Origin of the sequence: Paraburkholderia steynii, assembly GCF_900100565.1 — a bacterium.
GTDB classification, from domain to species: Bacteria; Pseudomonadota; Gammaproteobacteria; order Burkholderiales; family Burkholderiaceae; genus Paraburkholderia; species Paraburkholderia terrae.
The window spans coordinates 151,371-207,682 of record NZ_FNDI01000005.1 but is presented as its reverse complement, the minus strand read 5'-3'; the positions used below and the strand labels follow the sequence as shown (position 1 = coordinate 207,682).

Here is a 56,312-nt window from a genome sequence, read left to right as displayed (position 1 = left end):
TTCAGCACGCTGCCGTTCGGACGCACCCAGATCGTCGTTTCGAAGCCGTTCGGATAGCCCGCTTCGGCTAGCAGCTTCTTCGCTTTCTCCGCGTCGTACGGCCACGGCTTGACGGCCTTGTCGTAGCTCCATGTATTCGGCGGATACGGATTGTTCGCTGGTGTCGCCGTGTTGTCGAACACGGCTTTCAGGTACGACGTGCGGTCGAACGCCATGTTCAGCGCCGCGCGCACCTTCTGGTTATCGAGCGGCTTCTTCTGCGTGTTCAGTGCGACGAATGCCGTCATGAACGCGGGCGTCTGCACGACGGCGAGCGACTTGTCCTGCTTCGCGTCGGCGACATCCTGCGGCTTCGGCGACAGCGCGATCTGGCATTCGCCTGCCTTCACCTTTTGCGCGCGCACGGCGGCGTCGGGCGTGATCGCGTAGATCAGACGGTCGATCTTCGGCTTCGCGCCCCAGTAGCTCGGGTTCACGTCATAGCGGATGATCGAATCCTTCGTGTAGCCCTTCAGCACGAACGGACCCGTGCCGATCGGCTTCGCGTTCAGGTCAGTCTGTTTGCCCGCCTTCAGCAACTGGTCCGCGTATTCGGCCGAATAGATCGACGCGAAACCCATCGTCAGGATCGACACGAAGGTCGCGTTCGGCTCGTTCAGCTCGAACTTCACCGTGTTGTCGTCGACCTTCGACACCGCCTTGATCAGCTTCACGAGGCCCATCGACTGCGCGTGCGGAAAGCCGCTCGCACCTGCGACCTTGTGCCACGGGTTGTTGTCGTCGAGCATGCGGTTGAACGTGAAGACGACGTCGTCGGCGTTCAGCGCGCGGGTGGGCTTGAAGTAGTCGGTGGTCTGGAACTGCACGTTCGGGCGCAGATGGAACGTGTACGTGAGGCCGTCGGTGCTGACGTCCCACTTGTCGGCGAGGGACGGCACGACTTTCTTCGCCGCTTCGTCGTACGACACGAGCGAATTGAAAATCACATCCGCCGATGCATTGGTCGTGACGAGCGAGTTGTACTGGACGACGTCGAAGCCGTCCGGGCTCGATTCCGTGCAGACGGTGAGCGGCTTCGCGACGGCCAGCGCGGGCGCGGTGGCGAGGGCCGTCAGCGTCGCGGCGGCGGCAAGCAACTTGAAACGCATAAGATCTCCCGGGATTTCGAATTGTTCGTGGCGGGGCGGCGCATCGGTCACGCGCGCTCCGGGCGGGTGCTTTCACGCAAACTGATTCTGATACGGTTTCGGTGCAGGCGCAGTGCGTCACATCAGTGCGTCATTCGTCGCCGGCTCTGGCGCAAGCTTATCGAACGCTTTCAGCAGCGACAACAATTGAATCCGCATATCCATATGGCGGCGGATACGCGCTAACGGCTGGCGTAGTCCAGAAGATACGCGATGCCGTCGATCGCGCGCGAGCCGTACCACGACACCATCTCGCCGTCGATCAGCCCGATCCGTCTGCCCGCGAGGCGAGCGTCCTGTCCAAGCGCGTCGCAATGTTGCTGCGTGAAGCGATACGGCTCGCTCGATAGCAGCACGCGGTCGGCCTGAACCAGCCACGCGGCATCCAGATCGAACGAAGGATAACGTGCCGCGCCTGTCTCGCCGCCGAGCACATTGGGCAGTGTCTGCCAGTTCACGAGGCGCAGCATCGCTGAGATGTAGGTGTCGCGTGCGACGGTCATCCACGGTTCGCGCCAGATCGTATAGAGCACGTTCTGCTGCGGCCATTCGCGCGCTGCGCATGCGTCCAGTTGCGTCTGAAGCTCGACGCCCAACGCGCGCGCTTCGTCGTCGCGATCGAAAATCGCGCCGAGCAGCGCGTACAGCGCGAAGTTGTCCTCGGGCGTCAAAGGATGCGTGACGACGACATGCGGCACGAACTCGCGCAACTGCTCGACAGTTTCGCGCTCGTTCTCGTCGATATTGACGATGACATGTGTGGGTTGCAGCGCGCGCACGGCATCGATTTTCACGGCTTTCGTGCCGCCGACTTTCGGCACACGACGCACCTTGTCGCGCGGATGCACGCAAAAACCCGTGCGCCCGACGATCTGCGCGTCCAGCTTCAAGGCAAAGAGAAGTTCGGTGATGCTCGGCACCAGCGACACGATGCGTGTGCCGCGTTCCGCTTTCGCGTGTTCGACACTGGCTGCATCGACGACACGCGTGCGCATGACCTACTGCGCGGCGCGCGGCTTGCGCGGCGCCTTTTCGAAGACGGCGTCGTAGAGCCAGCGAGGCGCGACGTGCAGCACCATTGACACGAGGCGCATTTGCCACGGGAAGGTCGCGAAGCGTTTCTTCCGCGCGATCGCATCGGCGACTTTTGCGGCGAAGCGGTCCGCGTCCATCAGGAAGGGCATCGCGTACGGATTGTGGTCCGTCATCGGCGTGCGGATATAGCCCGGCGCGATCGTCACGACCGACACGCCGAACGGCCGCATCTCGACGCGCAGCGCTTCGAGATACTTCGCCGCCGCCGATTTCGACGCACTATATGCGCCCGAACCCGGCAGTCCGCGCACGCCTGCGACGCTCGCAATGCCGACGAGGGCACCCTTGCGCGCGTCGATCATCGCTTGCGCGAATGGCTCGAAGGTCGCGACCATGCCGAAGTAGTTGATGTCCATCACGTCGCGAAACGTTTGCAGATCGCCGTGGCCTGTCACGGCGCCGCGGCTGATACCCGCGTTCGCGATCACGATGTCCGGGCAGCCATGCTCCGCGATGAACTGCTGCGCGGCCTGCGCGAGCGCCTCTGCATCCCGTACGTCGACGGAATACACGGAGATCACGTTCTGGGAATGGGACTGCTGGAAGGCGGCGAGTGCGTCGCCGCGACGGGCGACGAGGCCGAGGATCGCGCCGCGCCGCGCATAGTCGGCGGCGAGCGCTTCACCTATGCCACTGGACGCGCCGGTGATGAAAACCTTCAGTGGTGAACTCATGCGGCGCGTTCGAGTGGAATTACATCTTCTTGGCGCGCACCTGCGCGACCAGATAGTCGAGCACCTGAATCGTGCCCGGCAAGCTGTTGGTTTGCGCCGGACCCGTTTCGTACTTGCCCTGCACGGCGAGCGTCGGCACGCCGTCGATCTTGAAGTCTTCGAGCAGCTTCTTGTCGCGCTGGATCGCGCTCTGCGTCGAGAACGAGTTGTACGCGTCCATGAACTTCTTCGGATCGACGCCCTTGGTCTTGAGGAATTTGGCCTGGTCTTCCGGCGTCAGCAGATAGTTCTTGTTGACGTGGATTTCGTGGAAGATGTCCGGCGTGAGCTGATTGGCGAGGCCGAGCGCGTCCACTGCGTGATAGAGCTTCGAGTGCGGGATGAAGTCGTCGCGGAACGCAACGGGCACGCGCTTGAACACGACGTCCGGGCCCTGCTTCTTGACCCACGCTTCGAGATACGGGTCGAACTCGTTGCAGTGCGGGCAGCCGTACCACATGAACTCGATGACTTCGATCTTGCCGGCAGGCGCTTCGACGGGCTGCGGCGTGGACAGCACGGTGTAGTCCTTGCCGGCGACGGGCGCGGCGGGCGCCGCTTGTACCGCGCTCGCGACGAGACCGATCGAGAGGAAAAGAATGCTGAGCAGTTTTTTCATGTCTTGTGAACCCAATCAGGGAAAGTAACGGTGGCCGGCTGTTGCGCGCCGCGACCGCTACGGTTTCGACGGCAGGCTGCCGCACCTGAGACTTGCGCCGCGCGCTGAAGGTTCAGCGGCGGCGCATGACAATGCATTACCGAATGTGAATCACTGCTTGGTGAAGCGGATCACGGCCGTATCGACGCCCGCATCCGAAAGACGCTGACGCGTGGTGTTCATGTCCTCGAACTTCGAGAACGGGCCGATACGCACGCGATAGTACGTCACACCGCCCGCATCGCGCTGGGTGACCTTCGATTCGAAGCCCTGGAACGCGAGGCGCGCGCGCTGCTGTTCGGCATCGGCGGACGTCTTGTAGGCGCCGACCTGCAGCAGATAGCCGGTGTTCGCGTCGTTCGCGGCAGGCGGCGTGGCGTTGGCGTTCGGCGTCGATCCGGCCTTGGGCGGCTGCGTCGGCGCGTTGTTGGCGGTCGTGGTGGGCGCGCTGGTTGGGTTCGGCGCCTTCTTTGGCGGAATGGCTGCCGTGGTCGTGCCGTTGTCCTGCGCGGGCTTCGGCGCGACGGCGACGCCGTTGTTCGACGGCGGCACTTCGACGATCTGCGGCTCTTCGAGCATGCCGGACGTCTGCGTCTGGTTCGTGGTCTGGCCCGGCGCCGTGTTGGGCGGCGCGGGTTGCGCGGCTTGCGGCACCGGCTGGCCGGGTGTCTTGCCTTGCAGCGGACGGTTCGGGTCGTATTGCGGCTGGCTTGCGCCGCTATCGGACGCAGCGGGCGGCGCGACCTTCGCGACGAACGGCGTAGGCGCGCGCGTGATGTAAAGCGCCACCACCACCGCGATGGCCAGGCCGACGATCAGGCCCAGCACGATACCGAGAAAAGTGCCCCCGGTTTGTTTTGACTGCTTTGTAGTGCGGCGTGGTTTTGCCATCGTCTAATTCACCTGCAAAAGGAAATCTGGAATGACCGTCGATTATAACGACGGTCATCCGGCTATCGTCCCGATTAAATCGCAATTAAAACGCGCGGAGATTACATTTTTGCGGGTGCCGACACACCGATCACTGCGAGGCCGTTGGCCAGCACCTGGCGCGTCGCCGTGAGCAGCGCGATGCGCGCATTGCGCGGCGCTTCGTCGTCGACCAGAACGCGTTCGGCATTGTAGAACGAGTGAAATTCGCCCGCGAGGTCGCGCAGATAGAACGCGACGGCATGCGGCGCGAGTTCGTCGGCGGCGTGCGTGAGCATGTCGGGGTATTCGGCTAGCTTCTGCAGCAGCGCCATCGCGCGCTCGCTGTCGAGCGGCGACAGATCGACGGACGGCAGCACCGCTTCATCGGCGCCGTAGCGCGACTTCCATTCGTTGATCACCGAGCAGATGCGCGCGTGCGCGTACTGCACGTAGTACACCGGGTTCTCGTCGTTCTGCTTGAGCGCGAGATCGACGTCGAACACGAACTCCGTGTCGGCCTTGCGCGAGATCAAAAAGAAGCGCACGGCGTCGCGGCCGCGGCGGATCGTTTCTTCGTCGAGCAGATCGGGCGAGGCTTCCTGGCCCGGCAGCGCGCCGCCCGACCATTCGATCAGATCGCGCACTGTCACATAGCTGCCCGCGCGCTTCGAGATTTTCACTTCCTGGCCGTCGCGCATCACGGTGACCATCTTGTGCAGCACGTAGTCGGGATAGCCCTTCGGAATGCCGACGCCAAGACCCTGCAGCCCGGCGCGCACGCGCGCGATCGTGCCGTGGTGGTCCGAGCCCTGGATGTTGATGACCTTCGTGAAACCGCGCTCCCACTTCGTCTCGTGATACGCGACGTCGGGCACGAAGTACGTGTACGTGCCGTCGGACTTGCGCATCACGCGGTCCTTGTCGTCGCCGTCGTCGGTGGTGCGCAGCCACAGCGCGCCTTCCTGCTCGTAAGTCTTGCCGGCCGCGATCAGTTCGTTCACGGTCTTCTCGACGCGGCCTTCCTTGTACAGCGACGATTCGAGGTAGTACTGGTCGAACTTCACGCCGAACGCCTGCAGGTCCATATCCTGCTCATGACGCAGATACGCGACGGCGAAACGGCGGATCGCATCGAGATCTTCGACGTCGCCCGTGCCCTTGACGGGTTCGCCGTCGCTGGCCGACACGGTCTCGCCGTTCAGATAGTCGCGCGCGATGTCGGCGATGTATTCGCCGTTGTAGGCGGCTTCGGGCCAGCCTGCGTCGCCCGGTTTCAGGCCACGGGCGCGCGCCTGCGTCGAGATGGCGAGATTGCCGATCTGCACGCCGGCGTCGTTGTAGTAGAACTCGCGGTGTACGTCGTAGCCTTGCGACGCGAGCACGTTCGACGTCGCATCGCCGAGCGCGGCCTGGCGGCCGTGGCCGACGTGCAGCGGGCCGGTCGGATTGGCCGAGACGAACTCGACCAGCACGTGCTTGCCTGCGTCGCGCTGCGAGCGGCCGAAGGTTTCGCGCTGCTCGAACACGGCGGCGATCACGGCCTGCTTGGAAGCCGCCGACAGACGCAGGTTGATGAAGCCCGGTCCCGCCACTTCGGCGCTCTCGACGAGGCCTTTGGCGAGCGGATGCGCGAGCAGCGCATCGACGATCTGCTGCGCGAGCTGGCGCGGGTTCGCACGCAGCGGCTTGGCGAGCTGCATCGCGACGTTGCACGCGATGTCGCCGTGCGCGGCAACCTTCGGCCGTTCGAGCGTGATGGCGGGCGCGATGAACGCGGCTTCGGATTCACCTTGCGTCGCCTGGGCGACCTGCTTGACCACGTCGGTCAACAGGGTTTCGAGAGTGTGTTTGTGTGCAGGCAGCATGCTTGTTGCGAGTCCAGTGAGGCAGTCCGATGAAGCGGGGCAGCGCCGCGAACGGCGTGATGCAAGGCCGTCGACGGCGTGGAAAACGCTTGAGCGCCCGATACGCGGCGCTCGCGTGACGCTGCGGCGGCGCGGCAAGGCGGCTAACGTTTCGTGGCGCGGGCCGTGGCGACAGTCTGCAACACGCGCAGCCGCGACGCAGCGCAGCGTGCCCGGCCGCACGGCAGCGAGCTTTTTCCGTCAATGTCGGATTTTAGCAGGTGCTAATATGTCCAATGAGATGCCCAGCAAGGGCCGTGGCCGCCAGCCTGCCGTCGACTGACAGGCTGGCGCGCCAACGGAACCCGTGCGGCTGGCTGTTGCGATGTCGCGAGTATCCAGCGGCTGGCCGCGCGAGAAGCCAACATAACGAAAAGGGAACCGTCATCATGTTGATTACTTTCAAATGCCGCTCCGCCCCCGATGTGGTGATGCTGGAGAATCTCGCCCAATATTTGCTGGGTATCATCGGCAAGCGGCTCGGCGCACGCGGCGTGATCAATCACGACGAACTGGGCGTGGTGATCTCGAAGCTCGAAGCGGCGATCGTTACCGACAAGCAGGAGCGCGCCGAGCATGAAGGCCACTTCCACGAAGGGGAAGAGGGCCACGAGCACCACGAGCTTCCGATTGGTCTCGCGCAACGGGCGTATCCGTTCCTCGACATGCTGCGCGCGGCGCAGAAGGAAAATACGGATATCGTCTGGGGCCTCTGAACGCTGAAGCGAGCCGCCAGCATGCGTTGAGCGGCGCCCGGTTCAGGCGCCTCCGTCGGGTTTGATGGCCGCCGCTTTCGTGGTGGTGGCACGGACCGCGCATCGCGTTCGATCAGGCCAGTGTATTGCGCCCAGAAGCAAAAAAGCCCGTCGAATGACGGGCTTTTGCCTTTGCAGCGCCGCGAGCCTACTGACTCGCGCCTTGCGGCGCAGTCGCGGGAGCGGATGCACCGTTCTTCTTCTTTTTCGGCTTTTTCACATGCTTGACGGTGGGCGGGGAGTACGAGCTCACCGAGCTCGATCCGCCCGGCGCCTGAGGCTGGGCCTCGGTGATCGGTGCAATGGCGGCAAGCGATAACGCGGTCAACATCAGCGTCAGCTTCTTCATACGATTTTTCTCCGTTGACGGTTGCAAGTCGTTGAGCCGACGCGTTTTTTCGGTCGCGTCTGGCGGGTCGGCAAGTAATGCCCGCTCAGTCTACAAAGCCGAAAATATTCGCTGTGCTTTCAACTGAAAATATTCAGCCTACGGCCAGCGATATAGTCCTGCCGCGCGGCGTCTGCTGTCTTACAGCAACGGCGCGAGCGCGCGTTGGGCATCCGCCTTCGACAGCGACATGCGCTGCGCGTAGTCCTCCAGCTGATCCTGGCCGATCTTGCCCACCGAGAAATACGTGCTGTCGGGATGCGCCAGGTAGAAGCCGGAGACGCTCGCGGCGGGCAGCATCGCGAGGGATTCGGTGACGGTCATGCCGATTTCGCCCGCTTGCAGGACGTCGAACATGTCGCGCTTGACGAGGTGATCCGGGCACGCCGGATAGCCCGGCGCGGGACGGATGCCGCGATACTTCTCGCCGATCAGTTCTTCGTTCGACAGGGTTTCGCTGTTCGCATAGCCCCACAGGTCACGGCGCACGCGCGCGTGCATCGCTTCGGCGAACGCTTCAGCGAAGCGGTCGGCGAGCGCCTTCAGCATGATCGCGCTGTAGTCGTCGTGATCCTGCTCGAACTGTTTTTCCTTCGCGTCGACGCCGAGGCCCGCCGTGACCGCGAACATGCCGATGTAGTCGGCGACGCCCGAATCCTTCGGCGCGATGAAGTCGGCAAGCGAGCGGTTCGGGCGCATCACGCCGTCCACCACGGGGCGCACGCTTTGCTGGCGCACGTTGCGCCACGTCAGCGCGACTTCGGTGCGCGACTCGTCCTTGTAGATTTCGATGTCGTCGTCGTTGACCGTGTTGGCGGGCAACAGCGCGATCACGCCGTTCGCCGTCAGCCAGCGGCCCTGGATCAGACGCGCGAGCATCGACTTCGCATCCGAGAACACGCGCCGCGCCGATTCGCCGACGATCTCGTCGTTCAGAATCGCGGGATACGGACCTGCGAGATCCCACGTCTGGAAGAACGGGCCCCAGTCGATATAGTTCGCGAGTTCGCTCAGATCGAAGTTCTTGAACACGCGCCGGCCGATGAACTTCGGCTTCACCGGCTGATAACCGCTCCAGTCGATCTTCGCCTTGTTCGCGCGCGCTTCTGCGATCGTGACGAGAGGCAGCGCCTTCTTGTTCGCGTGCTGATCGCGGATGCGGTCGTAGTCGGACTTCAGTTCGTCGAGATACTTTGTCGCGCCTTCGTCGGACAAGAGGTTCGATGCGACCGACACCGAGCGCGACGCATCCGGCACGTACACGACAGGGCCTTCGTAGTGCGGAGCAATCTTCACGGCGGTATGCACACGCGAAGTCGTCGCGCCGCCGATCAGCAGCGGAATCTTCTTCACGCGGAAGTAATCGTCGCGCTGCATTTCCGACGCAACGTACGCCATTTCTTCAAGCGACGGCGTGATCAACCCCGACAGCCCGATGATGTCCGCACCTTCGACTTTCGCCTTCGCGAGAATCTCGTTGCACGGGACCATCACGCCCATGTTGACCACTTCGAAGTTATTGCACTGAAGCACCACGGAGACAATGTTCTTGCCGATATCGTGTACGTCGCCCTTCACGGTCGCGATGACGATCTTGCCCTTCGCGCGCACGTCGCCGCCCGCTTCGGCAAGCTGGCGCTTCTCTTCTTCGATGAACGGAATCAGGTGAGCGACGGCCTGTTTCATCACGCGCGCCGACTTCACGACTTGCGGCAGGAACATCTTGCCCTGGCCGAACAGATCGCCGACGACGTTCATGCCGTCCATCAACGGCCCTTCGATCACGTTGATCGGGCGGCCGCCGCCGTCCATGATCTTGGCGCGCGCCTCTTCCGTGTCTTCAACGATGAAGTTCGTGATGCCGTGTACGAGCGCATGCGCGAGACGCTTCTCGACAGGCTGATTGCGCCATTCGAGGTTCTCTTCTTTCTTCGCTGCGCCCGTCTTGAACTTGTCGGCGCTTTCGAGCAGACGGTCGGTGCCGTCCTCGCGGCGATTCAGCACGACGTCTTCGACGCGCTCGCGCAGTTCGGCGTCGAGGTCCGCGTACACGCCCAACTGGCCCGCGTTGACGATGCCCATGTCCATGCCCGCCTGAATCGCGTGGTAGAGGAACACGGTGTGAATCGCTTCGCGCACCGGGTCATTGCCGCGGAACGAGAACGACACGTTTGACACGCCGCCGCTCACCTTCGCATACGGCAGGTTCTGCTTGATCCAGCGCGTAGCATTGATGAAGTCGACGGCGTAGTTGTTGTGCTCTTCGATACCCGTCGCGATCGCGAAGATGTTCGGATCGAAGATGATGTCTTCGGGCGGGAAGCCGACTTCGTTGACGAGAATGTCGTACGAGCGCTTGCAGATTTCCGTCTTGCGCTTATACGTGTCGGCCTGGCCTTGCTCGTCGAACGCCATCACGACGGCCGCCGCGCCGTAGCGGCGAATCAGGTTCGCGTGATGGCGGAAGCTCTCTTCGCCTTCCTTCAGCGAGATCGAGTTGACGATCGCCTTGCCTTGCACGCACTTCAGACCCGCTTCGATCACCTCCCACTTCGACGAATCGATCATGATCGGCACACGCGCGATGTCCGGCTCCGATGCGATCAGATTCATGAAGCGCACCATCGCCGCTTTCGAATCGAGCATCGCTTCGTCCATGTTGACGTCGATGACCTGGGCGCCGTTTTCGACCTGCTGGCGCGCGACGGCCAGCGCCTCGTCGAACTGGCCGTTCAGAATCATCCGCGCGAATGCCTTCGAGCCCGTCACGTTGGTGCGTTCGCCAACGTTGATGAAGAGCGTCCCCGAAGTGACGTTGAACGGCTCCAGGCCGGAAAGGCGCATCGTGTGATCGGTCATGGTTCGTGTGCGTGTTTCGTCAGTGCGTCAATGCTTCGGTGTGAACGTGCTGTAAAGCGTGCTTTGGATACTTCACGCGGCGTCGCGATACTGGCTCGGCCACTTGCGCGGCTTCACGTCGTTCAGTGCTTTCGCAATTGCGGCGATGTGCTCCGGCGTCGTGCCGCAGCAGCCGCCCGCGATGTTCACGAGGCCCGCTTGCGCGAATTCCTTCAGGAGGCCCGAGGTATCGGCGGGCAGTTCGTCGAAGCCCGTATCGCTCATCGGATTCGGCAGACCGGCGTTGGGATAGCAGGACACATACGTGTCACACAGCTTCGCCAGCTCCGCGATGTACGGGCGCATCAGCGCCGCGCCGAGCGCGCAGTTCAGGCCGAACGTCAGCGGCTTTGCATGACGCAGCGAGTTCCAGAAAGCCTCGACCGTCTGTCCCGACAGAATGCGTCCCGATGCGTCCGTCACCGTGCCCGAAATCATGATGGGCAGGCGCTCGCCCGTGTCTTCGAACAGTTCGTCGAGCGCGAACAGCGCGGCCTTCGCATTCAGCGTGTCGAAGATCGTTTCGACGAGGAACAGGTCCGCGCCGCCTTCCAGCAGCGCTTTCGCCTGCTCGTAGTACGCCGTGCGCAGTTCGTCGAACGTGACGTTGCGCGCGCCCGGATCGTTCACGTCGGGCGAAATGCTCGCCGTCTTCGGCGTCGGTCCGATCGCGCCCGCGACGAAGCGCGGCTTGTCGGGAGTCGAGTATTTGTCGCATGCGGCGCGAGCGAGCTTCGCGGACTCGCGGTTCATTTCGACGGCGAGATCTTCCATGCCGTAGTCGGCCTGCGCGACGGTCGTCGCGCCGAACGTGTTCGTCTCGATGATGTCCGCGCCCGCCGCCAGATACTGCTCGTGAATCTCGCTGATGATCTGCGGCTGCGTGATGGACAGCAGTTCGTTGTTGCCCTTGATGTCGCGCGCGTAGTCCTTGAAGCGCTCGCCACGATAGGCGGCTTCGTCGAGCTTGTAGCGCTGGATCATCGTGCCCATCGCGCCGTCCAGGATCAGGATGCGCGATTCGAGCAACGCGGGCAGGGTCGCGCCGCGCGTATACGCGGCACGGGGGCTGGCGGCTGACGGGGCTGACGTGACGGGCTGGTTCATGGTCTGATCGGGCTCGTGCCGGACGGGCCGGCTTTTTTCAGGAAACTCAATATTGTAGCCGCATGGTCGCGGGACTGCCCGCGCATGGCGGACTTGCACGGGGCATGGCGGTTGCCGGCAGGGTACTGCGAAGCGCCATGTCCGGCGCTGCTAGCGAAACGGAGCGCCCCGGCGTTTCGCGCCGCGATATCGACACAAGAGCGCCAACCGGCCGTATAAAACGAAAAACCCCGCCCGGCGCGGGGCCGGACGGGGTCGATGAGGACGTGTCGCCAGGAGGATGGCGCCTGTCGATCAGTGGAGAATGACCGGCTGGTTCATCAGGCTGTCGAATTGACCCAGAAACTCGTCAACTTCGTCGAGCGTCGGTTCGTCTTCGATCAGTTTCTGCACGTGTTCGCGAAAACTGGCTGCCATCGCACCGTCGATGTAAATCTCGCGCTGCGTGTTCTTGTCGACGATCTCATACCCGCCGGATAGCATCGAGAGATGGCCGTCTTGCGGCGGGAACTCGACGACACAGTAGTTGGGGCTGTTGTAGATCATTTGCATGGCGACACTCCTTATTTCCGATGGCTCCGGGCCAGTGTTGCACCGTAGATGGAGCCCTTGGTTTGGAATTCAAGGGGTGGGTCCGGCCTGACGCTTTGAATTCTCCGGACCTATCGGTTAGACCCGTTTTTGCAAAAACGATTCCAGCAAAGCGGTGAAACGTTGCGACTGTTCGATCGGTGCGAGGTGAGCTGCGTCCAGCAACTCGAACTGCGCGTTCCGGATGGCATTCGCAATTTCATGTGTAGCAGCAGGTGGCGTGCCTGCGTCGTGGCGTCCAGCCACAGTGAGAGTAGGAAGATCAATCTCGCTCAGTCTACTGCGCGCATCGAAATCGCGCAGCGCAATGCACGCTTGTGCGTAACCTTCAGACGAAGTGTTCTCGAATACCTCCCGAATCGGTTCGACCACCTCCGGATGCGCGGCGCGAAAACTCGCCGTCAGCCAGCGTTCCATCGTTGCCTCGGCCAGCGCCGCGACGCCTTCGTTACGCGCCTTCGCCGCGCGCTGCTCCCATACGGCATGAGCGTCGGACGGCGTGGCGGCGTGCGTGTCGGCGAGCGTCAATGTTTCGACGCGTGCCGGGTTATCCAGCGCGAACTGTTGCGCAATCATCCCGCCCATCGACATACCGACAATATGCGTTTTCTCAACGCCAAGCGCATCTAGCAGCATGTGTAGATCCTGCGACAAATCTGCAACACGGAACGGCTTGTCTGATACGGCCGTTTGACCGTGCCCGCGCACGTCGTAGCGCAAGACTGTGTAGTTGTCACGAAAATAGCCGGCGAGCTGATCCCAGATCGACAGATCACCGCCAAGCTGATGAATGAACGTGAGCCATGGGCCACCGCCCTCATTGCTCAGGACGTAGCGCGTATCGATGCCATTCACATTGATTTGCATGCGGACTCCATAAGTGATGTCGCAATGAAAGAACGAACGGATCGACAGTTCATCGGATTCGCATGAACCGCCGGCGCGCATCAGCGCGCATCGTCGTGCGATTCATTCAAACGACGGAAGTTTCGGATGCGCAGTGTGTGTAGTCCCGGTTTCAAAGTGTCCTCCATAACGAAGGACCAGTTTGTGTCAGGGCTTTTCCGGCCCCGCGCCGGGATCGGTGATGGACGGTTGGGAAGGGGCTGGTGGCGTGTCATCCGACGAAGCGGCGTTGCTGCCGTTCGCATCCGGCGGCGCGATCTTGCCGCGCCAGACAAGTTCGATCTGCGTGCCGTTCGGCTCGGTTTGCACGAGACGCGCAGGCAGCCAGCCGAGCGACGGCGCCAGCCACACGTCGATGCGCCGCCGGTCGCCTTCGCGGCGCGGCAGGCGCATGAAATGGCGCGCATCGATGATGCCCTGGTCGGTGCGCACGCCTTCGTCGCCTATCGTCTCGATCGGCCATATTTCGCCGCTGTCGTTGTCGGTGACGAAGAACTGGCGCGTCACGCCTGGCTGATATGCGTCGGGGTCGCCGCGCACCAGGCTGGCGAGCTGCATCACCATGCTGAAGCGGTCTTGCGCGCCATCCTGCAGCGGCAGCGTATTCGGCGTACGTGTAAAGCCGATCTGCTTCGTGTCGCGATGGAAGGTGGTGATGTCCTCGCCGCGTCGGCCGCGTTTTTCGATGTACTGATCAGGCGCGAGGCCGAACGCATCGACATGCCCGTGGCTCGAATAGCTGAACGTGCCGATGAACGGCAAGGGCACCGAAACGATCATGTCGTAGGAGCGGCCATCGCTCGACCAATGGATCGTACCAGGCTGATTGCGCACGCCGTTGTAGAACGTGTCGTATTGCAGCTCGCCTGAGGGCGGCACAGAGAACTTCACGCCTGGCGCAGCATGCGGCGCGTTGCCTTGACCGGCAACATTGGCGCTGGAATTGGCGGCTCCCGTTGCGGACGACGCAACGCCCGGCGCTGAAGCGGCCGCCGAAGCGTCCGCAGGCGCGCTTGCGGCTTCAGTTGCGGGCGCTGTTTGAAGCGGTTTCTGACCTGGCTGCGTGGCCGTCAGCACATGTTCACGCGGCGCTCGCGCGACGCGTTTCGGGGCCGCAGGCAGCGCCTTCGCGGGTGGCGGCGAACCAGCCGCCTGCGTTTCGATGCGCTCGGGCTTCAGCAGCGCGACCTGCACGGGAACATGCTCGGGCGACACAGGTTTGAATGTGTCGTGATGCCGCTCGAACCACTGCGCCGCGATGAAGTGCGCGCCGACGACAGCCAGCAGCACGCCCGCCCAACGCAAGCGCGACGAACGGCGCTGCGCGGCGGCGAGGCGAGCCGGCGTGACGGAATGGAGAGCGGCTGGAGATGACATCGGAAGAAGCAATTTCCTGAAGGCGGGACGCAAGGCTATGAACGTTTGAACACGATTCGACTGCGCACCGCTGTCACACGTTCCTCACGCTCATCGCGGCGTCGGACTATACCCGAGTTCATACGACAGCTTCTGCGCGCATCCGCGCAGCGCCGTGTCGACTTCGCCGCCCCACGCGATATCGAACGCGCCCTCGTGTCCCAATGCGATCAATCCGAGCGCGAGATCGCCGTTCGAATCGAACACGGGTGTGCAGAACGCATGAATGGTCGGCAGCAACATGCCTTCGACGCGCGCCGAGCCATGCGCGCGCACGTCCTCGAGCACGCGCTCGACATCTTCCGGTGTGCGCGGACTGTTGGCGGCGGCCCAACGCTTCGTATCGGCGAGTTCGCGCGCGATCATCGCGGCCGTCTTGCTGCGCGGCAGATACGCGGCGAACAGCAGACCCGTCGCCGAACTGAGCATCGGCATCACGTCGCCGAGTTTCAGCGATGCCTTCGCGGGATAGCTCGATTCCATCCAATGCACGACAGTTGGCCCCTGATTGCCCCACACGGCGATGCCGACCGTCAGATCGAGCCGGTCGCGCAATTCGGCGAGCGCGATTCGCGCGAGCTTCACGCCATCGACGCGCGCGAGCCGCGCCAGCCCTAGCTGCAACGCAAAGCCGCCAAGCTCGTAGCGGCCCGTCAACGGGTCCTGCGCGACGACGCCCAGACGCTGAAAACTCACCAGATAGCGGTGCGCTTTCGCCGGGCTCATGCCCGCGCGCTGCGCGAGATCGCGCAGCATCATCGCGCGCGGTTCGTGCGTAAGCACGTCGAGCAGACGGAACCCGACTTCGATCGACTGGATGCCCGAACGCAGTTTCTCTTCGCCACCGTCGTGCTCGTCAGCGGCATCATCGTCGGCGGGATCGAGCGGTTCGGCGGTATCGGCGTCTTTGCGGATCGAACTGGAGCGGGCGGTCGGAGGCATAGGCAGTGGTTGAACGGTGAGCGTAAAAGCGGCGAAAAACGGCGCGGACGTTGCAATGGCTATCGCCTGCTTGAAGCGTCCGTTTGGGCTGCGCCGATTCACCATCGTAGAATAGATTCCTCTTATCGTCATCCACATGCCTTTTCCGCCATGAAACTTGCCTCGCTGAAGGACGGCACGCGCGACGGTCAACTGATCGTCGTTTCCCGTGACCTGCATACGGCCGCCGTCGCCGACGCCATCGCGCCGACGATGCAGCGCGTCCTCGACGACTGGATTTTCTACGCGCCGCAACTGCGCGACCTGTACGACGAGCTGAATCAGGGCCGCGCACGCAACACGTTTTCGTTCGATGCGAAGGAATGCATGGCGCCGTTGCCGCGCGCGTTCCAGTGGGCCGACGGCTCCGCGTACGTGAACCACGTCGAACTGGTGCGCCGCGCGCGCGGCGCGGAAATGCCGCCCGAGTTCTGGACCGATCCGTTGATGTACCAGGGCGGCAGCGACGACTTCATCGGCGCGAAGGACGACATCGTGTGCGGGTCCGAATCGTTTGGCATCGACTTCGAGGCGGAAGTCGCCGTCATCACGGGCGATGTGCCGATGGGCGTGAAACCCGAGCAGGCGCTGAAGAGCATTCGCCTCGTCACGCTCGTCAACGACGTGTCGTTGCGTAACCTGATTCCCGCCGAACTCGCGAAAGGTTTCGGCTTTTTCCAGAGCAAGCCCGCGACGTCTTTCGCGCCCGTTGCCGTCACGCTCGACGAACTCGGCGACGCGTGGCGCGAAGGCCGCGTGCATCGTCCGATGATCGTGCATTGGAATAGCAAGAAGGTCGGCCAGCCGGATGCGGGCACCGACATGGTGTTCCACTTCGGCCAGCTGATCGCGCATGCGGCGAAGACGCGCAACCTGCGCGCAGGGTCGATTGTGGGTTCGGGCACGGTGTCGAACAAGGACGCGAAGCGCGGCTACTGCTGTATCGCAGAGAAACGTTGCCTCGAAACGATCGAGCACGGCAGCGCACAGACGGAATTCATGAAGTTCGGCGATACCGTGAAGATCGAAATGTTCGACGAAGCGGGCAAGTCGATTTTCGGTTCGATCGATCAGGCCGTCGCGCCGCTCGAAGGCGGGCTTTGATTGTGCAGTCAGCGCGAGGCATCGAGCGATCCGAAAGGGTTTCGCCCGATGCCGGCAGCGCCACGCGCGCCGCTACACTGACGCTCGCGCGAGGCCATCGGGTCTCGCACGCTGGGCCGCGTGAATAGCAACACACAGCAACACACGCGCGGACAGCAACACGCAACACGCAACACGCAACACGCAACACGCAACACGCAGCATCGCAGAACGCACAAAAACCAAAGGAGACAACGCATGCCGCGATACGGGACGTTTGCATCTTCAACTTTGCGCAACTGCGCTCGCAAGTTCACTTTCAAGCGGCGCACGACGCTCGCCGCCGCGCTCTCCCTCTTACCCGGACTTGCGCTCGCGCAGGTGAAGATTGGCCTTGTTCTATCGCTGACGGGGCCGGCTGCATCGCTCGGCATTCCCGCGCGCGATACGGCGACGCTCTTCCCGAAAGAGATCGCTGGGCAGAAAGTCGAATACATCGTGCTCGACGATGCGTCCGATACGACGCAAGCCGTGCAGGACACCAAAAAGCTGATCTCCGAAAATCACGTCGACGCGATCATCGGCTCGTCGATCACGCCGAACTCGCTGGCGATGATCGACGTGGTCGCCGAAGGTGAAACGCCGGCGATTTCTTTGGCGTCGTCGGCCAAGATCATTGAGCCTGTCGATGCAAAGCGGCATTGGATGTTCAAGACGCCGCAAACGGACGCGATGATGGCATCCGCTATCACCGAGCACGCGAGCCAGCACGGCGTGAAGACCATCGCGTACATCGGCCAGGCGGATGCGCTAGGCGAAACGTTTTACGCGGAGGTCGCGAAGTTCGCGCAGATTCACAAAATCAACGTGGTGGCCAACGAGCGTTTCAATCGCACCGATCCGAGCGTCACAGGCCAGATCCTGAAGATCATGGCGGCGAATCCCGATGCCGTCGTCGTGGGCGCAGCGGGAACGCCCGCCGCGCTGCCGCCGAAGACGCTGATCGGACGCGGCTACAAGGGCAAGATCTATCACAACCACGGCGTCGGCAATAACGACTTCCTGCGTGTGTGCGGCACGGACTGCAACGGCACCTTCCTGCCCGCGAGCCCGGTGCTGGTCGCCTCGCAACTGCCCACGGACTACGCTTCGAAGCGTCTCGCGCTCGACTACATTGCGCGCTTCGAAAAGCTGCGCGGACCGGGCAGCGTGTCGGCGTTCGGCTCGTATGCATGGGACGCGAGCATGCTGCTGAACAGCGCGATTCCCGTTGCGCTGAAAACAGCCGCGCCCGGCACGGTCGAGTTTCGCCGCGCGCTGCGCGATGCGCTCGAAGCAACGAAAGGACTCGCCGATACCAACGGCGTCGTCAACATGAGCGCCACCGATCACCTCGGCCTCGATCAGCGCGCGCGCGTGATGGTCGAGATCAGCAACGGAAAGTGGGTGTATCAGCCGCGTTAGGCGAAGTGATTCGCGTGACGCAGCGTCGGCTCCGTTACGCGCATGATGTGGGTATCGACGCCGACGCGTCGCTCTTAGGGATGTGTGCCATGTCTCACGAATCGGAATCGCAAACGGTCGAACCCGCGTTTTACGCGCACTACAGGTCGCTGCGCGTGCGGCGTCATGCGCACGGCATCCTTGAAATCGTCATGAGCGGCGAAGGCGCGAACCGCAGCGCGCTCGCCACCGCCGATGCGAACATGCATCGCGAGCTGGCCGACATCTGGCGCGATGTCGACCGCGACCCGGAGACACGCGTCGCGGTGATCCGCGGCGAGGGCAAGGGCTTTTCGGCGGGCGGCGATCTCGGTCTCGTCGAAGAGATGGCGAACGACTTCGACGTGCGCACGCGCGTGTGGCGCGAGGCGCGCGATCTCGTCTACAACGTGATCAACTGCAGCAAGCCGATCGTCTCGGCGATGCACGGGCCGGCTGTGGGCGCGGGGCTCGTCGCGGGACTGCTCGCGGATATTTCGATTGCGACGAAGTCGGCGCGCATCATCGACGGTCATACGCGCCTCGGCGTCGCGGCGGGCGACCACGCGGCGATCGTGTGGCCGCTGTTGTGCGGGATGGCGAAGGCGAAGTACTACCTGATGTTGTGCGAGCCGGTGAGCGGCGAAGAGGCGGAGCGCATCGGTCTTGTGTCGCTGGCCGTCGACGACAACGATCTGCTGCCGAAGACCTTTGAAGTCGCGCGCAAGCTCGCGCAAGGTTCGCAGACGGCGATCCGCTGGACCAAGTACGCGTTGAACAACTGGTTGCGCTCGGCGGGGCCGACCTTCGATACGTCGCTCGCGCTGGAATTCATGGGTTTCGCGGGCCCGGACGTGAAGGAAGGCGTGGCGTCGCTGCGCGAGCGGCGCGCGCCGGACTTCCCGGGCAAGGAGCCGTTCTAGCGGAACGCGCCTTTCGTCAGGCGGACGCAAAACCGTCATGGCGACAGGCGCACGATAACCGCGTCGGCGAACGCGGCTCATCGCGAAAAATTCACGCGGTATGATCGAGCCGCAAATGTCGAACGTCGCTTCGAACGCTGGATCGAAGGACAATAAGCGAACCACAATAAGCGAACGGCAACACGCGCAACAGGCCCAGAACCGAACACAGGAGCTCAGCAATGACCGACCACCCCGGCTCGACGCCACCTTTCCCCGGATTTCCAGGTTTTCCGCCCGCCGAAATGCTCGACCGCATGTGGGGCATGATGCGCCTCACGCCGTTCGGCGCGGCATTTCCGGGCACTAGTCCGGCTTCGGCGCAGGGTTTCGTGCCGTCGCTGTCGATGATGTCCGACATGATGGCGCCGCTCACGAACGTCGAGGAGCTCGACAAGCGCATCACCGATATGCGCGCCGTCGAGCAATGGCTCAAGCTGAATCTGAACATGCTGCAGTCGGCGATCCAGGCGCTCGAAGTGCAGCGCGCGACGCTCTCGACGTTACGCGCGTTCGGCGCGTTCGCGCAGCAATCGATGACGCAGCCCGCGCCTGAAGCACCGCCGAGGCACGAGCCGCAGCCCGCTGCGAGCGCGCCGGATGCGGGTGAAGCAGGCGAGTCGGCGGGCTCGCCCGCGTTCGACGCGTCCGGCTGGTGGAATCTGCTGCAGGCGCAGTTCAACCAGATCGCGCAGTTCGCGATGGCGCAGCCGCCGGCCACGACGGCGACGGGCGCATCGGAAGCGGGCGCGGGGATCGAACCAAGCGATCTCGAACCCGACGACGCACCCGAGCCCGACGCGCAAGGCACGGCGCAGGCGAAGTCCGATGACGCGCCGCGTCCAGCCGCGAAGCGCGCAGCCGGCACGAAACGGGCGGGCACATCGTCCGCGAAGAAGACCTCGTCGACGTCCGAATGAACGCCTGATTTTTGCGATGAAGTGGGCGCGCGTGGCCGAAACGGCCAGCGCGCCTCGAACTGCGACGGAATGTCGCCGCGCTAGCACATTCCTTTGACACCGTGCGGTCAACGAGCGCCCACGTTGTTTTACGTCAATGCCAAAGCGGGTTTCGACGGTCCGAAAATGGGGCGTGTAAGGGCCGCATGCTATTATTGTGTAAGCTTTTTCTGGCCCGCGGACGCGTGCGAAGATCGCCAGATTCGCCGTTTTATCCGGTGCCATGCGGTGCCGGTTCGTCCGCTGCGGACCCAAATGCCGTCGTTCGGCGGCAGGCTGGCACGACCCCAGGCAAAGGTTCTCCCTCACCCACGGTTGGCCGCGCACGCGAGGCACGAAAATCGCGTACGTATCACGAGCCGCAGTATGTCTTTTGCCAAACACTTGCATCTTGGCAACCGATTACCGCGTAAAATTGAATGCTGCGCTGACGACGGAGAAAGTCTCCGAAAGTTCCCGTTGGTCGGCTGCACATGTAGCAACAGATAACAGACGTCGCCTTGCGCAGAACAGGGGTGGGATCATGAACACCATGCTTTATCCGGAACTTTATAAATCGCTCGAGTCGGTTCGATGGGATATGGAGAAGGACATTCCCTGGGACAAATTCGACGCGTCGCTGCTCACCGATGAGCAGGCGGCGACCATCAAGATGAACGCGATTACCGAATGGTCGGCGCTGCCCGCCACGGAAATGTTCCTGCGTGATAACCACCATGACAGCGACTTCTCGGCATTCATGAGCGTGTGGTTTTTCGAAGAGCAGAAGCATTCGCTGGTGCTGATGGAATATCTGCGCCGCTTCAAGCCGGAGATGTGCCCGACGGAAGAAGAACTGCACGCGGTGCGATTCGAATTCGATCCGGCGCCGCCGCTCGAAACGCTGATGCTGCACTTCTGCGGCGAAATCCGCCTGAATCACTGGTATCGCCGCGCGGCTGAATGGCACACCGAGCCCGTCATCAAGGCGATCTACGAAACCATTTCGCGCGACGAAGCACGTCACGGTGGCGCGTATCTGCGCTACATGAAGAAGGCGCTGACGAACTTCGGCGACGGCGCACGCGCTGCGTTCGCAAAGATCGGTGTGCTGATGGCATCCGCGCGCCGCACGGAAAAGCCGCTGCACCCCACTAATCTGCACGTGAACCAGTCGCTGTTCCCGCGCGACACCGTTCAATCGCGCCTGCCCGATCCGGAGTGGCTCGAGCGCTGGCTCGACGAGCAGATCCGTTTCGACGACGGCTGGGAAAAGAAGGTGGTCGAACGCATTCTGCATAACCTGTCCATTCTCTTCGAGCGCTCGTTCACGACGGCTCAGGAACTGAACCGGTATCGCAAGGAAGTCGTGACGCGTCTGCAGGCTGATCAGCAGGCTGCGCAACAACCGGCCTGACAAGGGCCGCGCGCCCGCCGGGTGAACCGCCCGGCGCGTCGCACAGACATGCAACACATGCAACGGCCCGGCAGGTGAGAACCGCCGGGCCGTTTTCTTTTTTACCTTGTTGCGGGCGTGCATCTTCTATCATCGGAGCCACGCCTCGTCTCTCAAACCCGCTCAACGATTGCTCTCATGGCCGCTACCTTCGAACGCAAGCTCACGACCCGCGACGCTCTCGCTCAACTTCGCCCGTCGCTGACGGGCCCCGTGGTGTTCACGAACGGCGTCTTCGATATCCTGCATCGCGGGCACGTCACGTACCTCGCGGACGCGAAGGCACTGGGCGCGACGCTGATCGTCGGCGTGAACAGCGATGCGTCGGTGCGCATGCTGGGCAAGGGCGACGACCGGCCGATCAACAACGAAGCCGACCGGATGGCGCTGCTGGCGGCGCTGGAGAGCGTCGACTGGGTGGTGTGCTTCGGGGAGCAGACGCCCGTTGCGCTGATCGACGCACTGCGTCCGGACGTGCTCGTGAAGGGCGGCGACTACGACATGGACAAGTTGCCGGAATCCGCGCTAGTGCGCGGCTGGGGTGGCAAGGCGCTGGCGATTCCGTTCGAGCACGACCGCTCGACGACGGCGCTTCTGAAGAAGGTGCGCGCTCAGGACTGAGCACAATGTGACGCGGGTTTCGCGCCCGCGTCGTAGATCGCTTCCGCGTTACTGCGGCAGCGCCGAAGCCGCGATCGGCGCAACGGGTGCCGGACCGCCGACGACAGCCAGATCCGCAGCATCGGCGGACGACATTGGCTGCACACGCAATTGGTCCGGACGGACCTGCCGGTTCAGGTGATTCGGCTCGCGCGGCCCGGCGGCCGGCGACGGGCCGAACAGCCCGCGCATCGTGACGAACGCGAGGATGTTGGCGAGAAAGAGCAGGGCGAGTAGCCAGCGCAGCATCGTTGAAATTCTCCAGCTTGCTTGTTCAGTTGCCCGGCGTTCAGGCCGGGTTGGCGTCCGTCGACGGATTGGCCGATGCCTGCGTGGCGATCAGCGCGAGTCCCGCCAGCACGAGCGAGTCGTGACGCGTGTACGGCACGCCGAGCGCCTGCACCAGTTCGCCCGCGGCGCCGCCGCTCACGACGAGCCGCACGGGCACTTTCCATTCGTCCTGCAGATCGCGCCACATCCGCTCGATCAGTCCAATCTGCGCCAGCGCGCATCCCGACGACAACGAACGCGGTGTATCGGTCGCGAACCACGCTGCGCGCGCGAGCGGCGCGCTTTGGCCCGTCGCACCGGCGGATTCGCTGTCGAGCAGGCCGCGCGCGGCCGTGGCATCGAGTGTCGGCAGTTGCGCCGTGTGCTCGCCGAGCGAGCGCATCATCAGCGACCAGCCCGGCGCGATCAATCCGCCGACGAACACGCCGTCGGCGTTCAATGCTTCGAGCGTCGTCGCCGTGCCGAAAGTCGCAATCAGGAGCGGCTCGCCCGGAAATGCGGCGCGCGCGCCGATCATACCGGCCCAGCGGTCGCTCCCAAGCTGCGTCGGCGTCGTGTACGCGTTAGTGACGCCACATTGCTGCGCGGCCGAACGGATCGTCGTGCGCGCGAGGCCAGGCCAGTACCGGTCGATAAACGCATCGATACGGCGCGCCGCCGCTTCCCCGGCAACATTCGATAACCATGCCGAACCGGGCGCGGGCAACGTCGACCAGTCAGGTTCGTGTCGAGATTGCAACGGATCTCCAGTGCCTTTCACCAGTTGGCCACCGTGCGAAAATGCGCCTGCTTGCGTCTGTGTACCATCCGCGTGAACCAGCGCCCATTTGACGCGGCTATTACCCGCATCGATCAGCAGATACGGCGCGCTCATGCAGCGCCGCTTTCGTCGTCCGCGAGACGCAGTGACACGTCTCCCGTCGCGATGGCTTGCTGGCCGGACGGCGTATCGAGCAGCAGTTGCCCGAGATCGTCGACGCCCGCCGCGACGCCGCGCGCGACTTCCACGCCTTGCTCGAACAGCACGACATCGCGTCCCGCGTATGCATGGCAGCCGTTCCAGCGTTGCCGGAACGGCGCGAAGCCTTCTACGCCGAAGCGCTGCAAGGCAGGTTCGAGCGCGTTCAGCTCTGCGGCGAGGGTGTCAGTGAGATTCGCGTTCGGCAGAGCACGCGACAGCGCCGTTGGCGCCGCGCCGCGCGCCTGCGCAGGCACGCCCGCATTGAGCGCGCCGACCTTCGCGGCGAGTTCCTCGGCGCCCTTCACATTCGTGCCGATGCCGATCACGACAGCGCTCGCGTCCGGCGTGCTCCATGCCGTTTCGATCAGGATGCCGGCGAGCTTGTCGCCTTCGAGCAGCACGTCGTTGGGCCATTTCAGCGCGATCTGGCCGGGACCGGTCACGGGCAGCGAGCGCAGGCCGTCGACCAGGGCGACGCCGACCGCGAGGCTCAGTCCCGCGAGTCCTTCGAGCGGCCTCGGCAGCACGCACGCGACCGAGAACAGCAGCGCATTGCCGGGTTCCGCATACCAGGGGCGGCCGCGCCGGCCGCGTCCTGCCGTCTGAAGATAGGCGACGCGCACGATTGGCCGCGCGAGCGCGCCGGGTTCGCGCGGCAGCGCCTTCACACGGGCCATCAGGTCGGCGTTGGTCGAGCCGGTTTCTTCGACGATTTCGATCGGCCAGTCATTGGCGGACGGGCCGAACAGCGCCACGGCGCGCTGCCGGTCGATTCGCCAGTCGCCCGAAGGGCTTGGGGAGAGTGGAGTATTCATGAAGGGTATTTTAGCCACTGCGCCTGTCGTCGTGATCGATAGATGCGCTGGCCGCGCTTTGTTCACAAGATGCGCGCGGCATGCATGGGCGGGCATCCCACCAGGGCCCAATCTCGAACGCTTCGTTACAATGCCCGTTAATCCGATAACCACATCCAGCGATCCTTGAACTACGACACTCCTCCCGGCCTCGAAGTCGCGGCAGGCAGCCAGGGCAAGATCGTGCGCCTGTCCGGCCAGTGGACGGCGCTCGCGCTCGCGCGCGACCGCCTGCACGGAAAGGCGCTGCCGCGTTTGCGTGAACTGATCGACAGCCGCGCGCACGTCGCGCAATGGGATCTGTCGCGAATCGAGCGGATGGATCACGTGGGCGGCCAGGCGCTGTGGCGCGTGTGGGGCTACAAGCTGCCCGTCGATCTCGTCGCGCTCAACGATACGCAGCGCGATATCTTCGACCGTATTGCGCTGCTCGACACCGCGCGCGAGAACCCGGAGCCCGTGCATCGCTTCGATCCGTTCACGAAGCTCGGCCTCGGCATCTTCGCGCTGTTCGAGCATCTGTATGGCGGCGTCGCGATGTTCGGCCGTGTGATCCTCGATCTGCTGGTGATCGCGCGCAATCCGAAGCTCGCGCCGTGGAAGGAGATTTCGGCGAACGTCTACAGCGCGGGCACGCAGGCGCTGCCTATCACAGCGCTCGTCGCGTTTCTGATCGGCATCGTGCTGAGCTACCTGTCCGCGCAGCAACTGCGGCTGTTCGGCGCGAACCAGTTCATCGTGAATATTCTGGGGATGTCGGTGCTGCGCGAGCTGGGGCCCGTGCTGTCGGCGATTCTCGTCGCGGGGCGCTCAGGCTCGGCGATCACCGCGCAGATCGGCGTGATGCGCGTGACGGAAGAACTCGACGCGATGCGCGTGATGGGCATTCCACACGGCTTGCGCCTGATCCTGCCGCGCGTGGTCGCGCTGTCGCTGGCGATGCCGCTGCTCGTGATGTGGACCAATATCGTCTCGCTGATCGGCGGCGCGCTTGCCGCGAAGCTCGTGCTGCAAATCGACATGTCGTACTTCGCGCGCGCCTTGCCGACCGTCGTGCCCGTCGCCAACCTGTGGATCGGGCTCGGCAAGGGCATGGTGTTCGGCATGCTGATCGCGATCGTCGGCTGTCATTTCGGCTTTCGCATCAAGGCCAATTCGCAGAGTCTCGGCGAGGGTACGACGACGTCCGTGGTTACGTCGATCACGGTCGTCATCCTTGCCGACGCCGTGTTCGCGATTCTCTTTCAGAACGTGGGGCTGTCATGATTGCGCCGCTCACCACTGCCGTACGGGACCAGCCGTTGCCGGAGATCGCGGAAACCGTGATCGAGGTGCGCAACCTCACCAAACGCTATGGACGCAACATCGTCCATCAGCATCTGGATTTCGACGTGCGGCGCGGCGAGATCGTGTCGATCGTCGGCGGCTCGGGTTCGGGCAAGACGACGCTCATGCGCCAGATTCTCGGGCTGGAGCGGCCGACGTCGGGCAGCATCAAGGTGTTCGGCGAGGACATGTCCTCGCTCGATAAAGACGAAGCCCGATTGATGCGTGTGCGCTCGGGCATGCTGTTCCAGCAAGGCGCGCTGTTCTCGTCGCTGTCGGTGTTCGACAACATCGCGCAGCCGCTGCGCGAGCTCGGCAAGGTGCCCGACGATCTGCTGCGCGACATCGTGATGCTGAAGCTCGAAATGGTCGGGCTGCCGTGCAAGCACGCGTCGAAGATGCCGGCGGCGCTGTCGGGCGGGATGATCAAGCGCGTGGGCATCGCGCGCGCGATCGCGCTCGAGCCGGAACTGCTATTCCTCGACGAGCCGACGGCGGGCCTCGATCCGCAGGCCTCCGACGAATTCGTCGAACTGATCAGCGCGTTGCATCGCGCGCTCGGCCTGACCGTGGTGATGGTGACGCACGATCTCGATACGATGGTCGCGCTGTCGACGCGCGTCGCGGTGATCGCGGACCGCAAGGTCATCGTCGCGGCGCCCGTCGAGCAGGTGGCGGGCTTCGATCATCCGTTCATCCACGAGTATTTTCTCGGGCTGCGCGGACGGCTCGCGTTGCAGGGATTGTCGCCGGAGCGGCGTGCGAAGCTGCCGCCCGAAGCGCTGGAGCCCGCGTCGGAAGCGATTCCGCTGCGTACCGCGCCATGAACGCCGAAGGAACCTGACAATGGAAAACAAATCACACGCCTTCTGGGCCGGGCTCTTCACCGTCGTGATGGTGGTCGCGATCGCTGCGGCGGCGTTTCTTTTCAATGTCGACAGGTCGGTGCGCATACCTTTCGATCTGATTGCGCGGACCAATGTCACAGGTTTGTACCCGGATGCTGCGGTACGATATCGCGGCCTCGACGTCGGCAAGGTGCAGTCGATCAAGTTCGATCGCGCGCATCCGGGGCAGATTTTGATCCGCATTCTCGTCGACAAGAACGCACCGATCACCCATTCGACGTTCGGCACGCTCGGGCTGCAGGGCGTCACGGGCCTCGCGTTCATCCAGCTCGACGATACGGGGAAGGATCTCGCGCCGCTCGTCTCGTCGGCCAAGGACGTCGCGCAGCTGCCGATGCGTCCGGGCCTGTTCGATCAGCTGCAGGCGCGCGGCGACGTGCTGCTTCGGCAGATCGAAAAGACCGTGCGCGATGTCGACTTGCTGCTGTCGCCGGAAATGCGCGACCAGTTGATGGCGACAGCGGCGAGCCTGCAGCACGCCGCCGACGGCGTCACCACGCTCACCGCGCAGATGGGCCCCGCCGTCGGCAAGCTGCCGGGCACGCTCAATCAGCTGGATCAGACGCTTGCGTCGACGAACCGGATGATCACCAGCCTGAACCGTCCGGACGGTCCGCTGGAAGGCACGCTGAACAAGGTCGGCACGGCCGCGCAGCAGGCGGGCGACGCGCTGACGGCGATGAACGCGACGCTGCAAGACATTTCGGCGCGCGTCGGCTACGACACGTTGCCGCGCGTGAATTCGCTGGCGGAAGACGTGCGCTCTGCCGTGCGCTCCGTCGATCGCGCCGCGAACACGTTCGACGAAGCGCCCAACAGCTTGCTGTTCGGCGCGCCGCGCGCCGCGCCCGGTCCTGGCGAACCGGGCTTCGTGTGGCCCGCGGGCCACGCGGCCAAATGAATTTCAAAGGAAACAAGCATGTCACACTCGATCAACCGTCTCTTCACCTCGCGCGCCGCGCTCGCTGCGGTGCTGCTCGCGCTAGGCGCGCTGGCCGGCTGCGCGGGTAATCCGGCCGCGCTCTCCGACATCCGCTACGACCTCGGCCCGGCGCCGCTGCCGGGCAGCACGGGCACGATGCCGGCCATCAAGGTGCTCGAGGTCACCGCGCCGACCACGCTCGATTCCGACAAGCTCATCTATCGCATGACATATTCGGACTCACAGCAGACGGCCTCGTACGCGAACAGCCATTGGACCATGCCGCCCGCGCAACTCGTCACGCAGCGGCTGCGCAACGCGCTGTCGTCGCGCGGCACGGTGCTTACAGGCGGTGACGGCGTGCGTGCGCCCGTGCTGAAGGTGGATCTCGACGAGTTCGAGCAGGATTTCGACGGCCAGTCGGAGAGCCACGGCTCCGTCACCGCGCGCACGACGCTGTTCGTCGACGGCAAGGTGGTTGGGCAGCGCACCTTCATCGCCCGCGCGCCAGCGAGTTCGGCCGATGCCGCCGGCGGCGCGCGTGCAATCGCCGCGGCCACCGACGACCTCGTCGCGCAGATTTCCGCCTGGCTCGGCGTGCAGGCGCTCGTCGCGCAGCAATGACGCGTTGTCGCGCAGTCACGGGAGCGCTGGATGGCTGACAAGCCGTGGCAGCGGCGGCCGTCGGCGTTTGCGAGGCAGGCGCTGGTGCTGTACGCGGCGCTGATCGTTTACGGGTCGTGGTATCCGTTCTTTGGCTGGCGCTCGCTCGGCATCGGTCCGCTCGACTATCTGTTCGATCCTTTCCCGCAGTATCTGACGGCTTTCGATGTCGTCACGAATGTGCTCGGCTATATGCCGTTCGGCGCGCTGGTCGTGCTCGCCGTCTATCCGCGCTGGCGCGGCGCAATTGCCGTGGCGTTCGCATTCGGGCTCGGCACGCTGCTGTCGGGCTTGATGGAAGCCGTTCAGACCTATCTGCCGACGCGCGTCGCGTCGAATCTCGATCTCGCCGCGAACGCGCTGGGCGCGCTGCTTGGCGCGACGCTGATGTCGCCGTTGACAGGCGCGCTGCTCGATCGCGGCATGCTGCGGCGGATGCGCTTCCTGTGGTTCGAGCGCGATAGCACGGCGGTGATCGGGCTGGCGGCCTTGTGGCCGTTCGCGACGATGTATCCGGCGCCGCTGTTGCTCGGCCTGGGCTCATGGCCGCGCGAGTTGTGGCTGCGCTCGGACGCGTCGATGCAGGATGCGTTGCTCGCCTGGGCGCCCGCCGCGTGGCACGTGCCGGCATGGCCTGCGCTGGTCGCCGCATGGATGCCCGACGATGCGTGGGAAGCCATCATCACCGCGCTCAATCTGCTGGCGGCAGGCGCGCTCGCTTCGCTGCCGATGCGCGAGCGCGCGCCGCGCGTGCGTCTTCTGATCGCGTTCGTCGTGGCGACGCTCGCCGTCAAGGCGGGGGCGACGTTTCTGCAATCGCAATCGGGCCTCGCGTTCAACTGGGCGACGCCTGGCGCGTTGATCGGTCTCGCCGGCGGTTTCATCGCGATGCTGTTGACGCTGAAGCTGCCGCGCAGTTCGCGCGTTGCGCTCGCGGCGATCGCGCTGGTCGTTTCGCTCGTGGTCGTCAATCTGCTGCCCGTGAATCCGTATTTCGACGTCGTGCTCGCCGACTGGCGGCAAGGCCGCTATCTGCATTTCAACGGCCTCGCGCGCTGGCTCGCGTGGATGTGGCCGTATGCGGCGTTGGTGTGGGTCGGGTTGTCGGCGGAACGCGCATTGCTGTCGAAGCGGCGCGGGCCGCGCGCGTGACAGGCATGCATGCTGGGTCGATGCCGATGCGGCGACATCAGCAGCGATCTGCGACGTTCGATCCCCGTCGTTATAATCGACGGGACCACCTATCCCCGCTTACGGCGAGCCGCGTCATGCATGCGCAGCGCTTCGTCCACGCACCTCACACGTCGGCCATCATGGATTCCTTCTTTAAGTATCACGTCTTTTTCTGTCTGAATCAGCGCGAAGAGGGCGCAACGCGTCCGAGTTGCGCGAACTGCGGTGCGCAGGAAATGCAGGAATACGCGAAGAAACGCGTGAAACAGCTCGGCCTTGCGGGTCCCGGACAGGTGCGCATCAACAAATCGGGGTGTCTCGACCGCTGCGAGGAAGGGCCGACTGTCGTCGTGTATCCGGAAGGCGTCTGGTACACCTACGTCGACAAGAGCGATATCGATGAGATCGTCGATTCGCATCTCGCGAACGGCAAGATCGTCGAGCGCCTTCTCATCGACCGCTGATCCGTAGCGTTTCAACCGCGTCACTCGTCCACACAAGATGAACGTACACACGAAGAAATATCTGATCGACGGCCCGGTGGGCAAGATCGAAGTCGCCGTCGACGTGCCCGACGCCAGCCGCGACGGCGGCGCTGCGCCGCGCGGCATCGCGCTGGTCGCGCATCCGCACCCGCTGTTTGGCGGCACGATGGACAACAAGGTCGCGCAGACGCTCGCGCGCACGCTGGTCCAGCTGAACTACATCACCTATCGCACGAATTTCCGCGGTGTCGGTGAAACGCAAGGCACGCATGACGCGGGCGTTGGCGAGCGCGACGATTTGCGCGCCGTGCTCGACCACATGCGCGCGCAGCCCGGCCACGCCGACCTGCCGCTCGTGCTCGCGGGCTTTTCGTTCGGCACGTTCGTGCTGTCGCATGTCGCCGCGCGGCTGCGTGAAGAAGGGCAGGAAATCGAGCGGATGGTGTTCGTCGGCACGGCGGCGAGCCGCTGGGAAGTCGCGCCCGTGCCGGAAAACACGCTCGTGATTCACGGCGAAACCGACGATACCGTGCCCATCCAGTCGGTTTTCGACTGGGCGCAGCCGCAGGAACTGCCCGTCGTCGTGATTCCGGGCGCGGAGCATTTCCTGCATCGCAAGCTGCATATCCTCAAGCGCATCATCGTCGACGCGTGGCGCTGATTTCACGGCGCCGGTGCATCGCGAAAACATGAGCGGCCGCGTGCCGCTCATGTTGTAAAAAGCCCGCGAAAAATGCGGGAAAACTCCATGACGTACGGCAAATTGTCAGGCGGCAGCACGTATAATGAGCGCTCTTTTTTGGGCGCAGCATTGCCCGTCTGGTGGATCGAATCGCCTCGCTCGTGAGTTCATGGCAGCGGATTCGGCGCGAGATGCGAGGCGCGCTGCGCGAACCGACCGCGTGACAGACAGTCTGACGAGCAGTCAAAAATACGCCGTGCCGCGCTTATGTCACTTTTTCAGTTGTACCGCTTGTGACACTCGCGCGCGGCGGAGTCTGCCCGTCCGGCATCACGCGAATCATCCGAACTGCGCATCCTGCGCACCAGCCCATTTCTGCCCGAATCGATCCTATGCGCTTTTCGAATCCCGGCTCTGTCAGCCTTCCCAGCCTCGTTTCTTTCGTTCCGCAATCCGTCGCCAGCAAGCTGGCATTGGGTCTTGCGCTGCCCGCCGCGCTGATCGCCGGCACCGCGTTCGCGCAGGTGCCGCCGCCGGGCGTGAACGCGCGTTCGTGGGTGCTCGTCGATGCAACCAGCAACCAGGTGCTCGCATCGGGCAATCCGGATGAACGCGTCGAACCGGCGTCGCTGACCAAGCTGATGACGGCTTACCTCACGTTCGAGGCGCTGCAGACCAAGAAGATCACGATGGACCAGTCGATCAATCCGAGCGAGGCCGTGCGCCGCGTGAGGAACGACGAATCGCGGATGTTCATCGAGGCGAACAAGCCCGTCACGGTGCATGATCTTGTCTACGGGATGATCATCCAGTCGGGCAACGACGCCGCTATCGCGCTGGCTGAACTGGTTGGCGGCAGCGAGGCGCAGTTCGTCAACATGATGAACGTGGAAGCGCAGAAGCTCGGCATGAAGAACACCCACTTCGCCGACGTGAACGGCATGCCCGACGCGCAGCACTACACGACGGCGGGCGACCTCGCCATCCTGTCCGCGCGTCTGATCCGCGACTTCCCTGACTACTACAACATCTTCTCGGTCAAGGAATTCACGTATAACAAGATCAAGCAGCCGAACCGCAACCGTCTGCTGTGGATCGACCCGACCGTCGACGGCCTCAAGACAGGTCATACGCAAGCGGCTGGCTACTGCCTGATCGCGAGCGCGAAGCGTCCGCTGCCGGGCGTACCCGATGCGTCGCGCCGTCTGGTGACGGTGATGATGGGCGAGCAGAAAGAACATGACCGCGTGCAGGACAGCCTGAAGATGCTGAACTACGGCTATTCGGCATACGACGCGGTGCGTCTGTACAAGGCGAATCAGGTGGTCGAGACGCCGCGTGTCTACAAGGGCTCGCAGGATACCGTGAAGCTCGGCGTCAAGACGGACCAGTACATCACGCTGCCGAAGGGCATGGCCGACAAGGCCAAGCCGCAGGTCGAGCACGTCGATCCGCTGATCGCGCCGATCGCCGAAGGTCAGCAGGTCGGCACGGTGAAGTTCGTGGCCGACGGCAAGACGCTCGCGCAGGTGCCGCTCGTCGCGCTGCAGGCGGTGCCGCAGGCGGGCATCGTCGGCCGCGTGTGGGATTCGATGATGCTGATGTTCAACAAGAAGAAGTAAGCCGGTAACAGGTAGAAAACCTGCGGCTTGCTTTTTCGCCGCTCGCAATCATATAGGCTGATTGCGAGCGGTGAGTAAAGGAGTCGAGCATGAATGCCGTGAAAGAATCATTGATAGATTTTCCGTGTGATTTCCCCATCAAGGTGATGGGCAAGTCGCACCCCGAGTTCCAGACGACGATCGTCGAGGTGATCCGCCAGTTCGACGGCGGTTTCGATGCGGAACGTATCGAAGTGCGGCCGTCGAGCGGCGGCAATTACACCGGTTTGACGGTGACGGTGCGCGCGCTGAATCGCGAGCATCTGGATGATATTTACCGGGCGTTGACCGGGCATCCGATGGTGAAGGTCGTGCTGTAAATGATGCTCCGGCGAGCAGACGAGGGCGCGCTCAGCGTTCCGTCTGCGCCGCCGCTTTCCGGACGTGCAAGGCGTCCGGCTCAGCTGGTGTCTCTTTCTTTCCCTGCGTTTTATCCGTCGTCGAGCGCTTCGCGCTCTCGCTACATGCGCTCTCGAATAGTTGCTTGAAGCGCCCGACTTCGTCGAACACCCAGTCGCGGAACGCCTTCACGCGAGCCGTCTGCAGCATCTGCGGCGTGCAGATGAAGTAGTACTGCCACGGGCTCGGTCCGTCGATATTGAACAGCCGCACGAGCCGGCCTGCCGCGACTTCGTGCATCGCGAGCGAGCGGCGGGTCAGCGCGATGCCCTGGCCGTCGATGGCCGCCTGCAGCAAGTTCGACGAGTCCTGATACAGCACGCCGCGCTTCGGTTCAGGCCAGTCCGTGAGGCCGGCCGCGTCGAACCACGGACGCCATAGCTCGTCGTCGGAGCGCAAGAGCGGGACGTTGGCGAGATCGGCGGGCATTTTCGGCAGATTGCCGCCGTTGAAAGTCGGCGAGCACGCCGGGAAGAACATCTCTTCGAGCAGCAACTCGGCGTGTAGGCCCGGATAGGGGCCGTAGCCGAAGCGGATCGCGCAATCGACGTCGTCGCGGGCGAAATCGGTGAGCGCGTTGGTCGACAGCAGTTCGAGATCCCACTGCGGATTCGCCTCGATGAACCGGCCGATGCGTGGCGTCACCCAGCGCGCCGCGAACGACGACAGCATCGACACGACCAGCCTCCGGTCGCGGTCGCCGGCGCGAATCTCGCGCGTCGCTTCCGCCAGCGAGATCAGCGCCGTGCGCACCTGCGCGGCATAGCGGCGGCCGATATCGGTGAGCCGCACGCGCTTGCCGTCGCGGGCGAAGAGCTTCACGCCGAGCTCTTCTTCGAGGGCGCGAATCTGATGGCTGACGGCGCCGTGCGTGACGTACAGCTCGTCGGCGGCGCGCGAAAAGCTCTCATGACGGGCTGCGGCCTCGAAGGCCTTGATCGCGTTCAGTGCAGGCAGCTGGCGGAGGTCCATCGCAATTTTTCTCACATAAGGGTGAAAATTGATCGTTTGGCGTAAACCCTTGTCGCATATACGATTGTAGCCATGAAACGATTTTTGGCGAGGCCATCATGCGAGAAATTTCCTCTAGCATCACGTTTGAAATCGTAGCCGGTGAAACCGTTCCGATGAAGATCACGCGCAGCACGCGCCTGGCTGTTTCAGGCGGCGCGGTGTGGGTGACCCGCAGCGACGACGTCGAAGATTACTGGCTCGAACCGGGCAAGACGCTGCGTCTGCGGCGCGGCGAGCGGCTGTGGCTGTCCGTCGAGCGCGGCACGCAGGCGCGGGTTGCGTTTTACGTGCCGACTCGGCCCGAACAAAAGGCGCTCAACTGGGCCGCGCGCGTCAGCGAACGCCTTGGCGCATGGCTGCGCGCCGGATGGCGCACCGTCTGATCTCTGCTTCTGATCCCAGTTATTGCCCGCTTGGCCGGCGAGGCGCGCGGGATTTCGGTAAACTGCCGGAATCATGTGTGCCACGCCGGTTTCACCGTCCCCCGAGTCTTCGAGTTCCATCCAGCCGGACGCCGTTGCGTCCGACGCCGCGGCGCAAAGTCACTCCGCGCAGCCGGTGATCGTGCGCTGGCGCGGCTCGGAAGACTATCAGGCCAGCTTCGACGCGATGCGCGCGTTCACTGATTCGCGCACGCCTGAAACTTCAGACGAAATCTGGCTCGTCGAACATCCTCCTGTTTTCACGCTCGGCCAGGCCGGCGATCCCGCGCATCTGCTCACTGCCGACAGCCGCATTCCGCTCGTCAAGGTCGATCGCGGGGGCCAGATCACGTATCACGGCCCCGGGCAGGTGGTCGCTTATCTGTTGCTCGATTTGCGCCGTCGCAAGCTGATGGTGCGCGAGCTGGTGACGCGGATCGAGCAGGCCGTGATTGACACACTCGCGGCGTATAATCTCGCCGGTACACGCAAGGCGGGTGCGCCGGGCATCTATGTCGCGCCTGAGCAGCCGGACGCCGGATTGCACGTTGGCGCGAAGATCGCCGCGCTGGGCCTGAAAATCCGTAGCGGGTGCAGTTATCACGGCGTCAGCCTCAACGTGAAAATGGACCTGCAGCCGTTTCTCACCATCAACCCATGCGGTTACGCGGGGCTCGAAACAGTCGACATGGCGACGCTAGGCGTCGCAGCCGGCTGGGACGACGTAGCCCGAACCCTTGCAGCAAGCCTCATCGCCAACATCGACGGCATCCCCGCAGCCGTCGGCCTACCGCAGGCCGGTGCCATCACCGCCTGACTGGAACGAACGAATGACTGACGTTACCGCGAATCCCGCAGCCTCGAGTCCTGTCAACGCCGCCGCTCCGGCGCCCTACGACGCGACCGCCAAGCAGAAGGCGCAAGCCAAGACCGCGCGCATTCCGATCAAGATCGTTCCGATCGAAAAACTGAAGAAGCCCGACTGGATTCGCGTGAAGGCGGCGACGGGCAGTTCGCGTTTCTACGAGATCAAGCAGATTTTGCGTGAGCACAATTTGCATACGGTGTGCGAGGAAGCGAGCTGCCCGAACATCGGCGAGTGCTTCGGCAAGGGCACCGCGACGTTTATGATCATGGGCGACAAGTGCACGCGCCGCTGCCCGTTCTGCGACGTTGGCCATGGCCGCCCGGATCCCCTCGATCCGGAAGAGCCGCTGAACCTCGCGCGCACGATTGCCGCGCTGAAGCTGAAGTACGTGGTGATTACGAGCGTCGATCGCGACGATCTGCGGGATGGTGGCGCGGCGCACTTCGTCGAGTGCATCGCGAAGACGCGTGAGCTGTCGCCGGAAACCCGCATCGAAATCCTGACGCCAGACTTCCGTGGCCGTCTCGATCGTGCAATCGGCATTCTGAACGCGGCGCCGCCCGATGTGATGAACCACAATCTTGAAACGGTGCCGCGTCTGTACAAGGAAGCGCGCCCAGGTTCGGACTATGCGCATTCGCTGAAGCTGCTGAAGGATTTCAAGGCGCTGCATCCGCATGTCGCGACGAAGTCTGGTTTGATGGTCGGGCTTGGCGAAACGGAAGAAGAAATCCTCCAGGTGATGCGCGATCTGCGCGAGCACAACGTCGATATGCTGACGATTGGGCAGTACCTGCAGCCGTCGGAGCACCATCTGCCAGTGCGTGCGTATGTGCATCCGGATACGTTCAAGATGTACGAGGAAGAAGCGTACAAGATGGGGTTCACGCATGCGGCGGTTGGCGCGATGGTGCGGTCCAGCTATCACGCTGATGTGCAGGCGCACGATGCAGGCGTAGTGTGAGGTTTGTCTTTGTCTGTTGGCAGATGCCGTCCGACTGAAAATGCCCGCGCAAGCGGGCTTTTTTATGTCTGCGACGCTGGGTGGTTCGCTTTGGGTTTGCGCTGGCATCCGCGTTTTGTTAGCTTGCTTCAAGCGTCGCCCCTGTGCGGGGCGGCACCTACTTTTCTTTGCCGCCGCAAAGAAAAGTAGGCAAAAGAAAGCGGCTAACACCGCCAGTTCTAGTTCTTGCCTGAGGGCCCTCAAACGTTCTTACGCTTCACACGGCAACCACGTGACCTATGTTCGTTGCCAGCGCTCTTGCGGTGCGTCTCACCCGCTTCACGCTCCCGCACTAAAGCACGCCATGCCAGTTATGCCACGGCCGCCCAGGTGGCAAACTGTGTGTAGGCCGCAGTACCTCACGCGCCTCACTTCGGACCGATGGCGCACGCGTTCCACCCTGTAAGAGCGCCACGCTATACGCCGCGACAACCTACACACAGTTTGCCACCTGGGCGGCGGAAACCATTCGCTGCCGCTAGCCCAAGTTCGGGTGTTTGAAGTGGGTGAGGCGCTCATTCGACGGGTTGGTAACGAGCGCCAACAGAGACGTTGCCGTGTGAAGCATAAGACCGGTTGGGGGCCCTCAGGCAGGAAGAAATGTTGGCGGTGTTAGCCGCTTTCTTTTGCCTACTTTTCTTTGCGGCGGCAAAGAAAAGTAGGTGCCGCCCCGCACAGGGGCAACGCTTGAAGCACGAAGGCATAGCGCGGATGCCGGCGCAAAAGCAAGACCAAAACCAAAACCAGAAGCAATTCGCGGACGCCAGCGCAAAAGCAAGACCAAAACCACCAAAAGTGTGCGCGCCACAACAAACAACACAAGCCCGCGCAGCCCCCATCTGTTGCAAATGCCACAAAAAACCAAAACACACAAAACTACAACAACGCAAATCTATGCAACACTAGTCATCAAGAGATCCGGACGCCTGCGTCCCGCAACAACGACGCATGCTTTCCGGGCGATCGCGGAAGTCCTGAAGCGTCGTGCCTATGTTGATCCTGTTGAACTTGCTGTCGGGTGTCGCGTTGCTGGTGTGGGGCACGCATATCGTGCGCACCGGCATTCTGCGCGTGTGGGGCGCCGATCTGCGACGCGCGTTGGCGCGCAGCACGAATAGCCGTGCAAAGGCATTCGCAGCAGGTGTCGGCGTCACGAGTCTCGTGCAGAGCAGCAATGCCACGGCGATGATCGTCACGTCGTTCGCGGCTCAAGGCATGCTGCCGCTAGCAAGCGGCCTCGCCATCATGCTCGGCGCGGATGTCGGCACGGCGCTGATGGCGCGCATTCTCACACTCGATCTGTCGTGGCTGTCGCCGTTTCTGATCGTCTTCGGCGTGCCGCTCTTTCTCTCTCGCAAGCAGAACCGTCTGGGCCAGGTCGGCCGCACGGCAATCGGGCTGGGACTGATTCTGCTGGCGTTGCATCTGATCGTCGAAGCCGCGCAGCCGATGATGCACGGCGCCGGCGTGCGCGTCATGTTCGGCGCATTGACGGGCGACACGATGCTCGACGCGCTGGTCGGCGCGACTTTCGCTGTCATTTCGTATTCGAGTCTCGCAGCCGTGCTGCTGACGGCGACGCTAGCTTCGTCGGGTGTGATCTCGCTGAAGGTGGCGCTGTGTCTCGTGGTCGGCGCGAACCTCGGCAGCGGACTGCTCGCGCTGGCGGGCACGGTCGCGCAGAACACGGCGGCGCGCCGTCTTGCGCTCGGCAGCCTCGCGTTCAAGCTCGCGGGCGCGCTGCTGATCCTGCCGTTCACATCGCTGCTCGCGCGTGGCTTGCCTGTCCTGATCAACAATCCCCGCGAATCCGTAGTCGGCTTCCATGTGATCTACAACACGCTGCGCTGCTGCGCATGCATGCCGCTCATCGATGCCGTCGCGCGGGCTTGCTGCCGCGTGCTGCCCGAGCGGCCGGACCCGAACGGTCAGCTTCGTCCGATTCATCTCGACACCGCATCACTTGCCACGCCCACGCTCGCGCTGTCGAATGCCGCGCGCGAAGTGCTGCGCATCGGCGACATCGTGCGGGCGATGCTCGACAACGTCTCGCATCTAATCCATCACAACGATCTGACCAAGGCGCGCGACACGATTCGCATGGACGACGACGTCGATCATCTCTATGCCGAGGTCAAAACCTATCTCGCTCGCATTTCACGTGAGCAACTCGATGACGCCGACAGCCGCCGCTGGACCGACATCATCGCGCTGACGATCAACCTCGAGCATGCGGGCGACATCATCGAACGCATCGTCACCGACATCGAAGAGAAGAAGATTGCGCACCGGCTCGCGTTTTCAGAAGAGGGCTTGAGCGAACTCGACGATCTGCACACGCGGCTGGTCGGCAACCTGCAACTGGGCATGTCGGTGTTCCTGAACAACGACCTGCGTTGCGCGGAGTTGCTGCTTGCGGAGAAGGAGCGTTTCCGCGATCTCGAGCGCGCGTATTCGTACAAGCATCTCGACCGGCTCGCGGGTCAGACGTTGCGCAGCGTCGAAACGAGCGCGCTGCACCTCGACGTGATCAGCGATATGAAGCGGCTCAACTCGCTGTTCTGTTCGACCGCTTACCCGGTGCTAGATGCTGCAGGTGCGCTGCACGATACGCGGTTGCGCAAGCGCATGCATGAAGAGGTGCCGGCCGTGAACGCGCCGCAGCAAATCTGACGCGGCACGCGCGCGACATCAGGCAAGTATCACCTTGCCCACTTTGCGCTTGAGCTGCGCGAACGTCGCGACTTCCGTCGCCTTGCGATTGGTAATCAGCAGATCGATCTTCTCGGGCGGGCAATACGCGATGCGGCTGCGCTGGCCGATCTTGCTGTAGTCCGCGAGTATCACGACGCTATCCGCATTGGCGACCATCGCGCGCGCGACTTCCGTTTCCGCGCGATCGTAATTGCTCGCGCCGTGCTTCGGATCGACGCCAACAGGCGACAGCAGCGCGAAATCCGCGCGATAGCGCTGGATATCGAGAATCGTCGTCTCGCCCGTGGTGGATAGCGCACGGTCGCTGATCGAGCCGCCCAGCAAAATGACTTCGTTTGCCGACGACTCGCGTTTGTCCGGCGCGCCGCGCATCTTCATCGCGACGTCGATCGAGTTGGTGATGATGGTCAGGTTCGCAAGCTTCGCGAGTTCATCGGCGAGTGCCGCGGTGGTCGTGCCGGCATCGATGAAAAGCGTCTGTCCGCTCGCGACCACACCCGTCGCCGCCTTCGCAATGGCCTTCTTCGACTTCACGTGCGCCTGCGCGCGTTCGGAGATGGGCGCTTCGTCGGCGGGCTTGATCGCGCCGCCATGCACGCGGCGCAACTCGCCGAGCGCTTCGAGATCGAGCAGGTCGCGCCGCACGGTTTCGCGCGATACGCCCAGGTCCGCCATGATGCGCTCGGTCGACACGCGTTTGAGTGTCGAGAGCAGCGCGCGTATTCGTTGATGACGGTCTTCCTGCCACATGCGTATCGTCCCTCGCCTGGTCGTATTTAACGTTTTGCGTGCTGCCCGTTGCGCCGCTTGCTATGCGCGCGTTTCGGTATAAACCACTACCAACGGATTATGTCGATGCGATGTCAAAATGCATGACAGATGGGTTGCCTGTGTCCTTTGCGGTTGTATTTTTTTGGGAGCTTGCAACTTTGGGTATTTGTATTTAGCCTTCGCATTTTGAGACATTCGCGCCCGATTTGAAACATCGCGAACAGCGCATTTTCGAAAACGAAATGAAATATCCGCTGCGCAATGTTCCTGGCAAGCGGGATGTCGTGCATTGACAGGCTTGCGTCGCTTCGCGGATGGAGGAGCATCCATTCGCGATCCTCAGAATAAGATACATCGGCGCACGCAGGCCGCAGTTCCATCAGATCTTTGTGAAGGCAAGCACGATGGGCAACGGGATCGATCAGGCATTAATCGCAGACTGGCCGTATCCACGGCTCGTCGCGCATCGCATCGGCGGCAAGCTTGCGCCGGAGAACACGCTCGCGGGCTTCGAGATGTGCGCGCGCTTCGGCTACAAGATGATCGAGTTCGACGCGAAGCTCTCTTCCGACGATCAGATCTTCCTGCTGCACGACGACGACCTGGACCGCACGACCAGCGGCCACGGCCCGGCCGCGCAACATACATGGCATCAACTGGCATCGCTCGATGCAGGCGCCTGGTTCGATCCGCGCTTCGCAGACGAACGCCTGCCGACGCTCTCACAAGTGGCGGCGCGCTGCGCGGTCGACGCGATTGCAGCGAACATTGAAATCAAGCCTTGTCCTGGCCGCGACGAAATCACGGGGCGCCTTGTCGCGCTCGCGGCCAAAGACCTGTGGCGCGCGCAGAAGCCGCTCCTGTCCTCGTTCTCATTCGAAGCATTGAAAGCCGCGCGCGACGCCGCGCCGTCGCTGCCGCGCGGCATGTTGTTCGAGGCGCTGCCCGACGACTGGCTCGCCATCGTGCGCGAACTCGGCTGCGTATCGCTGCATGCCGACCACAAGCATCTGACGCAACAGAACATCCGCGCGATCCGCGATGCCGGCCTGCGCGTGCTCGCGTACACGGTGAACGAGCCGGCCCGCGCGCGTGAACTGGCGAAGTGGGGCGTTGACATGATTTGTACCGATCGCCTCGATATGATCGGCGCGGACGTCGTGAACTAAGTCAAAAGCGTGCGTACGCGCACATCGAAAGACGTCGACATGCAGTTTTCCTAACGTAGCAATTTTCGGCAGAGGATGAGAAAACTATGAAACCGACCACGTTGCGTTGTTTCATTTCGGCGTCGGCGCTGGCCGGCGTGGCAGCCGCGGGGAATGCCGTTGCAGCGCCGCCCGATGCGCTCGTCGCAGCGGCGAAGCAGGAAGGACAGCTGACCGTGATCGCGCTGCCGCATGACTGGTGCGGCTATGGTCCGATGATCGCGGACTTCTCCAAGAAATACGGCATCAAGGTCAACGAGCTGAACCCGGACGCAGGTTCGGGCGATGAAGTGGAAGCGATCAAGGCGAACAAGGGCAACAAGGGTCCGCAGGCGCCCGACGTGATCGACGTGGGTCTGTCGTTCGGTCCGGCGGCAAAGGCGCAAGGTTTGCTGCAGCCATACAAGGTGTCGACGTGGAAGTCGATCGCGAACGAGAACAAGGACCCTGAAGGCTACTGGACGGGCGACTATTACGGCGTGCTGTCGTTCGAAGTGAACGCCGACATGATCGACAAGGTCCCGACCGACTGGGCCGATCTGCAAAAGTCCGACTACAAGAACGCCGTGTCGCTCGCGGGCGATCCGCGCTCGGCGAACCAGGCAATCCAGGGCGTGTACGCCGCCGGTCTTTCCGCTGCCAAGGGCGATGCGAGCAAGGCCGCGCAAGCCGGCCTCAAGTACTTCGCCGATCTGAACAAGAACGGCAACTTCGTACCCGTGATCGGCAAGGCCGCATCGCTCGCGCAAGGCACGACGCCCATCATCGTGCGCTGGGACTACAACGCACTCGCGGATCGCGACACGCTGAAGGGCAATCCGAAGGTGCAGGTGGTCGTGCCGAAGACGGGCGTGGTTGCTGGCGTCTATGTGCAGGCTATCAGCGCCTACGCGCCGCATCCGAACGCCGCGAAGCTGTGGCTGGAATACCTGTACTCGGACGAAGGCCAGATCGGCTGGCTGACGGGCTATTGCCACCCGATCCGCTACAACGAGCTGGTGTCGCAGAAGAAGGTGCCGCAGGCGCTGCTCGACAAGCTGCCGCCCGCATCGGCATACAAGAACGCGGTGTTCCCGACACTGCAGCAGCAGGACGCGACGAAGGAAGTCGTGACGAAGCAGTGGGACTCCGTGGTCGGCGCGAACGTCAAGTAAGCGCTGCATGATGCGATGCGGGCCGCGCTTTCGGTCCGCATCGCGCGCCGGATGGAACGGCGAGACGAAGCGGTTGAGTTTGTTCGAGGGTGAGTTATGAGCGCTTCATCGGGAGCCGGGCCGGGCGGTCAGGCGGACCTGCTGGTTCCGTCTGTGCCGCAACCAGCGCCGAAGGTCGACGGCCCGGGCCGGACGTCGCCTGTCTGGACATGGATCGGCGTGCTGCCGTTCTTCATCTTCGCGCTGCTGTTTCTGATTCTGCCGACGGGCTTCCTGATGGTCGGCGCGTTCCAGGACGCGCAAGGCCACTTCACGTTCGCCAACATGCGCGAGCTGTTCCAGGAAGGCGTGATGGACGCCTACTGGATCAGCTTCAAGGTCAGTGCGGCTTCGGCATTCGGCGGCGCGGTGCTCGGCTCGCTGCTCGCGTGGGCGGCCGTGCATGGCAAGCTGCCAGGCTGGATTCGACCGACGCTGATGACGTTCTCCGGCGTCGCCTCGAACTTTGCGGGCGTGCCGCTCGCGTTCGCGTTCATCTGCACATTGGGGCGCGTCGGTCTCGTGACCGTGCTGCTGAAGAAGTACGCGGACATCAATCTCTATTCGACGGGCTTCAGCATCCTGAGCTTCTGGGGCCTGACGATCACTTACCTGTATTTCCAGATTCCGTTGATGGTGCTGATCATCACGCCCGCACTCGACGGCCTGAAGCGCGAATGGCGCGAGGCGTGCGATTGCCTCGGTGGCACGGCTTATCAGTATTGGCGTCATGTCGCGTTGCCCGTGCTGTGGCCGAGCGTGCTCGGCGCGACGCTGCTGCTGTTCGCGAACTCGTTCGGCGCGGTGGCGACGGCGTATGCGTTGACGGGCAGCTCACTTAACATCGTGACGATTCTGCTGTACGCGCAGATTCGCGGCGACGTGCTGCACAACCAGAACCTCGGGTATGCGCTCGCGCTCGGCATGATTCTCGTGACGGGGCTGTCGAATGGCGGCTATATCTGGCTGCGTTCGCGCGTTGAAAGGGGCCGCCGATGAACAGGCAATCGCGCGTGGGCGCATGGACGGCGATGATCGTCGGCTCCCTGTACTTTTTGATTCCGCTGATCGCGACCTTCGAATTCAGTCTGCGCATGCGGCGCGGCACATACAGCTTCGATGCGTACAAAGTGGTGCTTGGCGACCCGCATTTTCAGGCATCGTTCGGTTACTCGATTCTGATGGCGCTGCTGACGATCGTCGTCGGCGTGCTGCTCGTCGTGCCGACGGCGTACTGGGTGCAACTGCGCCTGCCGAAGCTGCGCGGCATCGTCGAGTTCATCACACTGCTGCCGCTCGTCGTGCCTGCCATCGTGATCGTGTTCGGCTATCTGCGCATCTACAACAGCAGTTCGATTCTGCCGCTCACCGCGAACGAACGCGCGACCGATCTGCTGCTCGTGTTCGGCTACGTGACGCTGTCGTTGCCGTACATGTACCGCGCGGTCGATGCAGGCCTGCGTGCCGTCGATATCCGCTCGCTGACGGAAGCGGCCGAATGCCTCGGCGCGAACTGGCCGACCATTCTCTTCAAGGTGATCTTTCCGAATATCCGCTCAGGCATTCTGTCGGGCGCGTTTCTCACCTTTGCGGTCGTGATCGGAGAGTTCACGCTTGCGAGTCTGCTGGACCGGCCGGCGTTCGGCCCGTATCTGCAGCTGATCGGCGCGAACCGCGCGTACGAGCCGTCGGCGCTCGCGATCATCGCGTTCGCGGTCACGTGGGCGTCGATGGGACTGATACAGGTGTTCGGCTCCGCGCGCACGCTCGCCGCGCAAAAACCCTGATGTTGAATTGAGGCATCGTCATGGCATTTCTTGAAATCGACAACCTGCACAAGACGTTCGGCGCGAACACGGCGCTGCATCACTTCGACATGAAGATCGAGCGCGGCGAGTTCATCACGTTCCTCGGACCGTCGGGTTGCGGCAAGACGACGGTGCTGCGCATGATCGCCGGCTTCGAATCGCCGACGCGCGGCACGATCCGGCTCGACGGCCGCGACGTCACGCACCTGCGTACGCGCCAGCGCAAGGTCGGCATGGTGTTTCAGTCGTATGCGCTGTTTCCGAACATGACGGTCGCGGACAACATCGGCTTTGGGCTGAAGATCGCGCATCGTCCTCAAAGCGAGATCAAGCAGCGCGTCGACGAAATGCTGCAACTGATCAAGCTGCCGCATCTGGGCGAGCGGTATCCGTGGCAACTGTCGGGCGGTCAGCAGCAGCGTGTCGCGCTGGCGCGCGCGCTCGCGGGCAAGCCGCAAGTGCTGTTGCTCGACGAGCCGCTGTCGGCCCTCGACGCGAAGATCCGCATTTCGCTGCGCCAGGACATTCGCGCGCTGCAGCGTGAACTCGGCATCACGTCGATCTTCGTCACGCACGATCAGGAAGAAGCGCTGTCGATTTCCGACCGTATCGTCGTGATGAACGAAGGCCGCGTCGAGCAGGTCGGCACGCCGCTCGAAATCTACAACTTTCCGCGCACGCGTTTCGTTGCGTCGTTCGTCGGCACGCTGAATATTCTGTCGGGGCATGTGGTTGATCCGTCCACAGGCCGCATGGCCGTCGACGGCCAGGAATTGCACACCACGCAGGCGCTGCCCGCCGACGATACCGGCAAGAAGAGGATGCTCGCGCTGCGTCCCGAGGCGATCGTGCTGGAACCGCCCGTCGCGGGCCGCAACACGCTGACGGCGACGGTCGAAGACGTGAGCTTTCTCGGCGCGATCGTGCGCATCCGGACACGCGTGAAAGACGAGGTGATTTCGCTCGACGTCTTCAACGATCCGAACCGTCGTTTGCCCGAACGCGGTCAGCCGGTGGCGCTCGGTTTCTCGCATGAGAACCTGTTGGTGCTCGAAGAAGGCGTTCAGGGTTAGCCCTGGGTTTGCCGAGCAAGGGCGTTCGGGATTCCGGACGCCCGGATTCCGGATTTCCGGAAACCCGGAAGTCTACCAACCTCAGCGTTCCCAAAGTGTCTTAAAAATCAACGCGCTAAGCGCATGTTGTACGCTGGCATCGACCTTGCAAAAAGAAAGCGCGGCTGCAAAGGCCCGTCAACTACAACGCATGGAGACAACGATGCCCAAGTTCCTGTTCTGGTCCCTCTGATTTCGTCGTCTGTTCGCGGCTCTGTCTGCGCGCACGACGCACGTCAATTCGTTCGTCCATGCGATGCGTGGCCAGCCTCCGGTCCACCCAAGCCTTACTCCATTGCAGGAACACCATCGTGAAGAAACCTTTCTATAAAGTCCTCTACGTGCAGGTGATCGTCGCGATCATCATCGGCATTGCGCTGGGGCACTTCTATCCCGCGCTCGCCACCGACATGAAGCCGCTCGGCGATGGGTTCATCAAGCTCATCAAGATGGTGATCGGCCCGATCATCTTCTGCACCGTGGTGACGGGCATCGCGGGCATGGAAGACATGAAGAAGGTCGGTCGCGTCGGCGGCAAGGCGCTGCTGTACTTCGAAATCGTGTCGACGTTCGCACTGGTGCTCGGCCTCGCGGCCACGCACCTGTTGAAGCCGGGTGTCGGCTTCAACATCGACCCGGCCACGCTCGACGGCAAGGCAGTTGCGTCGTACGCCGCGAAGGCGCACGGCCAGACGACCGTCGATTTCTTCATGCACATCATTCCGGACACGCTGTCGTCGGCGTTCGCGCAGGGTGAAATCCTGCAGATCCTGCTGATCGCGCTGCTGTTCGGCGCAGTGCTGGCAACGGCGGGCGACAAGGGCAAGCCGGTGGTGAACTTCATCGAAAGCCTGTCGCACATCCTGTTCGGCATCGTGAAGATCATCACGAAGCTGGCGCCGATCGGCGCGTTCGGCGCGATGGCGTTCACGATCGGCAAGTACGGCATCGGCTCGCTGGTTCCGATGCTCAAGCTGATCGGCACGTTCTATCTGACGTCGATCGTGTTCGTGGTCGTGGTGCTCGGTATCATCGCGCGCATGGTCGGCTTCAACATCTTGCGCTTCGTCGCGTACATCAAGGAAGAGATGCTGATCGTGCTGGGCACGAGTTCGTCGGAAGCCGCATTGCCGCAACTGATGCTGAAGCTCGAAAAGCTCGGCTGCTCGCGCTCGGTGGTGGGCCTCGTCGTGCCGACGGGCTACTCGTTCAACCTCGATGGCACGAACATCTACATGACGATGGCAGTGCTCTTCATCGCGCAGGCAACCAACACCGACCTCACGTGGGGCCAGCAGCTGACGCTGCTCGCGGTGACGATGCTGACGTCGAAGGGCGCAAGCGGCGTGACGGGCGCAGGCTTCATCACGCTCGCCGCAACGCTCGCCGTCGTGCCGACCATTCCGCTGTCGGGCATGGTGCTGATCCTCGGTATCGACCGCTTCATGAGCGAATGCCGCGCGCTGACGAACATCGTCGGCAACGGTGTGGCGACGATCGTCGTGTCGGCCTGGGAAAAGGAACTGGACCGTGCGAAGCTGCGTAGCGAGATGCGCCGCGATGTGTCGGTTAGCGAAGCGGCTGAGGTCTGAGCCATGAAAGCGGCGCCGCGGCAACATGGCGCGGCGCCGCATGCAACGCAGGCGCCGTCCGCGCAGACGCAAGCGCGTGCGGCAACCGAAGCGCTCGACGAGTTCGACGCGCCCGGCGAGGAGGACGGGTATGACACAATAGGCGATCCTCATCAAACGACTCCCGCCATCGTGACGCGCCGCCTGTTGATCCTGTTCGCGCTCGTCGCCGGGCTCGTGGCGGCCTGCGGACTCACGTGGACCATCACGTGGCAGCACGGCATCGATACGCTGCGGCGCAACGCCGCCGTGCGCGCCGACCGCACCACAGCCGCCCTCAAGAGCACGCTCGAACGCTACGAGTCGCTCCCCTATCTGCTCGGCGAACATCCCATCGTGCAAGACGCGCTCGCGTCGCCGGATGCGGACAACGTCGCGCGCGCCAATCAATATCTCGAAGACCTCAATCGCCGTGCCCGTGCGAATGTCGCGTACATCGTCACGGCATCGGGCCGCTGCGTGGCGGCGAGCAACTGGAATCAGCCTGACAGCTTCATCGGCCAGGAGTATCTGTTCCGGCCGTATTTCGTCGAGGCGGTGAAGGGCAAGGTCGGGCGTTTCTTCGGCATCGGCACGACTTCGCTCGATCCGGGCTACTACATCTCGCAACCGGTGCGCCGCGACGGCAAGATCGTCGGTGTGGCGGTCGTCAAGCTGAATCTCGAATGGTTCCAGGGCGCGGACGCGTCGGAGCCGCTCATCGTCACCGACGATCACGGCGTGATCTTTCTGTCGTCGGTGCCTGCGTGGAAGTACCACACGGTCAAGCCGCTAACCAGCGACGTGATCGCGTCGATCTTCGACACGCGCCAGTACGCACGCCAGCCGATCGCGCCGCTGCCGATGTCGGTGGTGCGCACGCTCGAAGGCGGTGCGCAGATCGTACGCATCGGCGGTGGGCGCAGCGGAAACTATGCGGCGCCGCGTTTCCTGGCATCGCAGCGCATGCTCGGCGAGCCGGACTGGCGTCTCATCACGATGGCGCCCATCGATCCCGTCAACGCCGACGCGCGTTACGCAACGATCGTGACGGGCTTCGGCTATGTCTCGCTATGTCTGCTGCTGTTCTATTGGCGTATGCGCCGCGCGCGCGTGCGCGAAGTGATGCGCAGTCGCGCGCTGTTGCAGAAGGCGTATGCGGAACTCAACCAGCGCGTGGCCGAACGCACGGCCGACCTGTCGCAGGCGAACGAGCAGTTGACGAAGGAAGTGAGTGAGCGCACGCGCGCCGAGCAGGAGTTGCGCGCCGCACACGACGAACTGATTCAGGCGAGCAAGCTCGCCGCGCTCGGGCAGATGGCGGCGGGCATCACACATGAGTTGAACCAGCCGCTTGCCGCATTGCGCGGCTTCTCTGACAACACGCGTGTGTTTCTCGAACGTGGCGACCATGAATCGGCGAAGGAAAACCTCGAAGCGATCGCCGCGCTCACCGAGCGCATGGGCAAGATCACGAATCAACTGAAGCTCTTCGTCGGCCGAGCGCGGCCTCGCAACGCGCGCGCAGGCGTGGCGCGCGCGCTGCGCAATGTGCTGGCGCTGCTGCAGAAACGCTTGCAGGGCGTGACGGTCGAGGTATCGTTGGTCGACGAGGGCGCGGCGCCCGTTCGCTTCAATCTCGACAGCGACGATCCCAGGTTCGTCGCGCATTGCGACGATCTGCGGCTCGAACAGGTGCTGATCAATCTGCTCGGCAACGCGCTTGATGCGGTGGCAGGTATGCCTGCGCCGCGCATTGCGATCGACGTGCAAACGTCGCAGGAATCGCTTGCGATCATCGTGAGCGACAATGGTCCAGGCATTCCCGACGATGTGTTGCCGCGTCTTTTCGAGCCGTTCTTCACGACGAAGGAAATGGGCCAGGGGCTGGGGCTGGGTCTGGCAATCTGTTCGTCGATTGCACGTGATTGCGGCGGCTCGCTCATCGCGCGCAACAACGCGCAAGGCGGCGCCGAGTTCATGCTGACGCTGCGCCGCGCGCGGGCACAGGCAACCGATATCGCGGGCTCCGTCACGACGGGCTCGTGATTCAAAGCGTATTCAAGGCGTAGGAAACACAATGAACAAGGGCTTGCAGGTCCTCTATATCGAAGACGACGAACTCGTGCGGCGCGCGAGCGTGCAAAGCCTGCAACTCGCAGGGTTCGAAGTGGTCGGGCATGCGTCGGTGGAATCGGCGGCGAAGCTGATCAACGCGGAGTTTTCCGGCGTAATCGTCAGCGATATCCGCCTGCCGGGCGCAAGCGGCCTCGATCTGCTCGCGCAATGCCGCGAGCGCGCGCCCGACGTGCCCATCATTCTCGTCACGGGTCACGGCGATATTTCGATGGCCGTGCAGGCGATGCGCGACGGCGCGTACGACTTCATCGAAAAGCCGTTCCCTTCCGAGCGGCTGATCGAAACCGTACGCCGCGCGCTGGAGCGCCGCACGCTGGTGCTCGAAAACCTCGCGCTGCGCCGCGAACTGGCGGAACAAGGGACGCTCGCGCCGCGCATCATCGGGCGCAGTCTCGCCATCGAGCAGGTGCGCAAGCTGATCGCGAACGTCGCGCCGACGGATGCGTCGGTGCTGATCAACGGCGATACAGGCGCGGGCAAGGAACTGATCGCACGCAGCTTGCACGAACTGTCGCCGCGCCGGGACAAGCCTTTTCTCGCGGTGAACTGCGGCGCGCTGCCGGAGCCGATGTTCGAGTCGGAGATGTTCGGCTACGAGCCCGGCGCGTTTACGGGTGCGGCAAAGCGGCGCATCGGCAAGCTCGAACATGCTTCGGGCGGCACGCTCTTTCTCGATGAGATCGAAAGCATGCCGCTCGCGTTGCAGGTCAAGCTGCTGCGCGTGTTGCAGGACGGCGTGCTGGAGCGGCTCGGATCGAACCAGCCGATACGCGTCGATTGCCGCATCGTTGCGGCGGCGAAGGGCGACATGGTCGAGCATGTCGCGGCGGGCACGTTCCGGCGCGATCTGCTGTATCGGCTCAACGTCGTGACGATCGCGCTGCCGCCGCTGTCGGAGCGGCGCGAAGACATCGTGCCGCTGTTCGAGCATTTCCTGCTCGACGCAGCCGTGCGCTATCAGCGTCCCGCGCCGATACTCACCGATCGTCAGCGCACGAACCTGATGCAGCGCGAATGGCCGGGCAACGTGCGCGAGTTGCGCAACGCGGCGGATCGCTTCGTGCTGGGCGTCGGCGACGATACCGTCTCGGCCCCCGTCGACGATGCGCTGACGTCGATCACGCAACCTTTGAAGGAGCGCGTCGAGCAGTTCGAGCGTGCGGTGATCGCGGAAGCGCTGGAGCAGACGGGCGGTGCCGTCGCGGTGGCCGCGGACAGGCTGCAGGTCGGCAAGGCGACGCTTTACGAGAAGATCAAGCGTTATGGCCTGGCGGCGCGTGGGGAAAGCGAGAGGTGAGGCAGATTTGAGGTACTGCCGACGGCGGGTTGCGCTATGAAGATGTCAGCGCGACGCCCGCCGTGGTAGAGCGACCTTCAGGCGATCAGGTCAGGTCGAACCGAGCGCCTTGGTCAGCAACTGATCGAGTTCCGCGAACTGCGGCTCGCCAACATAGCGCTTGAGCACCTTGCCGTTGCGGTCGATCACGAACGTGGTCGGCGTGAGCTGGACGTTGCCGAACTGCTTGGCAGCCGAACCGTCGTCCATCGCGACCTTGAACGGCAGACGGCGTGTTTCCGTGTAGTTGGTCACGTACATCGGCGCGTCGTAGCTCATCGCGACCGCGACGAACTCGAGCCCTTTGTCCTTGAAGCGGTTGTACGTCTGGACCATCTGCGGCATTTCCTTCATGCAGGTGTCGCAACTCGTCGCCCAGAAGTTGACGAGATAGACCTTGCCTTTCAGATCGGCCGTCGACACTTTCTGGCCGGAAAGCAGCGTGAACGTCGCGTCGGGCACGTGCTGCTGGCTGCCGAACGCGAAGTAGCCCGCCACAGCGATCGCGCCAGCGACGACGGCGGCAGCGATGTAGCGAATCGGGCTCGAACGCCGGGAAACGTTGGTTTGGCTCATGAACAGACCTCGGGAGAACGCGTGGAACACACGTCTTGAGGCGCTTGAACGCTGCGAGAACAGCAGCGGAAACCGGGCGCCCCGGATACTTGTCTCATATTGTACCGGCAATCTTGTGACGCAGTTGGCGGCGCGGTTAAGCCGCGAATAACGTCCGATAATGATGCTTTCCGTCACGTAGATTCCATTCGCCGCGTCATGCTCCGTTCCGCTCTCCGTTCGTTCGTCCGTCGTCGTGGTCTGTCATCTGTCCCCTTCCGTTCGCTGATAGCAAAGGCCGTCGTCGTCGCGTCCGCCGGCTGGCTGCTGGCCGCCTGCTCGCCGACCTATGACTGGCGCACGATCATGAATAACGACAACGGCTACACGGTCGACTTGCCCGCCAAGCCGACCACCGACCAGCGGCAGATCGACATCGGCGGCACGCCGATGAATATGTCGATGCAGATTGCAGAGGCGGATCACGCGGTATTCGCCGTGGGCACCGTGATGCTGCCGAGCGACGATCCACAGGTGCAGCGCACTGCGCTTGACTATCTGCGCTCGGGCCTCGCGCACAACCTCGGCTCAGCGCCCGATGCCCACGTGGCGGCGATTCCGCTCGCGGCGGGCGGCCAGGTGCAGGGACTGGAAATGACCTTCAGCGGCAAGGCGGGGCCGAACCAGGAAACGCGCATCATGCACGCGCGCCTGGTCGCGAAGGGGCGGCATGTGTATCAGGCGGCCGTGATCGCGAGCAAGGAACCGCCGCCGGAACAAGTTGAGCAATTCTTCGGATCGTTCAAACTTTACTGATTTGGGGTCATACGCTTCGCTGCGGCGCACCGTTCCAAGTGAATGTTCCTTCGCAAAAATCTTCGCTAATCTTGCGTTTACACGGGACTTTTTTTGTTACCCACAGGATCTGTGGATAACTTTGTTAGTAACTCTGTGCGGTAGGCCGCAAATGCCCATCGGACGGGCAGGTTGCCAGTTTGCCCTGAATCTTGGCATTTTGAAAAAGCCAATAAAATCAAAGGCATTCGCGAGATGCCTCACAACAGGCTTTCAGTTGTATCAAAATCTATCGCGCAGGCGCAAATGTGCATAAGTCAAGTCTTGACATGCATTTTTTGTCGTCTGCAGCATTTACTGGGCACCGAACGCCCGCCGATACTGAACCGCTTCGGAGACCTGCGCGGCGTTCGGCACATCCTTACCAGCCAGATCGGCGATGGTTCTCGCCACTTTCAGCACGCGGTAGTAAGCGCGCGCTGACCAGCCAAAGCGCTCGCCCGCTTCGCGCAGCAGACGCTCGCCATCGTCGTCGGGCCGACAGACGGCGTCGACTTCCCGGCCGCTGAGTTCGCGGTTCGTCTTGCCTTGCCGCCGCAGTTGGCGCTCGCGCGCGGCCTCGACCCGTTGCGCGATCGGCGCGCTTGGTTCGCCGGAAGCCGTCGAGCGAGCCGACAGTTCCACCGGCGACAGCGCAGGAATCTCGATCTGAATATCAATGCGATCCAGCAGCGGCCCCGACAGTTTGCGCATATAGCGCGCGGCCACTTCCGGCGTACACCGGCAACGCCCGCCTGGGTCGCCGCGCCAGCCGCACGGACACGGGTTCATCGCGGCGATCAGCTGGCATGCGGCCGGAAAATCGGCCTGGAGTGCGGCGCGCGAAATCGTGATGCGGCCGTTCTCCAGCGGCTCGCGCAGATTTTCGAGCACATGCCGGTCAAATTCCGAGAGTTCGTCGAGAAACAGCACGCCGAGATGCGCGAGCGTGATCTCGCCCGGCTGCGGCGGATTGCGCCCGCCGACCAGCGCTGCCGCGCTCGACGAATGGTGAGGGGCGCGAAACGGCCTTTGCCGCCACTGCGCAGGCGTGAATCCAATCGCGCTCGCCGAAAGCAGCGCGGCGGATGTCAGCGCTTCGTCGTCGGTCATTGACGGCAAAACGCCGGGCAGGCGCGCCGCGAGCATCGATTTGCCCGCGCCTGGCGGGCCGATCATCAGCATGTGGTGGCCGCCCGCCGCCGCCACTTCGAGCGCGCGCCGGGCGCCGCGCTGGCCGATGACGTCGGCCATGTCGGGCGGCGCGACCCGCGCATCGTCGGATAAGGTCGCCGCCTCGATGGGGTAAAGCCGCGCGTCCGCTTCGCCCGCCAGATGCGCGCACAGCGACGGCAGATCGGCCGCGCCGTACACGGCGACGCCGGGCACGAGCGCCGCCTCTTTTGCGCTGGCAAGCGGCAGATAGAGTTCCGGCGAGCGGCCGCTCGCGGCGTCTTCCGGCGTATCGGATGAAGCTTCAGGATAGGACTGATGGCCGCGCGCCGTACCGCACGCCATCGCGAACGCGCCGCGCATCGGACGCAGCGCGCCCGTCAGCGAGAGTTCTCCAGCAAATTCCCGATGCGCAAGCGACTCAACCGGAATCTGCCCGCTCGCGGCGAGAATGCCGAGCGCGATGGGCAGATCGAAACGACCGGATTCCTTCGGAAGATCGGCGGGCGCCAGATTGACCGTGATCCGTCGCACGGGAAAGTCGAGGCCGCAATTGAGCAGCGCAGCGCGCACGCGCTCGCGGCTCTCGCGCACTTCGAGATCGGGCAGTCCGACGATGGAAAAAGAGGGAAGTCCGTTGGCGAGGTGAACCTCGACGGTAACTTCGGGCGCGCGGCCAGCGGCCGGCGCGCGACTGCGCACCACGGCAAGCGACATGTTGTCTCCCGTCCCGACGCGCCCGCGGGGCGCGTTCACCTTAAAGCGCTAATGACGTCACGGGCCGCTTGCCTGTGATGTTCAGATCAGAAGGGTGTGCTCAGGACGATTGGCTCACGGGCAGCTTCTGCTCGAGTTCGGCGACGCGCCGCTCCAGCTCTTCGAGCCGCGCGCGGGTGCGCACGAGCACCTGCGTCTGCGTGTCGAATTCCTCGCGCGTCACCAGGTCGAGCTTCGAAAAGCCTTGCGACAGCATTGCGCGCACATTGCGTTCGACATCTTTGGCCGGCGAGTTTTTGAATAACTCGGAAACCTTGGCCTGAAAGTCATTGAAGACGTCGTTTGGTTGTTTCATTTCATTCCCCTTAATTGCACGAAAAATGTGCATGTGATGTTACGCGCGTGCCTCGTAACACTGAATGATCGTTTCTGGTGCATGTTCCCCGGTCGCCCGCTACAGCATGGGCGCCTTTGGTGCGCACGCCTGTTGTCCAAGCCTGCAAACACTCTAGCAACGATCCCGATAGCGCGCCAGCGTGCCCGGCCTGAACTGGCCATCCGGACAAGAAAACGCGCAAAGCCTTATGCCACAAGCGCCGGCGGGAGTCTGCCACAAACATGGCATGGACGTTGCTGTTACTGCCCCGCGCACCGGCGGGACGCCGTCTGGAGAAGCGCCATTGCTAGGGGTTTCGGGGGAGTTGCCGAAAGCAGGGCGCAAGGCAAATGCAAGTCACGCAAACGGGTTGAGTCACTACAGCGAGGATTTCATGAAACTCATTACCGCAATCATCAAGCCTTTCAAGCTCGATGAGGCGCGCGAAGCCCTGTCGGCGATCGGCGTCTCGGGGATCACGGTGACGGAAGTCAAAGGATTTGGTCGTCAGAAGGGCCATACGGAGTTGTATCGGGGAGCCGAGTACGTCGTCGACTTTCTGCCGAAGGTGAAGATCGAGGCTGCGGTGTCGGACGACATCGTCGACCAGGCGATCGAAGCCCTCGAGCGCGCGGCGCGTACGGGCAAGATCGGCGACGGCAAGATTTTCGTCACGCCGATCGAACAGGTGATTCGGATTCGCACCGGCGAGACCGGCGCGGACGCACTGTAAAAAACAGCGACAAGAGGAAACTGAAGATGCGTAAATTATTGATGTCCCTGATGATGGCCGGCTCGCTGCTGACGGTCGGCATCGGCGCTGCCCTCGCGGACGACGCGTCGGCTCCCGCCGCGGCTTCCGCCCCGGACACGACGGCGAGCGCGCCTGCTGCGCCCGCTGCGAGCGCCCCTGCTGCCGACGCTTCGGCCGCACCCGCCGCCAGCGCACCCGCTGACGCATCGGCAGCAGCTGCCGCGTCGGACGCCGCACCGGCTGCGCCGACCGCGCCGTTCTCGGTCGATTCGTCGAAGATCAGCTCGGGCGACACCGCCTGGATGCTGACCTCCACCGCGCTCGTGCTGTTCATGACGATCCCTGGTCTCGCGCTCTTCTACGCCGGCATGGTCCGCAAGAAGAACGTGCTTGCCACGGTGATGCAGAGCTTCGCGATCACCTGCATCGTCACGGTGATCTGGACCGTGGTCGGCTACAGCCTCGCGTTCACGCCGGGCGGCTCGTTCATCGGCGGCTTCTCGCGCGTGTTCATGTCGGGCATGACCTACATCAAGGGCGACAAGGCGACGACGCTGACGGTCAGCCACCTCGCGTCGACGATTCCGGAATCGGTCTACTTCGTCTATCAGATGACGTTCGCGATCATCACGCCGGCACTGATTACGGGCGCATTCGCCGACCGTATGAAGTTCTCCGCGATGCTGATTTTCATGACGCTGTGGTCGATCATCGTCTACTCGCCGATCGCGCACATGGTCTGGGAACCGACGGGCTGGCTGGCTAGCGCAGGCATCCTCGATTTCGCGGGCGGCACGGTGGTGCATATCAACGCAGGTATCGCGGGTCTGGTCTGCTGTCTCGTGCTCGGCAAGCGTACGGGCTACGGCAAGGACTCGATGGCACCGCACAACCTCGTGCTGACGATGATCGGCGCCTCGATGCTGTGGGTGGGCTGGTTCGGCTTCAACGCGGGTTCGGCAGTCGCCGCTGACGGCCGTGCCGGTTTCGCGATGATGACGACGCAAGTTGCAACGGCCATGGCTGCACTCGGCTGGATGTTCGCTGAATGGATCGCCAAGGGTAAGCCGTCGGTGCTCGGTATCGTGTCGGGCGCAGTGGCTGGTCTGGTTGCGATTACGCCGGCTTCGGGTTTCGTGGGTGTCGGCGGCGCGCTGGCGATCGGTCTGATCGCAGGCGTGGTCTGCTTCTGGTCGGCAACGTGGCTCAAGCACAAGATGGGTTACGACGATTCGCTCGACGCGTTCGGCGTGCATTGCATCGGCGGTATCGTGGGCGCATTGCTGACGGGCGTGTTTGCCGTCAAGGACATCGGCGGCGCGGACGGCAGCGTCATCCTGCAGGCAAAGGGCGTGCTGACGACGCTCATCTACAGCGGCGTGATCAGCTTCATCCTGCTGAAGATCATCGACGTGACGATCGGCCTGCGCGTGACGGAAGAAGAAGAACGCGAAGGTCTGGACGTGATCCTGCACGGCGAACACGTCGAGTAACAGGTCCAGCAAACCCGGTTTTCCCCGGCGACGGGGTCACGAAAGGTACGAAAAAGGTACAAGCGCAGCGACTTTGGCCCGCCTTCATGGCGGGCTTTTTTCTGGTTTTTTTGCCGCTGCCGCTGCGCTGGCATCCGCGCTATGCCTTCGTACTTCACGCGTTGCCCCTGTGCGGGGCGGCACCTACTTTTCTTTGCCGCCGCAAAGAAAAGTAGGCAAAAGAAAGCGGCTCACACCGCCAGTGCTAGTTCTTGCCTGAGGGCCCCCAAACGGGTCTTACGCTCCACACGGCAATCACGTGACCCACGTTCGTTGCCAGCGCTCCTGCGCTGCGCCTCACCCGCTTCATATGTCCGCGTTGCAGCACGCCTTGCCAGATATTCCACGACCGCCCAGGTGGCAAACTGTGTGTAGGCCGTAGTACTCCACACGCCACACTTCGGACCGAAAGCGCACGCGTCCCACCAGGTAAGAGCGCCGAGCTATACGCCGCGACAACCTACACACAGTTTGCCACCTGGGCGGCGCAAAACATTCGCTGCCGCTCGCCCAGGTACGGGTGTTTGAAGTGGGTGAGGCGCTTATTCGAAGCGTTGGCAACGCACGCAAACAGAAAGGCTGCCGTGTGAAGCGTAAGACCCGTTGGGGGCCCTCAGGCAATGAGAAATGTTGGCGGTGTTAGCCGCTTTCTTTTGCCTACTTTTCTTTGCGGCGGCAAAGAAAAGTAGGTGCCGCCCCGCACAGGGGCAACCCCGGCAGACCAAAAACAAAGCGCGGATGCCTGCAAGAAGCCC

51 protein-coding genes and 1 pseudogene (1 of these 52 only partly in view) are annotated in these 56,312 nt (G+C 63.2%); 31 read left to right on the top strand and 21 right to left on the bottom strand.

Annotated elements, in window-relative coordinates; all coding sequences use genetic code 11:
- The 6 genes from BLT65_RS11920 to argS all read right to left on the bottom strand — a co-directional run.
- Positions 1 to 1,148, bottom strand: the 5' portion of a protein-coding gene (locus BLT65_RS11920) for an ABC transporter substrate-binding protein (RefSeq protein ID WP_042306410.1). The gene continues 451 nt to the left of window position 1, outside the view; 1,148 of the gene's 1,599 nt are visible here — the first part of the coding sequence; it begins with the start codon at positions 1,146 to 1,148; the stop codon falls past the left edge of the window.
- A gap of 221 nt (positions 1,149 to 1,369) precedes the next feature.
- On the bottom strand, positions 1,370 to 2,182 hold the full coding sequence (locus tag BLT65_RS11915) for a helical backbone metal receptor (RefSeq protein WP_091777917.1): 813 nt from the start codon (positions 2,180 to 2,182) through the stop codon (positions 1,370 to 1,372).
- Between the two features lie 3 nt (positions 2,183 to 2,185).
- Positions 2,186 to 2,956, bottom strand: a complete 771-nt coding sequence (locus BLT65_RS11910; protein WP_091777915.1) for an SDR family oxidoreductase — start codon at positions 2,954 to 2,956, stop codon at positions 2,186 to 2,188.
- 19 nt (positions 2,957 to 2,975) lie between these two features.
- The gene (locus BLT65_RS11905; RefSeq protein WP_042306407.1) at positions 2,976 to 3,614 is read right to left on the bottom strand and encodes a thiol:disulfide interchange protein DsbA/DsbL; all 639 of its coding nucleotides are present in this window, start codon (positions 3,612 to 3,614) and stop codon (positions 2,976 to 2,978) included.
- Between the two features lie 150 nt (positions 3,615 to 3,764).
- Complete coding sequence (locus tag BLT65_RS11900; protein ID WP_091777913.1) at positions 3,765 to 4,544, bottom strand: SPOR domain-containing protein; 780 nt, start codon at positions 4,542 to 4,544, stop codon at positions 3,765 to 3,767.
- A gap of 101 nt (positions 4,545 to 4,645) precedes the next feature.
- Complete coding sequence (gene argS, locus BLT65_RS11895) at positions 4,646 to 6,430, bottom strand: arginine--tRNA ligase (protein ID WP_091777911.1); 1,785 nt, start codon at positions 6,428 to 6,430, stop codon at positions 4,646 to 4,648.
- Between the two features lie 428 nt (positions 6,431 to 6,858).
- Here argS and BLT65_RS11890 point away from each other — a divergent pair, with 428 nt between their 5' ends.
- The gene (locus BLT65_RS11890; protein ID WP_042306404.1) at positions 6,859 to 7,185 is read left to right on the top strand and encodes a DUF1840 domain-containing protein; all 327 of its coding nucleotides are present in this window, start codon (positions 6,859 to 6,861) and stop codon (positions 7,183 to 7,185) included.
- A gap of 187 nt (positions 7,186 to 7,372) precedes the next feature.
- Here the strand turns inward: BLT65_RS11890 and BLT65_RS11885 are convergent, their stop codons facing one another.
- The 7 genes and pseudogenes from BLT65_RS11885 to BLT65_RS11855 all read right to left on the bottom strand — a co-directional run bounded on the left by BLT65_RS11885 (position 7,373) and on the right by BLT65_RS11855 (position 15,472).
- On the bottom strand, positions 7,373 to 7,573 hold the full coding sequence (locus tag BLT65_RS11885; protein WP_091777909.1) for an acid-shock protein: 201 nt from the start codon (positions 7,571 to 7,573) through the stop codon (positions 7,373 to 7,375).
- A 180-nt stretch (positions 7,574 to 7,753) separates the two neighbouring features.
- A pseudogene (gene metH / locus BLT65_RS11880) lies at positions 7,754 to 10,483 on the bottom strand (methionine synthase); the annotation flags it as partial.
- A gap of 60 nt (positions 10,484 to 10,543) precedes the next feature.
- A complete protein-coding gene (locus BLT65_RS11875) occupies positions 10,544 to 11,617 on the bottom strand; it encodes a homocysteine S-methyltransferase family protein (RefSeq protein WP_007577769.1) in 1,074 nt (357 codons plus the stop codon).
- Positions 11,618 to 11,911: 294 nt separating this feature from the next.
- A complete protein-coding gene (locus BLT65_RS11870) occupies positions 11,912 to 12,169 on the bottom strand; it encodes a BTH_I0359 family protein (protein WP_007577767.1) in 258 nt (85 codons plus the stop codon).
- Positions 12,170 to 12,286: 117 nt separating this feature from the next.
- A complete protein-coding gene (pcaD, locus tag BLT65_RS11865) occupies positions 12,287 to 13,075 on the bottom strand; it encodes a 3-oxoadipate enol-lactonase (protein ID WP_091778147.1) in 789 nt (262 codons plus the stop codon).
- 186 nt (positions 13,076 to 13,261) lie between these two features.
- Positions 13,262 to 14,491, bottom strand: coding sequence for a DUF3108 domain-containing protein (locus tag BLT65_RS11860; RefSeq protein WP_091777905.1), 1,230 nt, complete (start codon positions 14,489 to 14,491; stop codon positions 13,262 to 13,264).
- Positions 14,492 to 14,581: 90 nt separating this feature from the next.
- Positions 14,582 to 15,472, bottom strand: coding sequence for an IclR family transcriptional regulator (locus tag BLT65_RS11855; protein ID WP_091778145.1), 891 nt, complete (start codon positions 15,470 to 15,472; stop codon positions 14,582 to 14,584).
- 150 nt (positions 15,473 to 15,622) lie between these two features.
- Between BLT65_RS11855 and BLT65_RS11850 the strand changes: the two genes are divergently transcribed.
- The 6 genes from BLT65_RS11850 (at position 15,623) to rfaE2 (ending at position 22,053) form a co-directional block, all read left to right on the top strand.
- Entirely contained in the window at positions 15,623 to 16,615 is a 993-nt protein-coding gene (locus BLT65_RS11850) for a fumarylacetoacetate hydrolase family protein (protein ID WP_091777903.1), read from the top strand.
- A gap of 237 nt (positions 16,616 to 16,852) precedes the next feature.
- The gene (locus tag BLT65_RS11845; RefSeq protein ID WP_091777901.1) at positions 16,853 to 18,058 is read left to right on the top strand and encodes an ABC transporter substrate-binding protein; all 1,206 of its coding nucleotides are present in this window, start codon (positions 16,853 to 16,855) and stop codon (positions 18,056 to 18,058) included.
- A gap of 89 nt (positions 18,059 to 18,147) precedes the next feature.
- The gene (locus tag BLT65_RS11840; RefSeq protein WP_042306398.1) at positions 18,148 to 18,999 is read left to right on the top strand and encodes an enoyl-CoA hydratase/isomerase family protein; all 852 of its coding nucleotides are present in this window, start codon (positions 18,148 to 18,150) and stop codon (positions 18,997 to 18,999) included.
- A gap of 221 nt (positions 19,000 to 19,220) precedes the next feature.
- A complete protein-coding gene (locus BLT65_RS11835; protein ID WP_091777899.1) occupies positions 19,221 to 19,958 on the top strand; it encodes a PhaM family polyhydroxyalkanoate granule multifunctional regulatory protein in 738 nt (245 codons plus the stop codon).
- Positions 19,959 to 20,520: 562 nt separating this feature from the next.
- The gene (locus BLT65_RS11830; RefSeq protein ID WP_091777897.1) at positions 20,521 to 21,393 is read left to right on the top strand and encodes a ferritin family protein; all 873 of its coding nucleotides are present in this window, start codon (positions 20,521 to 20,523) and stop codon (positions 21,391 to 21,393) included.
- 177 nt (positions 21,394 to 21,570) lie between these two features.
- On the top strand, positions 21,571 to 22,053 hold the full coding sequence (gene rfaE2 / locus BLT65_RS11825) for a D-glycero-beta-D-manno-heptose 1-phosphate adenylyltransferase (RefSeq protein WP_007577755.1): 483 nt from the start codon (positions 21,571 to 21,573) through the stop codon (positions 22,051 to 22,053).
- A 48-nt stretch (positions 22,054 to 22,101) separates the two neighbouring features.
- Here the strand turns inward: rfaE2 and BLT65_RS11820 are convergent, their stop codons facing one another.
- The 3 genes from BLT65_RS11820 to BLT65_RS11810 are packed head-to-tail and all read right to left on the bottom strand — an operon-like array spanning position 22,102 to position 24,159.
- Positions 22,102 to 22,341, bottom strand: coding sequence for a hypothetical protein (locus tag BLT65_RS11820; RefSeq protein WP_007577754.1), 240 nt, complete (start codon positions 22,339 to 22,341; stop codon positions 22,102 to 22,104).
- 40 nt (positions 22,342 to 22,381) lie between these two features.
- Positions 22,382 to 23,257, bottom strand: a complete 876-nt coding sequence (locus tag BLT65_RS11815; RefSeq protein WP_091777895.1) for a type III pantothenate kinase — start codon at positions 23,255 to 23,257, stop codon at positions 22,382 to 22,384.
- A complete protein-coding gene (locus BLT65_RS11810) occupies positions 23,254 to 24,159 on the bottom strand; it encodes a biotin--[acetyl-CoA-carboxylase] ligase (protein WP_091778143.1) in 906 nt (301 codons plus the stop codon). The genes BLT65_RS11815 and BLT65_RS11810 overlap by 4 nt, the downstream gene beginning before the upstream one ends.
- Positions 24,160 to 24,324: 165 nt before the next feature.
- Between BLT65_RS11810 and BLT65_RS11805 the strand changes: the two genes are divergently transcribed.
- The 9 genes from BLT65_RS11805 (at position 24,325) to BLT65_RS11765 (ending at position 32,338) form a co-directional block, all read left to right on the top strand.
- On the top strand, positions 24,325 to 25,464 hold the full coding sequence (locus BLT65_RS11805) for an MlaE family ABC transporter permease (protein WP_042306392.1): 1,140 nt from the start codon (positions 24,325 to 24,327) through the stop codon (positions 25,462 to 25,464).
- Entirely contained in the window at positions 25,461 to 26,351 is an 891-nt protein-coding gene (locus tag BLT65_RS11800) for an ABC transporter ATP-binding protein (protein ID WP_042306391.1), read from the top strand. The genes BLT65_RS11805 and BLT65_RS11800 overlap by 4 nt, the downstream gene beginning before the upstream one ends.
- Before the next feature lie 19 nt (positions 26,352 to 26,370).
- Positions 26,371 to 27,333 (top strand): MlaD family protein, encoded by a 963-nt coding sequence (locus BLT65_RS11795; RefSeq protein ID WP_091777893.1) that lies wholly within the window; start codon positions 26,371 to 26,373, stop codon positions 27,331 to 27,333.
- A gap of 18 nt (positions 27,334 to 27,351) precedes the next feature.
- On the top strand, positions 27,352 to 27,978 hold the full coding sequence (locus tag BLT65_RS11790) for an ABC-type transport auxiliary lipoprotein family protein (protein ID WP_091777891.1): 627 nt from the start codon (positions 27,352 to 27,354) through the stop codon (positions 27,976 to 27,978).
- Positions 27,979 to 28,008: 30 nt separating this feature from the next.
- A complete protein-coding gene (locus BLT65_RS11785; protein WP_042306388.1) occupies positions 28,009 to 29,169 on the top strand; it encodes a VanZ family protein in 1,161 nt (386 codons plus the stop codon).
- A 161-nt stretch (positions 29,170 to 29,330) separates the two neighbouring features.
- Complete coding sequence (locus BLT65_RS11780) at positions 29,331 to 29,654, top strand: (2Fe-2S) ferredoxin domain-containing protein (protein ID WP_035986890.1); 324 nt, start codon at positions 29,331 to 29,333, stop codon at positions 29,652 to 29,654.
- 37 nt (positions 29,655 to 29,691) lie between these two features.
- Complete coding sequence (locus BLT65_RS11775; protein ID WP_042306387.1) at positions 29,692 to 30,336, top strand: alpha/beta hydrolase; 645 nt, start codon at positions 29,692 to 29,694, stop codon at positions 30,334 to 30,336.
- Between the two features lie 413 nt (positions 30,337 to 30,749).
- Positions 30,750 to 31,979: a D-alanyl-D-alanine carboxypeptidase family protein gene (locus BLT65_RS11770; protein WP_091777889.1), complete on the top strand. Its 1,230-nt coding sequence runs from the start codon at positions 30,750 to 30,752 to the stop codon at positions 31,977 to 31,979.
- An 89-nt stretch (positions 31,980 to 32,068) separates the two neighbouring features.
- Entirely contained in the window at positions 32,069 to 32,338 is a 270-nt protein-coding gene (locus BLT65_RS11765) for a DUF493 family protein (protein WP_042306385.1), read from the top strand.
- A 31-nt stretch (positions 32,339 to 32,369) separates the two neighbouring features.
- Here the strand turns inward: BLT65_RS11765 and BLT65_RS11760 are convergent, their stop codons facing one another.
- On the bottom strand, positions 32,370 to 33,389 hold the full coding sequence (locus tag BLT65_RS11760; protein WP_091777887.1) for a transcriptional regulator GcvA: 1,020 nt from the start codon (positions 33,387 to 33,389) through the stop codon (positions 32,370 to 32,372).
- A 98-nt stretch (positions 33,390 to 33,487) separates the two neighbouring features.
- On the opposite strand from BLT65_RS11760, the gene BLT65_RS11755 reads away from it, so the two are divergent.
- From BLT65_RS11755 to BLT65_RS11740, 4 genes are all read left to right on the top strand, one after another.
- Positions 33,488 to 33,814, top strand: coding sequence for a DUF2917 domain-containing protein (locus BLT65_RS11755; RefSeq protein WP_091777885.1), 327 nt, complete (start codon positions 33,488 to 33,490; stop codon positions 33,812 to 33,814).
- A gap of 73 nt (positions 33,815 to 33,887) precedes the next feature.
- Positions 33,888 to 34,670, top strand: a complete 783-nt coding sequence (gene lipB, locus BLT65_RS11750; protein ID WP_091777883.1) for a lipoyl(octanoyl) transferase LipB — start codon at positions 33,888 to 33,890, stop codon at positions 34,668 to 34,670.
- 13 nt (positions 34,671 to 34,683) lie between these two features.
- Complete coding sequence (lipA, locus tag BLT65_RS11745; RefSeq protein WP_042306381.1) at positions 34,684 to 35,685, top strand: lipoyl synthase; 1,002 nt, start codon at positions 34,684 to 34,686, stop codon at positions 35,683 to 35,685.
- A gap of 1,029 nt (positions 35,686 to 36,714) precedes the next feature.
- A complete protein-coding gene (locus tag BLT65_RS11740; protein ID WP_042306380.1) occupies positions 36,715 to 38,397 on the top strand; it encodes a Na/Pi cotransporter family protein in 1,683 nt (560 codons plus the stop codon).
- 18 nt (positions 38,398 to 38,415) lie between these two features.
- Here the strand turns inward: BLT65_RS11740 and BLT65_RS11735 are convergent, their stop codons facing one another.
- Positions 38,416 to 39,189, bottom strand: a complete 774-nt coding sequence (locus BLT65_RS11735) for a DeoR/GlpR family DNA-binding transcription regulator (protein WP_091777881.1) — start codon at positions 39,187 to 39,189, stop codon at positions 38,416 to 38,418.
- 425 nt (positions 39,190 to 39,614) lie between these two features.
- Here BLT65_RS11735 and ugpQ point away from each other — a divergent pair, with 425 nt between their 5' ends.
- From ugpQ to BLT65_RS11695, 8 genes are all read left to right on the top strand, one after another.
- Positions 39,615 to 40,379: a glycerophosphodiester phosphodiesterase gene (gene ugpQ / locus BLT65_RS11730; protein ID WP_042306422.1), complete on the top strand. Its 765-nt coding sequence runs from the start codon at positions 39,615 to 39,617 to the stop codon at positions 40,377 to 40,379.
- An 86-nt stretch (positions 40,380 to 40,465) separates the two neighbouring features.
- Positions 40,466 to 41,572 (top strand): ABC transporter substrate-binding protein, encoded by a 1,107-nt coding sequence (locus BLT65_RS11725; RefSeq protein ID WP_091777879.1) that lies wholly within the window; start codon positions 40,466 to 40,468, stop codon positions 41,570 to 41,572.
- A 96-nt stretch (positions 41,573 to 41,668) separates the two neighbouring features.
- The gene (locus tag BLT65_RS11720; RefSeq protein WP_042306376.1) at positions 41,669 to 42,610 is read left to right on the top strand and encodes an ABC transporter permease; all 942 of its coding nucleotides are present in this window, start codon (positions 41,669 to 41,671) and stop codon (positions 42,608 to 42,610) included.
- Positions 42,607 to 43,398 carry an ABC transporter permease gene (locus BLT65_RS11715; RefSeq protein ID WP_091777877.1) on the top strand — a complete coding sequence of 264 codons (792 nt, stop codon included), beginning with the start codon at positions 42,607 to 42,609 and terminating at the stop codon, positions 43,396 to 43,398. Before BLT65_RS11720 ends, BLT65_RS11715 begins: the two co-directional genes overlap by 4 nt.
- Positions 43,399 to 43,418: 20 nt before the next feature.
- Positions 43,419 to 44,492, top strand: a complete 1,074-nt coding sequence (locus tag BLT65_RS11710; protein WP_091777875.1) for an ABC transporter ATP-binding protein — start codon at positions 43,419 to 43,421, stop codon at positions 44,490 to 44,492.
- A 350-nt stretch (positions 44,493 to 44,842) separates the two neighbouring features.
- A complete protein-coding gene (locus BLT65_RS11705) occupies positions 44,843 to 46,123 on the top strand; it encodes a dicarboxylate/amino acid:cation symporter (RefSeq protein WP_007577727.1) in 1,281 nt (426 codons plus the stop codon).
- A gap of 3 nt (positions 46,124 to 46,126) precedes the next feature.
- Positions 46,127 to 48,190, top strand: coding sequence for a sensor histidine kinase (locus BLT65_RS11700; protein ID WP_091777872.1), 2,064 nt, complete (start codon positions 46,127 to 46,129; stop codon positions 48,188 to 48,190).
- A 31-nt stretch (positions 48,191 to 48,221) separates the two neighbouring features.
- Complete coding sequence (locus BLT65_RS11695; protein ID WP_091777870.1) at positions 48,222 to 49,577, top strand: sigma-54-dependent transcriptional regulator; 1,356 nt, start codon at positions 48,222 to 48,224, stop codon at positions 49,575 to 49,577.
- Positions 49,578 to 49,667: 90 nt separating this feature from the next.
- Here BLT65_RS11695 and BLT65_RS11690 read toward each other — a convergent pair whose 3' ends face one another.
- Entirely contained in the window at positions 49,668 to 50,192 is a 525-nt protein-coding gene (locus tag BLT65_RS11690; RefSeq protein ID WP_091777868.1) for a TlpA disulfide reductase family protein, read from the bottom strand.
- A gap of 198 nt (positions 50,193 to 50,390) precedes the next feature.
- Here BLT65_RS11690 and BLT65_RS11685 point away from each other — a divergent pair, with 198 nt between their 5' ends.
- Entirely contained in the window at positions 50,391 to 50,987 is a 597-nt protein-coding gene (locus tag BLT65_RS11685; RefSeq protein ID WP_091777866.1) for a hypothetical protein, read from the top strand.
- 333 nt (positions 50,988 to 51,320) lie between these two features.
- Here BLT65_RS11685 and BLT65_RS11680 read toward each other — a convergent pair whose 3' ends face one another.
- Positions 51,321 to 52,895, bottom strand: a complete 1,575-nt coding sequence (locus BLT65_RS11680; RefSeq protein WP_091777864.1) for a YifB family Mg chelatase-like AAA ATPase — start codon at positions 52,893 to 52,895, stop codon at positions 51,321 to 51,323.
- Positions 52,896 to 52,995: 100 nt separating this feature from the next.
- Positions 52,996 to 53,250, bottom strand: coding sequence for an accessory factor UbiK family protein (locus BLT65_RS11675; RefSeq protein ID WP_007577719.1), 255 nt, complete (start codon positions 53,248 to 53,250; stop codon positions 52,996 to 52,998).
- Between the two features lie 415 nt (positions 53,251 to 53,665).
- Between BLT65_RS11675 and BLT65_RS11670 the strand changes: the two genes are divergently transcribed.
- Both BLT65_RS11670 and BLT65_RS11665 read left to right on the top strand, forming a co-directional pair.
- Positions 53,666 to 54,004, top strand: coding sequence for a P-II family nitrogen regulator (locus BLT65_RS11670; RefSeq protein WP_006048089.1), 339 nt, complete (start codon positions 53,666 to 53,668; stop codon positions 54,002 to 54,004).
- Between the two features lie 26 nt (positions 54,005 to 54,030).
- Positions 54,031 to 55,518, top strand: coding sequence for an ammonium transporter (locus tag BLT65_RS11665; RefSeq protein ID WP_091777862.1), 1,488 nt, complete (start codon positions 54,031 to 54,033; stop codon positions 55,516 to 55,518).
- Positions 55,519 to 56,312: the final 794 nt, after the last annotated feature.

What these genes read in the sequence shown, in the direction of transcription:
- BLT65_RS11915 (WP_091777917.1), bottom strand. Translation starts at nt 2,182, where the DNA reads ATGCGCACGCGTGTCGTCGATGCAGCCAGTGTCGAACACGCGAAAGCG.
- BLT65_RS11910 (WP_091777915.1), bottom strand. Translation starts at nt 2,956, where the DNA reads ATGAGTTCACCACTGAAGGTTTTCATCACCGGCGCGTCCAGTGGCATA.
- BLT65_RS11905 (WP_042306407.1), bottom strand. Translation starts at nt 3,614, where the DNA reads ATGAAAAAACTGCTCAGCATTCTTTTCCTCTCGATCGGTCTCGTCGCG.
- BLT65_RS11900 (WP_091777913.1), bottom strand. Translation starts at nt 4,544, where the DNA reads ATGGCAAAACCACGCCGCACTACAAAGCAGTCAAAACAAACCGGGGGC.
- argS (WP_091777911.1), bottom strand. Translation starts at nt 6,430, where the DNA reads ATGCTGCCTGCACACAAACACACTCTCGAAACCCTGTTGACCGACGTG.
- BLT65_RS11890 (WP_042306404.1), top strand. Translation starts at nt 6,859, where the DNA reads ATGTTGATTACTTTCAAATGCCGCTCCGCCCCCGATGTGGTGATGCTG.
- BLT65_RS11885 (WP_091777909.1), bottom strand. Translation starts at nt 7,573, where the DNA reads ATGAAGAAGCTGACGCTGATGTTGACCGCGTTATCGCTTGCCGCCATT.
- BLT65_RS11875 (WP_007577769.1), bottom strand. Translation starts at nt 11,617, where the DNA reads ATGAACCAGCCCGTCACGTCAGCCCCGTCAGCCGCCAGCCCCCGTGCC.
- BLT65_RS11870 (WP_007577767.1), bottom strand. Translation starts at nt 12,169, where the DNA reads ATGCAAATGATCTACAACAGCCCCAACTACTGTGTCGTCGAGTTCCCG.
- pcaD (WP_091778147.1), bottom strand. Translation starts at nt 13,075, where the DNA reads ATGCAAATCAATGTGAATGGCATCGATACGCGCTACGTCCTGAGCAAT.
- BLT65_RS11860 (WP_091777905.1), bottom strand. Translation starts at nt 14,491, where the DNA reads ATGTCATCTCCAGCCGCTCTCCATTCCGTCACGCCGGCTCGCCTCGCC.
- BLT65_RS11855 (WP_091778145.1), bottom strand. Translation starts at nt 15,472, where the DNA reads ATGCCTCCGACCGCCCGCTCCAGTTCGATCCGCAAAGACGCCGATACC.
- BLT65_RS11850 (WP_091777903.1), top strand. Translation starts at nt 15,623, where the DNA reads ATGAAACTTGCCTCGCTGAAGGACGGCACGCGCGACGGTCAACTGATC.
- BLT65_RS11845 (WP_091777901.1), top strand. Translation starts at nt 16,853, where the DNA reads ATGCCGCGATACGGGACGTTTGCATCTTCAACTTTGCGCAACTGCGCT.
- BLT65_RS11840 (WP_042306398.1), top strand. Translation starts at nt 18,148, where the DNA reads ATGTCTCACGAATCGGAATCGCAAACGGTCGAACCCGCGTTTTACGCG.
- BLT65_RS11835 (WP_091777899.1), top strand. Translation starts at nt 19,221, where the DNA reads ATGACCGACCACCCCGGCTCGACGCCACCTTTCCCCGGATTTCCAGGT.
- BLT65_RS11830 (WP_091777897.1), top strand. Translation starts at nt 20,521, where the DNA reads ATGAACACCATGCTTTATCCGGAACTTTATAAATCGCTCGAGTCGGTT.
- rfaE2 (WP_007577755.1), top strand. Translation starts at nt 21,571, where the DNA reads ATGGCCGCTACCTTCGAACGCAAGCTCACGACCCGCGACGCTCTCGCT.
- BLT65_RS11820 (WP_007577754.1), bottom strand. Translation starts at nt 22,341, where the DNA reads ATGCTGCGCTGGCTACTCGCCCTGCTCTTTCTCGCCAACATCCTCGCG.
- BLT65_RS11815 (WP_091777895.1), bottom strand. Translation starts at nt 23,257, where the DNA reads ATGAGCGCGCCGTATCTGCTGATCGATGCGGGTAATAGCCGCGTCAAA.
- BLT65_RS11810 (WP_091778143.1), bottom strand. Translation starts at nt 24,159, where the DNA reads ATGAATACTCCACTCTCCCCAAGCCCTTCGGGCGACTGGCGAATCGAC.
- BLT65_RS11800 (WP_042306391.1), top strand. Translation starts at nt 25,461, where the DNA reads ATGATTGCGCCGCTCACCACTGCCGTACGGGACCAGCCGTTGCCGGAG.
- BLT65_RS11795 (WP_091777893.1), top strand. Translation starts at nt 26,371, where the DNA reads ATGGAAAACAAATCACACGCCTTCTGGGCCGGGCTCTTCACCGTCGTG.
- BLT65_RS11790 (WP_091777891.1), top strand. Translation starts at nt 27,352, where the DNA reads ATGTCACACTCGATCAACCGTCTCTTCACCTCGCGCGCCGCGCTCGCT.
- BLT65_RS11785 (WP_042306388.1), top strand. Translation starts at nt 28,009, where the DNA reads ATGGCTGACAAGCCGTGGCAGCGGCGGCCGTCGGCGTTTGCGAGGCAG.
- BLT65_RS11780 (WP_035986890.1), top strand. Translation starts at nt 29,331, where the DNA reads ATGGATTCCTTCTTTAAGTATCACGTCTTTTTCTGTCTGAATCAGCGC.
- BLT65_RS11775 (WP_042306387.1), top strand. Translation starts at nt 29,692, where the DNA reads ATGAACGTACACACGAAGAAATATCTGATCGACGGCCCGGTGGGCAAG.
- BLT65_RS11770 (WP_091777889.1), top strand. Translation starts at nt 30,750, where the DNA reads ATGCGCTTTTCGAATCCCGGCTCTGTCAGCCTTCCCAGCCTCGTTTCT.
- BLT65_RS11765 (WP_042306385.1), top strand. Translation starts at nt 32,069, where the DNA reads ATGAATGCCGTGAAAGAATCATTGATAGATTTTCCGTGTGATTTCCCC.
- BLT65_RS11760 (WP_091777887.1), bottom strand. Translation starts at nt 33,389, where the DNA reads ATGGACCTCCGCCAGCTGCCTGCACTGAACGCGATCAAGGCCTTCGAG.
- BLT65_RS11755 (WP_091777885.1), top strand. Translation starts at nt 33,488, where the DNA reads ATGCGAGAAATTTCCTCTAGCATCACGTTTGAAATCGTAGCCGGTGAA.
- lipB (WP_091777883.1), top strand. Translation starts at nt 33,888, where the DNA reads ATGTGTGCCACGCCGGTTTCACCGTCCCCCGAGTCTTCGAGTTCCATC.
- lipA (WP_042306381.1), top strand. Translation starts at nt 34,684, where the DNA reads ATGACTGACGTTACCGCGAATCCCGCAGCCTCGAGTCCTGTCAACGCC.
- BLT65_RS11740 (WP_042306380.1), top strand. Translation starts at nt 36,715, where the DNA reads ATGTTGATCCTGTTGAACTTGCTGTCGGGTGTCGCGTTGCTGGTGTGG.
- BLT65_RS11735 (WP_091777881.1), bottom strand. Translation starts at nt 39,189, where the DNA reads ATGTGGCAGGAAGACCGTCATCAACGAATACGCGCGCTGCTCTCGACA.
- ugpQ (WP_042306422.1), top strand. Translation starts at nt 39,615, where the DNA reads ATGGGCAACGGGATCGATCAGGCATTAATCGCAGACTGGCCGTATCCA.
- BLT65_RS11725 (WP_091777879.1), top strand. Translation starts at nt 40,466, where the DNA reads ATGAAACCGACCACGTTGCGTTGTTTCATTTCGGCGTCGGCGCTGGCC.
- BLT65_RS11720 (WP_042306376.1), top strand. Translation starts at nt 41,669, where the DNA reads ATGAGCGCTTCATCGGGAGCCGGGCCGGGCGGTCAGGCGGACCTGCTG.
- BLT65_RS11715 (WP_091777877.1), top strand. Translation starts at nt 42,607, where the DNA reads ATGAACAGGCAATCGCGCGTGGGCGCATGGACGGCGATGATCGTCGGC.
- BLT65_RS11710 (WP_091777875.1), top strand. Translation starts at nt 43,419, where the DNA reads ATGGCATTTCTTGAAATCGACAACCTGCACAAGACGTTCGGCGCGAAC.
- BLT65_RS11700 (WP_091777872.1), top strand. Translation starts at nt 46,127, where the DNA reads ATGAAAGCGGCGCCGCGGCAACATGGCGCGGCGCCGCATGCAACGCAG.
- BLT65_RS11695 (WP_091777870.1), top strand. Translation starts at nt 48,222, where the DNA reads ATGAACAAGGGCTTGCAGGTCCTCTATATCGAAGACGACGAACTCGTG.
- BLT65_RS11690 (WP_091777868.1), bottom strand. Translation starts at nt 50,192, where the DNA reads ATGAGCCAAACCAACGTTTCCCGGCGTTCGAGCCCGATTCGCTACATC.
- BLT65_RS11685 (WP_091777866.1), top strand. Translation starts at nt 50,391, where the DNA reads ATGCTCCGTTCCGCTCTCCGTTCGTTCGTCCGTCGTCGTGGTCTGTCA.
- BLT65_RS11680 (WP_091777864.1), bottom strand. Translation starts at nt 52,895, where the DNA reads ATGTCGCTTGCCGTGGTGCGCAGTCGCGCGCCGGCCGCTGGCCGCGCG.
- BLT65_RS11675 (WP_007577719.1), bottom strand. Translation starts at nt 53,250, where the DNA reads ATGAAACAACCAAACGACGTCTTCAATGACTTTCAGGCCAAGGTTTCC.
- BLT65_RS11670 (WP_006048089.1), top strand. Translation starts at nt 53,666, where the DNA reads ATGAAACTCATTACCGCAATCATCAAGCCTTTCAAGCTCGATGAGGCG.
- BLT65_RS11665 (WP_091777862.1), top strand. Translation starts at nt 54,031, where the DNA reads ATGCGTAAATTATTGATGTCCCTGATGATGGCCGGCTCGCTGCTGACG.